The 57,671-nt window shown below is 34.6% G+C and carries 48 protein-coding genes (2 of these 48 cut by a window edge); 22 read left to right on the top strand and 26 right to left on the bottom strand.

The features are described from left to right. The 3 genes from WHC90_RS01495 to WHC90_RS01485 all read left to right on the top strand — a co-directional run. On the top strand, nucleotides 1-719 hold the 3' portion of the coding sequence (locus tag WHC90_RS01495; protein ID WP_188598767.1) for an ABC transporter ATP-binding protein. Its footprint begins 10 nt before the window's first position; only the last 719 of its 729 coding nucleotides appear in the window; the start codon falls outside the window, past its left edge; its stop codon occupies nucleotides 717-719. Between the two features lie 70 nt (nucleotides 720-789). Beyond that, nucleotides 790-1,896, top strand: a complete 1,107-nt coding sequence (locus tag WHC90_RS01490) for an ABC transporter permease (protein WP_188598768.1) — start codon at nucleotides 790-792, stop codon at nucleotides 1,894-1,896. Nucleotides 1,897-1,900: 4 nt separating this feature from the next. Then, complete coding sequence (locus WHC90_RS01485) at nucleotides 1,901-3,022, top strand: ABC transporter permease (RefSeq protein ID WP_188598769.1); 1,122 nt, start codon at nucleotides 1,901-1,903, stop codon at nucleotides 3,020-3,022. Nucleotides 3,023-3,039: 17 nt separating this feature from the next. On the opposite strand, the gene WHC90_RS01480 is transcribed toward WHC90_RS01485, so the two are convergent. From WHC90_RS01480 to WHC90_RS01460, 5 genes are all read right to left on the bottom strand, one after another. Beyond that, nucleotides 3,040-4,677: a serine hydrolase domain-containing protein gene (locus tag WHC90_RS01480; protein WP_188598770.1), complete on the bottom strand. Its 1,638-nt coding sequence runs from the start codon at nucleotides 4,675-4,677 to the stop codon at nucleotides 3,040-3,042. A 170-nt stretch (nucleotides 4,678-4,847) separates the two neighbouring features. Further along, entirely contained in the window at nucleotides 4,848-7,037 is a 2,190-nt protein-coding gene (locus tag WHC90_RS01475; protein ID WP_188598771.1) for a DUF5916 domain-containing protein, read from the bottom strand. Beyond that, nucleotides 7,024-7,455 carry a nuclear transport factor 2 family protein gene (locus WHC90_RS01470; protein ID WP_188598772.1) on the bottom strand — a complete coding sequence of 144 codons (432 nt, stop codon included), beginning with the start codon at nucleotides 7,453-7,455 and terminating at the stop codon, nucleotides 7,024-7,026. Before WHC90_RS01470 ends, WHC90_RS01475 begins: the two co-directional genes overlap by 14 nt. A gap of 96 nt (nucleotides 7,456-7,551) precedes the next feature. Further along, nucleotides 7,552-8,469 carry a helix-turn-helix domain-containing protein gene (locus tag WHC90_RS01465; RefSeq protein WP_188598773.1) on the bottom strand — a complete coding sequence of 306 codons (918 nt, stop codon included), beginning with the start codon at nucleotides 8,467-8,469 and terminating at the stop codon, nucleotides 7,552-7,554. A 222-nt stretch (nucleotides 8,470-8,691) separates the two neighbouring features. Beyond that, nucleotides 8,692-10,701 carry a M13 family metallopeptidase gene (locus WHC90_RS01460; RefSeq protein ID WP_188598774.1) on the bottom strand — a complete coding sequence of 670 codons (2,010 nt, stop codon included), beginning with the start codon at nucleotides 10,699-10,701 and terminating at the stop codon, nucleotides 8,692-8,694. A 312-nt stretch (nucleotides 10,702-11,013) separates the two neighbouring features. Here WHC90_RS01460 and WHC90_RS01455 point away from each other — a divergent pair, with 312 nt between their 5' ends. Together WHC90_RS01455 and WHC90_RS01450 are read left to right on the top strand one after the other, a co-directional pair. Further along, nucleotides 11,014-11,754 carry a LytR/AlgR family response regulator transcription factor gene (locus WHC90_RS01455; protein ID WP_188598775.1) on the top strand — a complete coding sequence of 247 codons (741 nt, stop codon included), beginning with the start codon at nucleotides 11,014-11,016 and terminating at the stop codon, nucleotides 11,752-11,754. Between the two features lie 97 nt (nucleotides 11,755-11,851). Further along, nucleotides 11,852-12,973 carry an acyltransferase family protein gene (locus tag WHC90_RS01450; RefSeq protein WP_188598776.1) on the top strand — a complete coding sequence of 374 codons (1,122 nt, stop codon included), beginning with the start codon at nucleotides 11,852-11,854 and terminating at the stop codon, nucleotides 12,971-12,973. On the opposite strand, the gene WHC90_RS01445 is transcribed toward WHC90_RS01450, so the two are convergent. Then, nucleotides 12,960-13,487, bottom strand: a complete 528-nt coding sequence (locus tag WHC90_RS01445) for a DUF4251 domain-containing protein (protein ID WP_188598777.1) — start codon at nucleotides 13,485-13,487, stop codon at nucleotides 12,960-12,962. The two genes, WHC90_RS01450 and WHC90_RS01445, sit on opposite strands and share 14 nt — an antisense overlap. Nucleotides 13,488-13,546: 59 nt before the next feature. Continuing rightward, a complete protein-coding gene (locus WHC90_RS01440) occupies nucleotides 13,547-14,164 on the bottom strand; it encodes a class I SAM-dependent methyltransferase (protein WP_188598778.1) in 618 nt (205 codons plus the stop codon). A gap of 98 nt (nucleotides 14,165-14,262) precedes the next feature. Here WHC90_RS01440 and WHC90_RS01435 point away from each other — a divergent pair, with 98 nt between their 5' ends. Next, a complete protein-coding gene (locus tag WHC90_RS01435) occupies nucleotides 14,263-15,462 on the top strand; it encodes a multidrug effflux MFS transporter (protein ID WP_188598779.1) in 1,200 nt (399 codons plus the stop codon). A 1-nt stretch (nucleotide 15,463) separates the two neighbouring features. On the opposite strand, the gene WHC90_RS01430 is transcribed toward WHC90_RS01435, so the two are convergent. The 3 genes from WHC90_RS01430 to WHC90_RS01420 all read right to left on the bottom strand — a co-directional run bounded on the left by WHC90_RS01430 (nucleotide 15,464) and on the right by WHC90_RS01420 (nucleotide 19,164). Further along, nucleotides 15,464-17,452 (bottom strand): alpha-ketoacid dehydrogenase subunit alpha/beta, encoded by a 1,989-nt coding sequence (locus WHC90_RS01430; RefSeq protein WP_188598780.1) that lies wholly within the window; start codon nucleotides 17,450-17,452, stop codon nucleotides 15,464-15,466. 104 nt (nucleotides 17,453-17,556) lie between these two features. Further along, nucleotides 17,557-18,036: an Lrp/AsnC family transcriptional regulator gene (locus tag WHC90_RS01425; RefSeq protein WP_188598781.1), complete on the bottom strand. Its 480-nt coding sequence runs from the start codon at nucleotides 18,034-18,036 to the stop codon at nucleotides 17,557-17,559. Between the two features lie 78 nt (nucleotides 18,037-18,114). Next, nucleotides 18,115-19,164 carry a M14 family zinc carboxypeptidase gene (locus WHC90_RS01420; RefSeq protein WP_188598782.1) on the bottom strand — a complete coding sequence of 350 codons (1,050 nt, stop codon included), beginning with the start codon at nucleotides 19,162-19,164 and terminating at the stop codon, nucleotides 18,115-18,117. 369 nt (nucleotides 19,165-19,533) lie between these two features. Between WHC90_RS01420 and WHC90_RS01415 the strand changes: the two genes are divergently transcribed. Then, on the top strand, nucleotides 19,534-19,902 hold the full coding sequence (locus WHC90_RS01415; RefSeq protein WP_188598783.1) for a helix-turn-helix domain-containing protein: 369 nt from the start codon (nucleotides 19,534-19,536) through the stop codon (nucleotides 19,900-19,902). A gap of 52 nt (nucleotides 19,903-19,954) precedes the next feature. Here the strand turns inward: WHC90_RS01415 and WHC90_RS01410 are convergent, their stop codons facing one another. From WHC90_RS01410 to WHC90_RS01385, 6 genes are all read right to left on the bottom strand, one after another. After that, nucleotides 19,955-22,399: a M1 family metallopeptidase gene (locus tag WHC90_RS01410; RefSeq protein WP_188598784.1), complete on the bottom strand. Its 2,445-nt coding sequence runs from the start codon at nucleotides 22,397-22,399 to the stop codon at nucleotides 19,955-19,957. A gap of 131 nt (nucleotides 22,400-22,530) precedes the next feature. Continuing rightward, nucleotides 22,531-23,076, bottom strand: coding sequence for a DUF4252 domain-containing protein (locus WHC90_RS01405; protein WP_188598785.1), 546 nt, complete (start codon nucleotides 23,074-23,076; stop codon nucleotides 22,531-22,533). A 51-nt stretch (nucleotides 23,077-23,127) separates the two neighbouring features. After that, nucleotides 23,128-23,640, bottom strand: coding sequence for a DUF4252 domain-containing protein (locus WHC90_RS01400; protein ID WP_188598786.1), 513 nt, complete (start codon nucleotides 23,638-23,640; stop codon nucleotides 23,128-23,130). 33 nt (nucleotides 23,641-23,673) lie between these two features. Then, nucleotides 23,674-24,096, bottom strand: coding sequence for a hypothetical protein (locus WHC90_RS01395; protein ID WP_188598787.1), 423 nt, complete (start codon nucleotides 24,094-24,096; stop codon nucleotides 23,674-23,676). After that, nucleotides 24,083-24,592, bottom strand: a complete 510-nt coding sequence (locus tag WHC90_RS01390; protein ID WP_188598788.1) for an RNA polymerase sigma factor — start codon at nucleotides 24,590-24,592, stop codon at nucleotides 24,083-24,085. The genes WHC90_RS01395 and WHC90_RS01390 overlap by 14 nt, the downstream gene beginning before the upstream one ends. Nucleotides 24,593-24,785: 193 nt before the next feature. Further along, the gene (locus WHC90_RS01385; RefSeq protein ID WP_188598789.1) at nucleotides 24,786-25,703 is read right to left on the bottom strand and encodes a patatin-like phospholipase family protein; all 918 of its coding nucleotides are present in this window, start codon (nucleotides 25,701-25,703) and stop codon (nucleotides 24,786-24,788) included. 118 nt (nucleotides 25,704-25,821) lie between these two features. On the opposite strand from WHC90_RS01385, the gene WHC90_RS01380 reads away from it, so the two are divergent. The 3 genes from WHC90_RS01380 to lysA all read left to right on the top strand — a co-directional run bounded on the left by WHC90_RS01380 (nucleotide 25,822) and on the right by lysA (nucleotide 29,661). Then, nucleotides 25,822-26,865 (top strand): oxidoreductase, encoded by a 1,044-nt coding sequence (locus WHC90_RS01380; protein WP_188598790.1) that lies wholly within the window; start codon nucleotides 25,822-25,824, stop codon nucleotides 26,863-26,865. 35 nt (nucleotides 26,866-26,900) lie between these two features. After that, nucleotides 26,901-28,148, top strand: coding sequence for a peptidase T (pepT, locus tag WHC90_RS01375; protein WP_188598791.1), 1,248 nt, complete (start codon nucleotides 26,901-26,903; stop codon nucleotides 28,146-28,148). Between the two features lie 304 nt (nucleotides 28,149-28,452). After that, nucleotides 28,453-29,661, top strand: a complete 1,209-nt coding sequence (gene lysA, locus WHC90_RS01370) for a diaminopimelate decarboxylase (RefSeq protein WP_188598792.1) — start codon at nucleotides 28,453-28,455, stop codon at nucleotides 29,659-29,661. A gap of 129 nt (nucleotides 29,662-29,790) precedes the next feature. Here the strand turns inward: lysA and WHC90_RS01365 are convergent, their stop codons facing one another. Continuing rightward, complete coding sequence (locus tag WHC90_RS01365) at nucleotides 29,791-30,963, bottom strand: dicarboxylate/amino acid:cation symporter (RefSeq protein WP_188598793.1); 1,173 nt, start codon at nucleotides 30,961-30,963, stop codon at nucleotides 29,791-29,793. Between the two features lie 317 nt (nucleotides 30,964-31,280). On the opposite strand from WHC90_RS01365, the gene WHC90_RS01360 reads away from it, so the two are divergent. Continuing rightward, nucleotides 31,281-33,611, top strand: a complete 2,331-nt coding sequence (locus WHC90_RS01360; RefSeq protein ID WP_188598794.1) for a type IA DNA topoisomerase — start codon at nucleotides 31,281-31,283, stop codon at nucleotides 33,609-33,611. A gap of 37 nt (nucleotides 33,612-33,648) precedes the next feature. Here the strand turns inward: WHC90_RS01360 and WHC90_RS01355 are convergent, their stop codons facing one another. Then, on the bottom strand, nucleotides 33,649-33,867 hold the full coding sequence (locus tag WHC90_RS01355) for a VF530 family DNA-binding protein (RefSeq protein WP_188598795.1): 219 nt from the start codon (nucleotides 33,865-33,867) through the stop codon (nucleotides 33,649-33,651). A 2-nt stretch (nucleotides 33,868-33,869) separates the two neighbouring features. Further along, nucleotides 33,870-35,333 (bottom strand): aminopeptidase P N-terminal domain-containing protein, encoded by a 1,464-nt coding sequence (locus WHC90_RS01350; RefSeq protein WP_188598796.1) that lies wholly within the window; start codon nucleotides 35,331-35,333, stop codon nucleotides 33,870-33,872. Between the two features lie 176 nt (nucleotides 35,334-35,509). Here WHC90_RS01350 and gcvT point away from each other — a divergent pair, with 176 nt between their 5' ends. Then, nucleotides 35,510-36,592 (top strand): glycine cleavage system aminomethyltransferase GcvT, encoded by a 1,083-nt coding sequence (gene gcvT, locus WHC90_RS01345; RefSeq protein WP_188598797.1) that lies wholly within the window; start codon nucleotides 35,510-35,512, stop codon nucleotides 36,590-36,592. 49 nt (nucleotides 36,593-36,641) lie between these two features. Here the strand turns inward: gcvT and WHC90_RS01340 are convergent, their stop codons facing one another. After that, nucleotides 36,642-37,175: a lysophospholipid acyltransferase family protein gene (locus tag WHC90_RS01340; RefSeq protein ID WP_188598798.1), complete on the bottom strand. Its 534-nt coding sequence runs from the start codon at nucleotides 37,173-37,175 to the stop codon at nucleotides 36,642-36,644. A gap of 124 nt (nucleotides 37,176-37,299) precedes the next feature. On the opposite strand from WHC90_RS01340, the gene rmuC reads away from it, so the two are divergent. The 9 genes from rmuC (at nucleotide 37,300) to WHC90_RS01295 (ending at nucleotide 49,273) form a co-directional block, all read left to right on the top strand. Then, a complete protein-coding gene (gene rmuC, locus WHC90_RS01335) occupies nucleotides 37,300-38,586 on the top strand; it encodes a DNA recombination protein RmuC (RefSeq protein ID WP_188598799.1) in 1,287 nt (428 codons plus the stop codon). A 98-nt stretch (nucleotides 38,587-38,684) separates the two neighbouring features. After that, nucleotides 38,685-41,435: a TonB-dependent receptor gene (locus WHC90_RS01330; protein ID WP_188598800.1), complete on the top strand. Its 2,751-nt coding sequence runs from the start codon at nucleotides 38,685-38,687 to the stop codon at nucleotides 41,433-41,435. 184 nt (nucleotides 41,436-41,619) lie between these two features. Continuing rightward, complete coding sequence (locus tag WHC90_RS01325; RefSeq protein WP_188598801.1) at nucleotides 41,620-42,804, top strand: DUF4249 domain-containing protein; 1,185 nt, start codon at nucleotides 41,620-41,622, stop codon at nucleotides 42,802-42,804. 12 nt (nucleotides 42,805-42,816) lie between these two features. Beyond that, nucleotides 42,817-43,974: a DUF4249 domain-containing protein gene (locus tag WHC90_RS01320; RefSeq protein ID WP_188598802.1), complete on the top strand. Its 1,158-nt coding sequence runs from the start codon at nucleotides 42,817-42,819 to the stop codon at nucleotides 43,972-43,974. A 12-nt stretch (nucleotides 43,975-43,986) separates the two neighbouring features. Next, complete coding sequence (locus WHC90_RS01315) at nucleotides 43,987-45,717, top strand: hypothetical protein (RefSeq protein ID WP_188598803.1); 1,731 nt, start codon at nucleotides 43,987-43,989, stop codon at nucleotides 45,715-45,717. Nucleotides 45,718-45,802: 85 nt separating this feature from the next. Beyond that, the gene (locus WHC90_RS01310) at nucleotides 45,803-47,896 is read left to right on the top strand and encodes a S9 family peptidase (RefSeq protein ID WP_188598804.1); all 2,094 of its coding nucleotides are present in this window, start codon (nucleotides 45,803-45,805) and stop codon (nucleotides 47,894-47,896) included. 121 nt (nucleotides 47,897-48,017) lie between these two features. Further along, the gene (locus tag WHC90_RS01305) at nucleotides 48,018-48,380 is read left to right on the top strand and encodes a DUF6249 domain-containing protein (RefSeq protein WP_188598805.1); all 363 of its coding nucleotides are present in this window, start codon (nucleotides 48,018-48,020) and stop codon (nucleotides 48,378-48,380) included. A 3-nt stretch (nucleotides 48,381-48,383) separates the two neighbouring features. Beyond that, the gene (locus WHC90_RS01300) at nucleotides 48,384-48,944 is read left to right on the top strand and encodes an RNA polymerase sigma factor (protein ID WP_188598806.1); all 561 of its coding nucleotides are present in this window, start codon (nucleotides 48,384-48,386) and stop codon (nucleotides 48,942-48,944) included. After that, nucleotides 48,941-49,273: a hypothetical protein gene (locus WHC90_RS01295; protein ID WP_188598807.1), complete on the top strand. Its 333-nt coding sequence runs from the start codon at nucleotides 48,941-48,943 to the stop codon at nucleotides 49,271-49,273. The genes WHC90_RS01300 and WHC90_RS01295 overlap by 4 nt, the downstream gene beginning before the upstream one ends. Nucleotides 49,274-49,351: 78 nt before the next feature. On the opposite strand, the gene WHC90_RS01290 is transcribed toward WHC90_RS01295, so the two are convergent. From WHC90_RS01290 to WHC90_RS01275, 4 genes are all read right to left on the bottom strand, one after another. Beyond that, nucleotides 49,352-52,141 carry an alpha/beta hydrolase family protein gene (locus WHC90_RS01290; protein WP_188598808.1) on the bottom strand — a complete coding sequence of 930 codons (2,790 nt, stop codon included), beginning with the start codon at nucleotides 52,139-52,141 and terminating at the stop codon, nucleotides 49,352-49,354. A gap of 84 nt (nucleotides 52,142-52,225) precedes the next feature. Then, complete coding sequence (locus WHC90_RS01285) at nucleotides 52,226-53,125, bottom strand: EamA family transporter (RefSeq protein WP_188598809.1); 900 nt, start codon at nucleotides 53,123-53,125, stop codon at nucleotides 52,226-52,228. 39 nt (nucleotides 53,126-53,164) lie between these two features. After that, nucleotides 53,165-54,721 carry a DEAD/DEAH box helicase gene (locus WHC90_RS01280; protein WP_188598810.1) on the bottom strand — a complete coding sequence of 519 codons (1,557 nt, stop codon included), beginning with the start codon at nucleotides 54,719-54,721 and terminating at the stop codon, nucleotides 53,165-53,167. Between the two features lie 135 nt (nucleotides 54,722-54,856). Beyond that, nucleotides 54,857-55,309 (bottom strand): cold-shock protein, encoded by a 453-nt coding sequence (locus WHC90_RS01275; protein ID WP_188598811.1) that lies wholly within the window; start codon nucleotides 55,307-55,309, stop codon nucleotides 54,857-54,859. Between the two features lie 279 nt (nucleotides 55,310-55,588). On the opposite strand from WHC90_RS01275, the gene WHC90_RS01270 reads away from it, so the two are divergent. Next, nucleotides 55,589-56,023: a hypothetical protein gene (locus WHC90_RS01270; RefSeq protein WP_188598812.1), complete on the top strand. Its 435-nt coding sequence runs from the start codon at nucleotides 55,589-55,591 to the stop codon at nucleotides 56,021-56,023. Between the two features lie 51 nt (nucleotides 56,024-56,074). Here WHC90_RS01270 and WHC90_RS01265 read toward each other — a convergent pair whose 3' ends face one another. Further along, on the bottom strand, nucleotides 56,075-56,695 hold the full coding sequence (locus tag WHC90_RS01265) for a trimeric intracellular cation channel family protein (protein WP_188598813.1): 621 nt from the start codon (nucleotides 56,693-56,695) through the stop codon (nucleotides 56,075-56,077). Between the two features lies 1 nt (nucleotide 56,696). Next, nucleotides 56,697-57,671, bottom strand: the 3' portion of a protein-coding gene (locus tag WHC90_RS01260; protein WP_188598814.1) for a DEAD/DEAH box helicase. It continues 144 nt past the right edge of the window; the window shows 975 of its 1,119 coding nt (coding positions 145-1,119); its start codon lies beyond the right edge, outside the window; the stop codon is at nucleotides 56,697-56,699.

The following is a 57,671-nucleotide window of genomic DNA, read 5'->3' as shown; positions in this document are numbered from 1 at the left end:
ACAAAGTCATTCAGGTAGAAGGATTAACCAAAATGTTTGGAGATTTTACAGCCGTCGACTCCATAAGTTTCGAAGTTGAAAAGGGTGAGATTTTTGGATTTTTAGGGGCCAATGGCGCCGGTAAAACAACAGCTATGAAAATGCTAATTGGCATTTCTAAACCCACAAGTGGCAAGGCTCAAGTTGCAGGTTTTGATGTATTTACCCATGCTGAGGACATTAAAAAGAACATTGGGTATATGAGTCAAAAGTTTGCATTGTACGATGATTTAACTGTCAAAGAAAACATTCAATTTTTTGGCGGTATCTACGGCTTGGCAAGAACCCAAATAAAAGAAAAATCAAACGCATTGATTGAAGATCTGGGATTAAAAACGGTAGCAAATCAATTGGTAGGCTCTTTGCCTTTAGGTTGGAAACAGAAAATATCGTTTTCTGTAGCTTTATTACACGAGCCTAAAATTGTTTTTTTAGACGAACCCACTGGAGGTGTTGATCCAATTACCAGGAGACAGTTTTGGGAAATGATCTACAAAGCAGCCGATCTTGGAACGACAGTTTTTGTAACTACCCACTATATGGATGAAGCAGAGTACTGTGATAGAGTATCAATAATGGTGAATGGAAAAATTGAAGCGCTTGACACACCTCAACGATTAAAAGAAGCGTTTAAGGCAAACAATATGAATGAGGTGTTTTTAAAATTAGCCAGAGGTTAAGAAACTTGAATTTTTTAAGCAATGTATTACAGATAAAAAGAATTAGTTAAAGCATACAACTGAATAATAAATGAAACGATTTATAGGTTTTATAAAAAAAGAATTCTACCACATCTTTAGGGATAAAAGATCCTTGTTTATTCTTTTTGGAATGCCAATTGCTCAAATTTTACTTTTTGGCTTTGCCATTACCAATGAGATTAACAATGTGGATATTGCAGTGTTAGATCATTCAAAGGATGCGACCACCAAAGAGATCATTACTAAAATAGCAGACTCTAAATACTTTAGCATTAAACAAGTAATTATTAGTGAAGCTGAAATTAAATCGATCTTTGAGAAAGGCCGAGTAAAAGCTGTCTTAAATTTTGAAAAAGAGTTTAGCAGCAAACTCATTAAAAACAAGCAGGCTACGGTACAGATTATTACTGATGCCACAGATCCAAATACAGCAAACACCATTAGTAATTATGTAAATGCCATCCTTCAACAATATCAAAAACAACTAAATAAAGACGCTTCTTTTGTGTATCAGATTGTTCCAGAAACACGAATGGTTTACAACTCAGAATTAAAAAGCGTTTATATGTTTGTCCCTGGAGTAATGACCATTATTTTAATGCTTGTCTCTGCTATGATGACCTCAATTTCTATTTCAAGAGAAAAAGAATTAGGAACTATGGAAATCTTATTGGTATCGCCTTTAAAACCTTTCCAGGTAATTATTGGAAAGGTGTTTCCTTATATTTTCTTATCTATAATCAATGCAGTAATCATAGTGCTTTTAAGCATTTTTATTTTTAATATGCCTGTACAAGGAAGTCTATTTTTACTAGCACTTGAGAGCATACTTTTTATTATAAGTGCTTTGGCTTTAGGGATCTTAATTTCTACCATTGCCGCAACTCAACAAAGTGCAATGATGATTTCTTTAATGGGATTAATGCTTCCTGTGATTCTGTTATCTGGCTTTATTTTTCCAATATCAAGTATGCCTCTACCGCTTCAGCTAATTAGTAATATCATACCCGCCAAGTGGTTTATCATCATTATTAAAGGTATTATGCTAAAAGGTGTAGGCATAGAATACCTGTGGAAAGAAACCTTTATCTTATTTGGGATGACCTTACTTTTTATTGCGATTAGCATCAAGAAATACAAAATTAGACTGGAGTAAAACAATGAAAACCATACTATACATCATACAAAAGGAGTTTAAGCAGATCTTTAGAAATAAAGGAATGCTGCCTATTATTTTTATCTTACCTCTACTCCAACTCGTCATTTTATCAAATGCGGCTACCTTTGAAGTTAAAAACATTAAGTTTGGCTATATTGATAAAGACCACAGCCCAAGTTCAAGAGCATTGATAGAAAAATTTAATGCTTCTACGTATTTTAACGTCCTAGCAGATTATCAATCAGAAACTGTAGCAAGTTCTGCTATGTTAAATGGAGAAGTCAATGTTATTCTAGAGATTCCTACTCATTTTGAACGCGATCTACAAAAAGAAAAGAGCAACCATCTGGGTATACTCATCAACGCTATTGATGGTGCTGCTGCAGGTGTACAAAAGGTGTATGCACTACAAATTATTCAGCGTTTTAATCAAGATGTAAAAATGAAACTAATGCAACCAGCTGATTTGCAAAACCAACCGGCAAGCATTAAGAGCATTCCTCTCTTTTGGTACAATCAAACCCTAAATTACAAAACCTATATGGTACCAGGGATACTGGTATTACTAGTCACAATGATTACTTTGTTTCTCTCAGGGATGAACATCGTTCGCGAAAAAGAGATTGGTACTTTAGAGCAAATTAATGTAACTCCAATTAAAAAAAGTCAATTTATTATCGGGAAACTATTTCCGTTTTGGGTAATTGGATTGGGCTTGCTAACAGTAGGTCTTATAATTGCCAAGCTTATTTTTAACGTTCCCATGGTCGGTAGCTTGCTACTGATGTATCTCTACACTTCTATTTACATTTTGGTTATTTTGGGGATAGGTTTATTTATCTCAAATTATACTGAAACCCAGCAACAGGCTATGTTTATTTCTTGGTTCTTTACTGTAATCTTTATATTGATGAGTGGCTTGTTTACACCGATAGAAAGCATGCCTAAATGGGCTCAGTTTATGACAGAATTTAACCCTATAAAGTACTTTGTAGAAGTCATGCGAATGGTGATGCTAAAAGGTTCTGGTTTTATGGATATAGTACCCCAATTGTCTAAAACTCTGCTGTACGCACTAGTAATGAATGGCTTGGCAGTTTGGAGCTATAAAAAAACCAATTAATAAAGCTACTTACTTTCTTAATAATCAAGTATGGCGGGTAAGATATAATTAACCATCATCAAATCTGCATCTGAGTGCGCGTATGGTAAATTATAGGACGATGCAGTTAGCACAATCACAAAAGGAAGGTCTTTAAAAATAAAAATCTTATTTCCTCCATTGCCATTGCTAAAAGCAACTTCATATTTTTTACCAGCTACTGTATACTCTTTGTTCCAAAATAAATATCCATACCAATCAGCATGGGGCTGTTTTACTTGTTTTGACAGACTCTTTTCTACCCAATCTGATGATACAATTTGGGCTCCATTCCAACGTCCTTTGTTCTTATACAGTTGACCAAATTTTGCAAAATCCAAAGCGCTTAACTGAATTCCTCCAGCTGTATTTGCAACTCCTTGAGGAGTGTACTGCCATTTGTATTGATTAATCTGCAAAGGCTTAAACAATTTTTTATCTGTATAGGCCTCAAGACCATTGGGTACAGATTTTTCTAGTAAATCTCCCAAAATAATAACTCCAGCTGTAAAATAACTATAGTCTTTTTCAATAACCTTAGCTTCTTCCATAGGCAGGTCTAGGGCAAATTTTAGCCAGTTTTTGGTAGGATACATTAATTCTTCGTTTCCTAAACTACTCATGTTATCATCATCACCCACAAATGTAGAACTCATCGTTAATAATGATTTTATAGTTACTTCTTCTTTTTTTTGACTGTAATTCTGATAGTTTTTTAATTGATAAAACTCGTTGAGTTTACTGTTTTCACTTTTGATGTATTTTTCATCAATGGCAATCCCCATCACAGTAGATGCGATACTTTTTCCAACCGACCTCGCATCGTGAAGACTAGATCTCTTAGTGCCGTTAAAATATTCTTCTATAAGTAATTCATTGTTTTTAAGGACTACAATTCCATTGATGTTTTCAAAACGTCCTTGAGCAATTTTTTTGTTGAGCTCTTGAATTTTCTTATAATTATAAGAAGAGGCTGCTATCTTAAAATCTTGAGTGGGCTCAATTCTTTGAATAGGAACTAGCTTTTGATCATAGGGTAAATCTGCTACCGATACATCAATGGTTCCTTCTGCCAATACAGGGCTTAGCTTTTTCTCTGTAGTATTGACATACCCACGTACTTCTACCCGAAGCTTGTGATCACCAGTGTACAAAGCATCTCTACCTCCGTGAAGTTTCATGAATTTTAACCACATAAACCAACCCCAAAAATCTAGAGGTTCTGGGTGTATTAAAGGAACTCTATAAATTAACTGATTTTTCTTAGCATCACTAGAGCCAGCTCCTTTACTCAAATCTTCTACATAAACAGTTTTGCCATCCACCTTAAAAGTAAACTGAAAATTTCCTTTGGTTAGCAATTCATCTACAGTTTCTGTTGGAGCCAAGTCTTGTAAGTCTTTTACCAGTGGCTGATCTAATGTAAACTCTATAGCTAACTTTGAGTCAGCTTGTAGTAAAAAATGATTGAGAGCAGTCGTGTCTACTAACTGAGATCCTTCTGTATTTTTTGTAAAAGTGATCGTATTTGCTACTTGCGTAGGGGCTACCTTGCTAGGCTTGCAAGAGATGCAAAGAGTGCAGAAAACAATTAGTACTAGTAGATATCTGTGTTTAATTAGAATAACGTGTCGCATACCTCAAAGACTGTTCAGAAACGGTATTGTTACATTTTGCAAGCTAGTTAATATATAAATTACTATAAATAAACCAAAGTAACAGGCTTAAAAGGCAGAAACCTGCAAGTCTCTGCCTTTATATTTCCTGTGAGTAATAGTTATTATGAGCTCGTAAAAAAGAGCTTGTTTTAAAAATCAAATCGGTAATTCATTTTAAAAGCAATTCCCCAATTTGTTCTTTTCAAAGTTTCATTAAAGTTATCTGAGACTACGACATACATATAACTTAAGGGCTTGTACTCCCATTGTAGTCTAGTGTTTATATTAAAATTATCTGTTTGGGTATTTACCTGTAAATAAGTAGTCCAGTTAAACCTATTGTTAAAGAATACTTCTCCAGTGAATCGAGTGAGATGAAAACTTTCTTTTCCCAAATGCTTTAAGTCTATTTTATTTACATCATAGGATAGCTCTAAATTTGCAAATGGAAGTAATTGGTAATTTAAATAAGCTCCAAAAGCCATCCGTTCTCCCTTATAGTAACTACCTTTTTGTAGGTTTAACCTATAATTAAATCGCTGATTGCTTGGTGAGTTATAGCCGATCTTAAGAAGTCCAAATCCATAAGACTCTGGCTCAATTACCCCTCCATTACTCAACGGAGAAAAGCCGTATTTTAAGACTACCTTATTGTAGGTATAGACATAATAGATAGAAGACAAATCTTTAAAGAAAAGTGCAGAATTTACTGCATGTGTCGATTGAGTTATTGCCCCTGAATCATCAAAATAACTGTTATTGCTATAATTTAAAAAGCGAATAGAATTTAGTGTTTTTGACTTATCATAAAATTTTTCATAGACAATTCCAGAGGCAAACTCATCATAACCTTCTCTATAGGTACGATTAGCAATGGCATCAAAATGATAGAGACGAGGAACAAAGCCAACATCAGTTAAATAGTTTTTCTCTACTTTTTTTATAGAAGCGTTCCATCTTAAACCTCTTTTATTAAACCACAATCCAGCATTATAAAACCCATTGGCATTTGACAAACCATCGTTAAAACTCTTACCTAAATTTAGCAAACCAAACCAATTGTTATTGTTTGATTTGTATGCTAGATTACTTCCAACTACGCGATTATAATCATTATTTGTGTTGTGATCGGTGCTGGTTTCTTGGCGGTTTATAAAAAACCCAGTAGCTGTAAAGTTTTTACTAAGCTGATGTTCTGCAACAAAGACACCAAAATTTTGTGAGGGTATGCCTACCTGCTTTTTATTTTTTGTTTGCGCATTTAAAACACCAATTCGAGTATTCGGTGTTAGATTACCGGATAGTTTAAACCCAAAGGAAACAGGACTTTCTGCTCCTATCCTCCTTGAGTAAAATGGATTAACACCAGCTACCCCTAGGTTTGAAAACAAATCAGCATTTTCAAGAAAAAAATTGCGTCTTTCTGGAAAATTTACTGCAAACCGAGTCAAGTTGGCCACTTGTTGATCTACATCAATCTGTGAAAAATCAGGATTGAGCGTTGCATCTAATTTTAAAGAGGAACTAAGGTTGTACTGAATATCTAAACTGGGTTTCAAGTTAAATTCTTCTTCTCTTTTGGCAACATTATTTTGATAATTTGCAGTTAATGAAGGAGTAACAGAAAATTTTGTTGTTGAAGCATTGGGTAAATTGGCCACCAAAAACTTCTCCGTAAAACGCAAATCTAAACTGGCATAATTACGTTTGACATTTTTTAAGATGGTCCAGGAGTTGTTCTTTATATCTCTCACATAAAATTGTACACCAAAAACAGGGTTTTTCTTGTCAAAATTTAAAGACTTTAAAGGAATGGCAACTTCATAGTGCTTCTTTTTTCCATTTACTTGTACTTTTGATTGCCAAATAGCATTCCAACTAAAGCTTAAGTTATAAGCTTCATTGTTTCTACCAATTAATCCATCGGTTTGGTTGCCTAAGGCATTTACTGCAAATAAATACCCATTTTGTTGTTGATTCTGCGTATCAAAAACCATTACAAAAGCATCACTCAAAGCAATAGAAACATCTCTTTTTAATGTACTTACTTGATTTTTCTCCGTGGTATCGTTATAAACAGCACTTAGGTACAAATAGGTTCCGTTGTGAAATATTTTTACAACTGTTTGATTTTTAGCCAAACCAATATCTGTAGGTAAATAATTGTAAAAGCCGGTATGTTCAGGTATTTGAGACCAAACAGCTTCATCAAAATTTCCATCAACAACAATCTCTGTATCAACAAAATTAATTTTTGATGTTTGAGCTACTGAACTTAAAAAGCAAAAGAACAAAAGGTAATGAACGAGATTCTTTAAAGTTTGTTTAATTAGCATCATCGATTCTTGTTGCTGTTTTACTAATTATTTTCCAACCAGAATCCGTTCTTTTTAAGAGAAACAAATCTATATAAACCATTTTTCTTGCTGGGATGCGAATCTCAACTTTTGCGGTGGCGATGTCTTTAATCAAGCTTACTGATAAGACTTTGCCATATCTTCCATTAAATTTTCCTGAAGGATTGTTTTTAAAAAGTTCGGCATAATCAGCAGGGCTTAGTCTTTTAAAGACACCTGTACCCATGGTTAAATACAACGTTGCATTTTCTGCAAATGCAGATTTTAACAAATCTAACTTATTGTAAGAACTTCCTTCAATATAGTTTTGAAGTGTTTTCTCGACTTGTAAATGATCGGTTTGAGCTTTTGCCAATTGAATTGTCATCAATAATAGGCATCCTAAAATGAGTTTTTTCATGATTTAATTTTAAAAGTTTCTCAAATCTCTAAAATCAATCAAAAAAAGTAGTGAGCATTTATAATACAGTTGTCCAATATTATAAAATTGGAGTATTTATGTTTGCTTAGCTTGTTTTTTATAGGCTGCAGGCGTAAGCCCTACAAGCTTTTTGAAGGTTGCATAAAAGGTTGATTTTGAACTGAATCCAGATTCAAAACCAATCGCCTCAAGCGTAAAATGGTCTTTTTCTTTTATCAAAGTCTTTGCTTCTTCAATGCGATACTCATTAATGAATAAAGCAAAGCTTTTACCTAGGTTATCATTTAAAAACTGAGACAGTTTGTGTGATGAGATATCGAGTTCTTTGGCAATATGCTGAATTTTAACCTCTGAGTTTTTATGAAAGAGCTTTTGAGTCATAACCGAGTTTAGCTGAATTCCTAACTGACTTGCCTCGGTTTTTTCTATCTTTTTTGCCTGGTATTTTTCTGGAATGTCTCTAAAAATGTCCTCTCTGTTTTTCTTAAACAACAAAAAGATTAGCAGAGCATAAAAAACGATAGAAAAAGTAATCGTACCCACCAAGTACAAGTAAAAATACCCAACAATATACGCTGCAAAAATTAAACTATTTGCAATTAAAACAGCAATTAACCAGAGCTCAGAAGTTGTGCAACGGTTGTTTTTACTAAAGAAATTATAAAAAACAGTCTTTAAAACAAGTATTGAGCTTAGCAAATACACTCCCCAAACTGTATAAATAAAAGGAACAAAGTAGGTATTCCAAAAAACTACATGAGTTGCATAGGGTTTTATAAGTCCTACTATAAATATAAATAGCACTAAGAATACAATATGAACTTTCCAAAAGACAGGGATTTTTTTTGTGTTTTCTACCGATGCTTTTAAATAATAAAAAACAGAGACTCCAATCAAAAAACACGCAGACAAACCTATTTGTAAAATAAACAAATCACGCTCTTCTCTAGCTGTAGCAAGTGAATACACCGATTTTCCGATTCGAATACTCAACAACAAGAGTAAGGAACCTAAAAAGAAGTTTTGGACCTTTTTTTGCTTCGAAAAAAACAAAAAATACAGGCTTACTAAAAAACCATTAAAAACGCCTATTGAACAAAGGAAAAATAATAAGGGGTTGTTTAGTATCATATGAATATTGAATACAACAAATATAGAATATTAAACGTTTTTTCTCTTTTTTATTGCCTAATAAAGCTCTCTCTGATTAATAACCTACCAAATCTTAATTCTTTCTTCAGTTGCTTTGTAGTTTTTATCCCCTGGTTGCACATCAAAAGCGGTATAAAAAGGCGTAAAATTCATCAATGGACCATTTACACGCCATACCGGTGGTGAATGTGAATTGGTTTTAATATAGTTACGCAAATAGGCATCTCTGGTTTTTACACGCCAGATTCTCGCTATGGACATAAAAAAACGTTGATCTGGTGTAAACCCTTGAATCTTGGTATTTCCTTTTCCTTGTTCTGTTAATTTAAAGGCATCATATGCAATAGAGATTCCTCCATTATCTGCCGTGTTTTCTCCAACCGTTAAGGCACCTTGTAAGTGAAGACCCTCTAGCACGGTAAAAGAACTATATCGATCAATCATTTGCTGGGTCTTTGCTTTAAACTTGGTAAAGTCTTCATCAGTCCACCAATTTTTTACATTTCCGTCCTTATCAAACTGAGCGCCTTGATCATCAAAGGCATGTGTTAGCTCATGTCCAATAACCATCCCGATTCCTCCATAGTTAATAGCATCATCTGCATCCACATCAAAATAAGGAAACTGTAAGATCCCGGCAGGAAAAACAATTTCATTAAGTGGTGGATTGTAATAAGCTGTTACTGTTGATGGTGTGGTTCCCCAACGGTCTTTATTGGGTGCTTTGTTTAATTGATTTGCTTGGTACTGATATTGATTCTTGTTGAGAGCAAGCACATTTTCAAAATACGTATCCTTGTTAATTTTTACATCGTACGCTCTCCATACATCTGGGTATCCAATTTTCTTAGTGATTGCATAAAGCTTTTCTTTGGCTTGCTGTTTGGTTATATCACTCATCCAATCCAACTCATTGATTCTGTTTTCAAATGCTTTTTGCAAATTGTTAACCAAATCTAATACACGCTTTTTTGCAGCCTCATTAAAATACCTTTTTACATACAATTGGCCCAGTGCAAACCCCAATTGTCTATCAACTTTTTGCACCATTAATTGGGCTCTTGTTTGTTGGCTTGATTGTCCATAAAGTACTTTTGCGTATTCAAAATTTGCATCTTCAAAATCCTTGCTCAAAATATCTGAATAGTTGGCTAAGGTACTGGCCTTAAGATAGGTTTTCCACTCCGAAATCGGGATTGAAACCAGCAATGAATTTAAAGTCTTATAGTAGGCTGGTTGTTTTATATCTACTTCGGTTGCTTCTAGGTGTAACTCTTGTAACATTCTTGACCAACCGATATTGGTTTGGCTTTTATTTAGAGATGCAACCGTCATTTTATTGTAATTGGCTTTTACATTTCTTCGCTCTATTCTAGTTTTGTGTGCTGCTGCAAGTTTCTTTTCAATAGCATACACTGTTGCGGCATTATTGGCAGCGTTTTTACTTTCTGACAATGTAAATAAGCTGCTAAGGTATTCTTGATAGGCTTTTTGAATGGCTACAGAGACTGAATCTGTTTTAAAATAAAAATCACGATCTGGTAGACCTAAACCCGCCTGACCAAAATGCAAAATATTAATGCTGCTATTTTCATTATCTGGAGAAACACCCATACTGATGATTGAAGTATTACCAGTACTAATTTCTTTGGTTACAAAGTTCATTAAATCAGACACATTCTTTATGGTTTCAATCTCTTGTAAAATTGGTTTTATAGGCTGATAACCTCTTTGGTTAATGGTAGCTACATCCATACCTGATCTGTAAAAATCACCAACTTTTTGCTCAATACTTCCCTCTGGATGAATCCCTGAGGCAACTTCGGTTAGGATATTTTCTAATAGCTTTTTTTGTGGAATATTTAAAAAACTATACGAGCCAACTCCTACTTGATCATCTGCAATTACAGCATTGTCTAGCCATTGCTTGTTAACGTGTTCAAAGAAGTTATCTCCTGGTTTTATGGAAGCTGTAATCCCATCAAAATCAAATTTATTTTTTTCTGAGTTTGCATCTGTTTTACACGAAGCAATCAGCAATACTAGTAACGAGAAATAAAGTAGTTTTTTCATAAGTTTGGATGTAGTTTACACAAATATATTAAAATATCCAGCTAAACAAGCACAGATTTCAAATACCTTAGAGGTATTAACTCTCTGAAATTTTGACAATTACAAATAACAACTCAAACTAAAAGATCACTACCAAAGCTCAAAGAAAAATAGTATTTTTGGATGCCTATGAAGCCTATAGTACTGCGATTGCAAAATTATTTAAGAGAACCTTACCCCTATTATTATAATAACAGGCCCAGACTACTTATTGTACTAATAAGTTTGGTGATCTTTAGTTTCTGCTTCTCATATTTTTTTGAGCCTTTTGAAGTGAATACTGCCGAGCATAGAATTCCGAGTATTTGGATTTTAATTATTCATGCAAGTATTCCTTTTCCTATTGCCTATTTGTATTTAAGCTTTGTCAACTTAAAAGTTAAAGATGAAGTCTTTTGGACCTTAGGGAAAGAAATTTTTCATTTATCTGTTATTTTACTACTCATTGGTGTGGCAATTTTTTTACTTAGAGATGTGCTGTACACCAACCCAGACAATTGGTCGTTACGGTATTTATGGGAAGAGATTCGCAATACTTTTTTAGTAGGTTTTTTACTGATTTTGATTGTCATCCCACTGCAATTAGAACGCTTGATTAACATCCATAAATTGCAAGTGCACAAGCTACCTAAACAAGTACACGAGCAAAAAAACACAGAAGTTGTTGTGATTAAATCTCAAGACAGCTCAGAAAGTGTTTCACTTAAGCTACAAGAATGGCTCTTTGCCGAAGTAGAAAGTAATTATACAGAAATTGTCAGTTTTTCTGAAACCGGAATTGATAAGAGATTGCTGAGAATCCCACTTAAGGATCTTGAAGATCAATTAAAACCTTTTGCAAATAGTTACAAAACACACCGATCATATTTGGTAAATCTCAATGCCATCGAAAATATTTCAGGGAATGCTCAAGGGTATCAATTGCGTTTAAAAAATTACCCCAAAAGCATTCCTGTTTCGCGTTCTCAAATTAAAGGATTTAATGAAGCATACGCTAAAAGCAGTAGTATTTAGCGTGTATTTCATCACTTAGCCTTGTTACTTAGCACAAAATTTTTTCAAGCTTAGAATTGTCTAGTATGTTTGCTTCAGAAAACAAAAACAAGAACTAATGAGCACAAATACGAGACGTTATGAATTGGATTGGTTGCGCGTAATTGCCATCCTTGCTGTGTATTTTCACCATATTGGAATGCCTTTTAATGGTGATGGATTTCATATTATGAATACAACATCTAGCAAGCTTTTAGATAATGTAATGGTCTATTTTGAACAGTTTAGATTGCCATTGCTTTTTATGATTTCTGGAGCGGGAACCTTTTTTGCTTTCTCAAAACGCAGCTGGCTTCAATTTATTAAAGAACGCAGTTATCGTTTGTTAATTCCACTTGTTTTTGGGGTTCTTTTTATCGTTCCTCCACAAACCTATTATGAAAACATCACAAGACTTGGTTCTTATTTAGACATCTATAAAAATTTAGATTTTGAGGTAAATCATTTGTGGTTTATAGAAAACTTATGGGTCTGGTCTGTTTTGTTGATTCCATTTATATTGTTTTTAAAATCACCAAAATCTAATGATTTTAAAGGTTTCTTTGATCGGATCATCCTTAAAAAATACGGACTTTTTATAGGCGTGATCCCTTTGCTTAGTATTTTTATCATCCTAAAACAACAGTATCCAGAAGATTCAAAATCAATTAGTAATTTATCTGTGAGTTTTTATCATCTGTACTTTTTTAGCGCTGGAATGCTGCTTGCCGCAACAAAACAAGTATGGGAATCTTTAAAAAAGTACCGAAGAACCAACTTGGTCATCCTACTTGTTTGTACGGCACTTTTTTACGGTTATTATTTTATGCCCAACCAATGGATTGAACCTTATCTAAGCTTAGCCAATCGTTGGAGCTTATGGTATGCAGTTTGCTGTTTGGTTGGCTGGTCTTTTGTGATTACACTATTGGGATATAGCCAAGTTTGGTTTGCTAAAAACAGTAAACTCTTATTATTGTGTAACGAGGCTATCTATCCCTTTTATATATTACATCAAACAGTAATTATAGTGGTTGGCTACTATATTATTGAGTGGGATCTACCCATTTCGGCAAAAATATTCCTGCTATTGATTGTTACTTTTCCTGTAATCCTTTTATTGTATCGTTTTGTAGTCTATCCTTTTAACTTTCTGCGCTTGGTGTTTGGAATGAAAAAGAAATCAACTAGTTCTTCTTAACAAGACCCGTATACGTTATGGTAGATCTGTTTGTACTACTTAGAGAAAGATGCGTAGTTAAATTACTGTACAAAGTTAGTTGAGCACTGTATAGCTCATTTTTCTTTGTAATAAATTGAAAATCGATGATCTCTGCTTTCTTTTTAGTATTAAATTTTCGAGCATATTTTAACAAAGGCCCTTCATATGCAATAGAATTGTCTGAACCATAGCTACCAGTCCCAGTAATTGTTCCAAAATATGGCAACTGAACAAAGATACTATCCCCTTTAATTTTTATATGATTAGGGTTGTCTGTTAAGTTAATATGACTGCCAGAACTACTATTTCTTAGTAAACTTGAATTGATATTTAGATTACTCGTTGGTCTAGCTGCTGTGGCAACAACTTTAATATTTTTCTGATCCAACCAAGTCTTTAAGGATTCTTGTTGGGCTTGGTTGCCTAGTTTACTTTGATTACTTGCACATCCAAACAAAAGGATGCTACAGATGATTGCGAAACTTGTTTTCATATGGAGTGTTTTTAAATGAATCTTACTTATACTATAGCAGCAATTTGTGTGCCAGAGCTTTACAGGTCTTTTTCTTCATTGTTCTTTTGAAATACCAAGGTACTCATTGCGCGCAAATTTGCCACATTTACTGTTTTTAAAGGTTCTAATGCTGTGATTGAAAAACGAGACATGACAGTTTTTAAAAGATCTTGATCTAGCAAAAACCTAAAACTGCCATCTGGAATTGCATAAACGCCATTCCCTTGAGATTTTACAAGTTTTTCTAAGCCTTGAATAGAAGCCATCCGAATAAATAGGCTTCCCCCAGGTTTAAGCACACGAATCAATTCTGAAAACATATGTAAAAAATGAATCTTATTTTGAGCAAAATGCAATACAGCACTGCTAATGACATGATCAAAGGATGCATCAGAAAACGACAAGGCATCTAGTGCTTGAACAGAAAAATTAGCTGCTTGCGCAGGATAATTTTCTTTGACAGCTGCTATGGCTTTTTCTGAATGATCTACCCCAAATACGGTATAATCATTTTGATAAAACCAACGCAAATTTCGACCTTGACCACAGCCTGCGTCTAGTAGTACAGCATTCTCCTGGTAGCGCTTTTTTAAAATCTGATCAAGCAGATAAATATCGACACCAGCGATTGATTCTTGAAGTTTTACCAAATCCATTGTTCTGTTTTATTACATATCTAAAATATCCATAGCAAGATAAAAAATACCAATGACAAATAGTGTTGCTATGGAAACAAATGCCATACATTTGCAAAATGCAACAAAAAAATCAGTCTAGACTAGAGTTTATTGCCCTGATGGCCTCACTCATGTCTATTGTCGCTCTTTCTATAGATGCCTTATTACCCGCTTTAAATCAAATTGGACTTGCCGTTGGGATAGAAGATGCCAGAGACAATCAATTGCTTATTACCATGATCTTTTTAGGATTGGGAATAGGTCAATTAATTTTTGGACCAATCTCAGATAGCTTAGGTAGAAAACCTGTCATTTATATGGGCTTTGGTCTTTTTATTATTGCTAGTTTTATTTGTGTTGCCGCTACCAGTATAGAAATGATGGTTGTGGGAAGGATTCTACAAGGTATTGGTTTATCTGCCCCTAGAACCATTAGTATTGCTATGGTTAGAGATAGTTTTAGTGGGGATTATATGGCCAAGATTATGTCTTTTATTGTGGTGATTTTTATTTTAGTACCCGTGGTTGCACCTGCCATAGGGAAACTGGTTTTAGATGCCTACGGCTGGAAGGCAATTTTTTACAGTCAGTTGTTTTTTGGCGCTGCGATTATGGTTTGGCTCTGGAAACGTCAACCTGAAACCCTGCACAAAGAGCATCGGAAAAAATTTACACTTTCTTTATTTGTAGATGGCGCTAAAGAATTTATAAAATTTAGACAGGCCATTATATTTACACTAGTTTCTGGTTTTATTACAGGGTCTTTTATGGTGTATCTTAGTGCTTCTCAGCATATTTTTCAGACGCAATATCACCTGGTAGAAGAGTTTCCATACATTTTTGCTGCTTTAGCAGTCTCTGTTGGATTGGCTACTTTTTTAAATGGAACCTTTGTAATGCGCTTTGGAATGCTGCGTTTGGTAACTGTTTTTATCATCAGTTTTACCTTATTGCCAATATTTTATGTGCTGTTTTTCTACAACAGTCCAAACCCAAGTATTGGTGTCTTACTGCTCTTTTTTGGTCTGCAATTCTTTTCACTGGGTTTTCTTTTCGGAAACCTAAGAGCGCTGGCAATGCAGCCCGTAGGTCATATTGCGGGTGTAGGTTCTGCAATCAACGGATTTGTTTCAACCATAATGGCTGTTCCGATCGCATCGTATATTGGAAGCCAAGTTAAAGATACTGCCCTACCTCTGTTTATGGGTTTTGCAGTTTGTGGTTTAATTGCAATTGCACTCTTACTCGCTTTAAAAAAAGAAAAGAAAACAGCCTAAATTAATAGGCTAGTAATTGCTTTAAAGACTCTTCAAATTTGTTTTTAGCCAAGTACTGTTGTTCTAATTGACCTATAAATGGAATAGGTGTTTCAAGGCTTGCAACACGCTGTACAGGTGCATCTAAGTAAGAAAAACAATGCTCAGAAATTAAGGCCGAAATATCACTGGCAATTCCTCCAAAAAGACTGTCCTCTTGCAAAATGATTGCTCTTCCTGTTTTCTTAACAGAGCTAAAAATTGCTGCTTTATCTAAAGGTTGCAAGGTTCTTAGATCTATTAAATCTGCAGAGATGTCTGGGTTGTTTTTAAGTACTTCTAAAGCCCAGTGAACACCTGCTCCATAACTGATAATTGTTATCGCTTGACCTTCTTCTATTAGCGATGCTTTACCAAAAGGAATACTGTAGTAGTTCTCAGGAACTTCCTGATATACGGATCTATACAAAGCTTTATGCTCAAAGAACAGCACTGGGTTTGGATCATCTATTGCAGTAGCTAATAAGCCTTTTGCATCAGCTGGAAAAGCAGGATATACTACTTTTAACCCTGGAGTTTTGGTAAACCAGGCTTCATTTGTTTGGCTGTGAAATGGCCCTGCAGCAACTCCTGCTCCACATGGCATTCTTACCACAACATCAGCAGGCTCGTTCCAGCGATAATGAGATTTTGCCAACAAGTTTACAATCGGGTTAAATCCTGTCGATACAAAATCTGCAAACTGCATCTCTACAACGGCTTTCATTTTATTCACAGACAAACCGTAGGCTGCTGATACGATGGCACTTTCACAAATAGGCGTGTTTCGAACACGTCCTTTACCAAACTGCGCTAAAAATCCATCTGTAATTTTAAATACACCGCCATATTCAGCAACATCTTGGCCCATGATAACTAAGTTATCGTATTTCTCCATAGACTGTCTTAAACCTTCTGAAACTGCGTCTATTAACCGGATAGACTTGCTTGCTCCTGTCGGTGATACGATCTCAGGTGTAAAGGCTTTAAAAACATCGTTAAGCTCTGTTTGTTCATTTACAACAATCTGCTCTTCATCAAATGCTTGTTGCAGGTGACTGTTGATTTCTTCAGCAATTGAAGCTTTAAACTCATTGTCTATTTTTGAATCTAAAATCTTGTTTTTCTCTAGATACTGCTTAAAGTTTTCTAAAGGATCTTTTAATGACCAAGCATCCATTAAATCTTGAGGAACATATTTGGTCCCACTAGCCTCTTCATGCCCTCTCATTCTAAAGGTTTTAAACTCTACCAAGACAGGACGAGGATTTTCTCTCATGCTTTTGGTGAGTTCAGTAATTTTAGTATAAACTTCTAAAATGTTATTTCCATCAATAATATGGCTTTCCATACCATAGCCTATTCCTTTATCAGCAATGTTTTCGCAATTAAATTGCTCGGAAGTAGGTGTAGACAAACCATAACCGTTATTCTCAACACAAAACAAGACTGGTAACTTCCATACAGAGGCAACATTGAGTGCTTCATGGAAATCACCTTCACTAGACCCGCCCTCACCTGTAAACACAGCACAAACTTTAGACTCATTTCTAAGTCGATGCGCCAATGCGATTCCGTCTGCTATACCCAATTGTGGGCCTAAATGAGAAATCATCCCCACAATACGATACTCTTGAGTACCAAAATGAAAACTGCGGTCTCTCCCTTTGGTAAAACCGTTTGCCTTTCCCTGCCATTGAGAAAATAAGCGATAGAGTGGAATTTCTCTACTGGTAAAAACACCTAAATTTCTATGCATCGGCAAAATATACTCATCTTGCTCTAGAGCTAAAGTTACACCCACAGCAATAGCTTCTTGTCCGATCCCTGAAAACCATTTTGAAATTTTTCCCTGCCTAAGCAAAATAAGCATCTTCTCTTCTATCATCCGTGGCTTTAGCATGGATTGATACAACTGCAATAAAGTTTCTTTAGGTAGTTTGGTCTTTGGGTATACGATTGGGTTTAACATCAAAAAATTATAGGTTGATTATAGTTACAAACATAGCTTATAATATGTAGATATAAAAAAATCCTCATGGGATTCATGAGGATTTTTTTATAGGTATTTAAATCTTACAATTCTTTAAAAATTGCATGCATCATTCTTTTTTTATCATTGATACTCTCCTCTAAAGAAATCATGGTTTCTGTACGACTTACACCATGAATATCATCAATCATATATATAATGTCTTTGGCGTTGTTAGTGTCTTTAGCTCTAACCTTGCAAAAGATATTGTATTTACCTGCTGTTACAAAAGCAACGGTTACATTCGGAATTTCTTTCAAAGCCTCTATTACACTTTGAGTCATGTTGGTTTTTTCTAAAAACACACCCACATGTGCAATAAACGAATAGCCCATTTTTTCATAGTTCAATGTTAGAGTGGATCCTTGAATAATGCCTTCGTCTTCCATTTTTTTAACACGAACATGTATGGTTCCTGCAGAAACTAATAATTTTTTAGCAATATCAGTAAAGGGTGTTCTAGCATTTTCGATAAGGACATCTAAGATTTGATGGTCAATCTCGTCTAAAAGAAATTTTTTCATAATTTTTTGTGTATAATTCAAGTAATACGGCAAAAATATGAATTATATTTAATACATCTTAAGAAAAATTCAATAAAATCAATTATTTCTGTATTTTTTTTGATGTGCAAAGATTTTATCAATATCCGCTACCTCAAATGGGGTCTTTTTTAACTGAAAAGCACCATTGACAATCTCCTCTACATATTGAAACGCCTGTTTGGTACCTTTCTCAGTATCAATCTCTAAGATATCAACAAAATTCTTATTGTTGTCAGGGATCTCAAAATAGGCCTCATACTTAGAAAAATCTTGATTCATCGCAATATGAAACACTCCCTGTAGTAGTGCAAAAAAATTAAACTTACGAACAAGTTCTCGCTCATAATCGTCTGGGTAATGCCCCGCTTCTATCAATACAGTATTAAATCCTAGTTGTTGAAAAACATCTCCGGTAGCAGTTGGATAAAATTCATCTGTATAGCGCCCCACATGACCTGGAATTATCTGTTGCAAAAGGGTATTCATCGCAATAATGACATTCATAGTTTCTTTTCTTCCTTTAGTTAATGTTCTATCAATATCTTCTGAAGGTGCCAAAAAAGAGATGCTTGCAGGGTTTTGAGTACCTGATACTCCAAATATGGTACGCTGATCGTGTAGGTTAAAACAAAAAACAGGATTAAAATCATCCAACACACCTCTCAACAACTTACTTTCTTTAGCTTTTAAATCAATTGCATCCCTATTTAAATCTACATTCCTATCGTTAACACGGGTATAAGCTAGAGCTCCGTCAGGATTAAGCATTGGGATACAAAGTAAGGTACACTCCTTTAAAATAGCATCAATTACTGGATCTGTAGCATCGAGCAGGCTTTTTATAAAATCAATTAAAGCCTTGGTTCCAGTACTTTCATTGCCATGCATCTGACTCCAGAGTAGTATCTTTTTAGCACCTGTACCTAGTTTAATTGAGTGAATAGGGAGCCCATCTTCTGAACTTCCAATTTGTTGCACTTTAGTCTGACTAGCTAATTTTTTAAGAACAGGATCTAAATCTGCAGCATGAATCCATCTTCCAAAAAGACTTGATTCTTTGTGTTGTTTAAAAAGTGTCTCAACAAAAGCTACTGGCAGTGTGTGCATACAATGATTATTAGTTAAGACAAAAATAAAGATTCAATCTTAGAAAGCCTATAAATATTTAACAATTGTAAACAGTATAAAATGTTACATTTGTAACTTAAAAAAGTCAGGTCAAGAAGTTACTTCTGTAAACTTTTGCAACTCAAAAAAGAACCGAGCTACGTTTTAAGCTACACAGCAATATACCCTTAATAAGAAATACTTATACTAAAAACACAAATATCTATATTTCAGCAACTTACAAACGTAAAGTAAAGCATTTATTTAACTAAAAATACACATAGATATATCGTTAACAAAAATTCAAAACAACAAACTTGCTGCAATCAATCAAATAAATTACATTTGTAATACAATTAGAATATTACAATGGTAAACAATAAAGATTTTGCAAACAGACTCAAAAAAGTGATGGAATTTCATCAATTGACAGCAACTTCTTTTGCTGATCAAATTGCCGTACAGCGATCGAGTATCTCACACATCTTATCAGGAAGAAATAAACCTAGTTTGGATTTTGTTTTAAAAGTAACAGCCAATTTTAAAGATGTAGATATCTACTGGTTATTAAAAGGAGAAGGACAGTTTCCTGCTTTAAAAAAACAAAGCAGCACTCCTACTCCAACTCAACAGCCTTTTCAGTCGGTTTCTAAAACAAACTCAACTGAAACTCAAAAACAAATACAAAGAATTGTTGTTTTTTATGAAGATGGCACTTTTGAAGAATATCTTAAATAAAAAAAAGCCTTTGAAGACACTTCAAAGGCTTTTTTTTATTATTCTGAACAACTTATTGCAGCAACCTGCCTAAGCCCGCTCTAATAAGCTCTATGTTCTTTATTGCATTTGGATAGTTGCCTTCTTTTTGAAAATCAACCATCTGTCGCATTAAATTTATAACCACTGTGTCAAATCCAAAGGATTGATACTGTTTTCCTTTAACAACCATATCATCAACCAAATTAGCAATAGCCTTACTATTATTGCTTTTGGCAATTTTTTCATAAGCTTGCTTATACAAGGACTGTACTCTAGTATTGGTATTTAAAAACATACCTGCAAGCACGTTCTTGGCAATAAAATCAAGTTCAGAATCATCTTTCTCTTCTATGTAAATTCTAGTCAAAGGCGTCGCAATAATCTTTCGCACCTCATCTGGCAAGGATTTTGAAATTTTAACAGCCCTATCCTTGTCTAAATAATAGGTTGAAACCAATGCATTTCCCAACACACTAAAAGACTTACTTTTTAACGCCGTATTAAAAATCTGCATATAGACAGGGTCTGTTAGCTTCCCTAGAGTTTCTATAGCTGCAGCCTGTACCAAAGTACTAGGATCTGAAGTTGCCAAACTAGTAATTTTATCAATCACATCTCCTTTTGCATTTTTATTGATCAAATCAATATTCTGCAATGCTAAGACACGAATTTTATAAAATGGATCTTTTAAAGCCTCAGCTACAAGCTTAAAAGCTTCCTTTTCTTCTTGCTTTTTAGAAATGGCAAGTAGTGCTTCTTTTTTATCTCCGTAAAATCGAGCGTACTTAAACTGATTGATGTAGTTTTTTAGCGTTTTAGTCTCTATAAAATCAGCCAACAGAACACCATCAGCATTAACTAAGATAAGCTCAGGCACCTTGTCATAGACATAGTTAAATGAAGCATCTCCCTTACTTACAAATACTTGATGTGTTTTTCGCTTACCATCTTCTATGATATCAATACTCAAGGGGAACTGAAACACCTCATCAATCTGTCTAATGTTTACAGTTACTCTTTTCTCTAAGGTATTATAATCATAACTTACTTTGATCCTCGGATGCCCAGAACCAAAATACCATTGATTAAAAAACCAATTTAAATCCTTTCCTGTTACCGCTTCAAAAGACAGACGCAATTGATGAGCTTCTGCACTCTTGTAAGCATTCGTAGTTAAATAATGGTTTAGCCCAGTATAAAAAGCTTCATCTCCTAAGTAATTTCTAAGCATATGCAAGATTGATCCTCCTTTATTATAACTCACTGCATCAAAAAGATCTTCTTTATCTGTATAATAATAACGAACCAATTCTTTATCAAAATTATCTCCTTGAAAATAAGCTTCTCGATCTTCTACCAAATGCGCATCAGCATTTACAAGACCGTACTCATGTTCTCTCCATAAATATTCTGCATAATTGGCAAAAGACTCATTTACAGTTAGATTACTCCAACTTTCTGCCGTTACCAAGTTACCAAACCAATGATGAAACAACTCGTGGGCAATCGTATTCTCTTGAAGATTTTCATCTATCAACTGTCCTGGCATCTGATTGGCTTGCTCGCCGTGAATTACAGCCGTGGTATTCTCCATTGCTCCACTTACATAATCTCTCGCTACAATTTGACTATAAGAGCTCCACGGGTAGTCAATTCCTGTTATTTTTGAAAAGAAAGCCATCATTTTAGGGGTCTTTCCAAAAATATCCTTAGCATAAGGAGCAAACTCTTTTTCTACATAATAGTTTACAGGAATGTTTTTATAGCGATCCTGCACAACCTCATATTCACCCACACCCATAAAAAACAAATAAGGCGCGTGTTTTTGATTAAATTTCCAATAATCCGTTCGCAAATCTCCCTGTGTAGTTTGACTTACTAAAACTCCATTTGATAAGGTCTTAAACCTATTCGGTACTGTAATGTAGATTTCTTGAGATGTTTTTTGATTTGGCGAATCTATAGTAGGAAACCAACAGCTGCTTGCCTCTGTCTCTCCCTGCGTCCATATTTGAGTTGGCTTATTTTTATCCAGTCCATCTGCATTGATAAAATACAATCCTTTAGCCTGCTTAATAGCATTGCTTCCTTTTTGCTTTACCTCTTCTGGTCTTGCAATGTACTTAATATAGAGTGTGAATTTTTCATTCCTAGTATACTTTCTCGGTAATTCTATACGAATTTCCTTACCGTCATAATAATAATCTAAGCTAGCGCTTCCTAAGGTAATTTGATTAATAATCATGGCTTTCGCATCCAAAACAACCTGATCTGTTGCATAAAAATAGGGCTGCAAGGTTATCCATTCTTCACCGTTAAGCTGTTTCTTTTCAAAATTGAAATCAACTTTTAGTTTGGTATGTATAATTGCATGTGTTTTGGTTTTTTCTGCTTGGTAAACATCCGACTGCTTTTGCGCAAAAAGAGTGGTCACAAAACAGAATGCCAGTAAAAAAAATCCTATTTTAAATTTCATTTGTTAATCGCTTATTGAAAGTTCAAAAATAAGAAATTAAAGATGCTTGGTTGTTAATTGCTCGTTAAAAAGAAACATCCACGCCTAACAGGCGTGGATGCTACAATTTCTAACCAAACTAATGTATGTATTTACTTTTTATTTATCGAAGAAAACAATACGTTGAATTTTTCTAAATCAAGACCATCCCCATTCATACGCACATCATTCATCATTTTCATAATCAGAGCAGGATTCATATCGTCTCCTAATATTCTAGCTACAGCAACCCCTTGATCTGCCTTGTATCCGTAAGCGATAACTTCATCAATAGCATCTTCAGAACCTGTATAATAAAGACTTACTTCTATCCCTTTCATCTTGGTTCTCATCAAGCTCTTATAGCTTGATTGTTTTAAAATCGCTTCTATGGTTTTCTTTTCTAACTCTAAAGCCTCTAGATTATTCTGAAATGGCAAAGCCACCAAATTTATTTTCTTTAAACTCGCTAAGGCATCTTTAGTTTCTTGAGAAACATTATCTGATTTTAACTGTAGAAAACTAGCAGGTAAATCAAAAGTGATAAAACCTTTTTTCTCTTGACTCTTTACGATATAACTTTGCAAAGATTCATTGTTACAAGACGTCAAAGAAAAGACTAAAAGGAAACTTAATAAGGTAATTGATATTTTTTTCATGGGGTGTTTTTTTTAAGTGATAATTAATTGTTTTTTGTATGATGTAAAAAACTAGTTCACTTTAACCTTTACACCACTATCCTTGCTAAACTTATCTGCTAAATCAGATAATTTATTAATATCAATGGTTCCGGTTAATGACATAATCACAGATTCTGAATTCCCAGTACCAGTAATGTACATTAAAACTTCTGTTACATAATCTTTGTTCTTACCAGATTTTACATAGATACGAACTTTTGAATCTTTATCTTTTACTCGCATTAACTGCGTAAGATTCATAGACTTTACAGCGCTGTTAACCATAGATTCCATTTGATTCGCTACAGAGGCATCTTCTGATCTGAACACTTTAAAAAGTTCTAGATTTTGAATCATCCTAAAGACTTCCATCTCTTCACTTTTATTGTCTTCCATTTTAAATTTTGACAACAACTGAAAAGCGTCTTTATTTACAATTACAGAAGATACGTTGTCCATATTTTCTAATTTATCAAACATTGATTGTCCAAAGCTTACCGCTGGCGCAATGATTAAGGCTATTAATACAATTATTTTTTTCATGATTTCTTGGTGTTTACTTGGTTTTATTATTTTTTACTTGGTTTTAAATATTTTGTTAACCGTGTCTTCATAGGTATACAAACTTGAAGACATTGCTTTGTTTCCTTCGTTTAGTTTGCTTGACAACAATTCTAAGGCACTTTTAACTTGAGCATATTGTTCTTTGGCTTTTCGTTGTTCTAAATAACCGTTTCCAAAGTACAGACTACAGACCAAAGCGATTGAAGCTGCTATTGTTAACCTTCTCCAAATCGGTTTTTTAGTTTTTAATTGGATTGGTTTCACAGAAGTTTCTGCTTTGCTCATTTGAAAATACCCGAACATACTCTCATATTCTTGAAGGTGTGGCGCTACGTTACCCGAGGTAAAATAGTTGCTTAGCGCTTGTTCTTCTTGGATAGAAGTTTCTGCATCTAGGTATTTTTCTAACAACTTTTCTATTTTAGATAATTCCATAATTGTGTTGTTTTATTAGTTCTTCTCTTATTGTTTTTCTGGCTCTTGATAAGGCTACTCGAACAGCTGTGGGCTTCAAATCTAACATTTTGCCGATTTCTTCATAATCGTATTGCTCAATGTCTCTTAATTGGATGACCAATTTTTGTTGTTCTGGTAGTTTTTCAATAAGCCTATGTACTTGGCTAACACTATCTTGATATTCTAACTTTTTTTCTAAAGCCGTATCATTTTCTTTATAATTACTATGAACCAGGGTTAAATTAGATGCTTGTTTTGATTTTAATCGATCATAACAGTAATTTTTTGTCATGGTCATTGCAAAAGCTTCTACATTCTTATACTCTGACAGTTTCTCTTTGTTCTTCCACAACTTAAAATACAACTCTTGAGTGGCATCTTCTGCTTCTTCAGAAGAGACCAACAAACGTTTTGCTAAACGAAAGACCTTGTTCTTAAACGGTAATACAGAATTTAAAAAATCTGACTGGTTCATTAATTTGTTTTTAACATATTAGAGCTCTTTATCTCTGCTCTTCTTCTATTACGACGAGGAAGTTTCTGTTTTGTTACTTCGATACCTAAACTTTTTATTATTTTTTTTAATTTAACTGCACTTTACAGCATAAAACAACAAATCCCTTATAAATATAAAGGATTGCTACTTGGTCTTATAATCAATAAAAAACTTACACCATATTAGTTCTAAACTCATTAGTAGTCTCTTCTTCTTTTGATTCGGCATAAGCATAACCAGCTGCCCACCACTCTTTCATAAGTTTTTGATCAAAAATCAAAGAGTTCGTAGTTAAGACCGTCGGGGTGTAATACAAGTTGAGCTTAACGTTATTCTGCTTTGCAGAAAGTTTACCGATAGTGATATTATGACGTTCTACATGCTCTAGCATAAACTCAAACACATCAAACAATAATGAAAATGCATTTTTAGGACTCAACCTATTTAACTGAGTAACTTCTGTTTCTAAAATGATGGCATCCACCTCTGTAGCACCTCTTAAAATAGCTTCTCTAATAGGTATTAAACAACCAAAACCTCCATCACCATACTGACAATAGTCCTTTTCTAATAAACTCATAAAAGGCAAATAATTACAAGAAGCCCAGACCCAATCACAGAAATCAGAATACTTACACTCACTTAAAGCCTTGTACTCAACCTTGTTGGTCGATAAATTAGACACAGTAATTACAACTTCTTTTCCTTCTGCTTTAATCTGCTCAAACATTTCTCTAGTGATATTATCTTTAATCAGTTTTCGCAAATTTTTACTTTCTCCAAAGGTTTTTCGTCCATTGATAAAGTTCCATAAGATGTTTAAGTGATTGATAGAAATTACTTTTTCTCCATGAACTTTTTTAATAAAAAAGGGATTATTGCTAAAAATCGATTTTTGATTGACAGAAGTATAGAGCGTTTTTAAGGCTTCTAATTGACCTAAGGCAAGATGAGAAACCATCAAACTTCCTGTAGAAGTCCCTAAGAATAAATCATATTGATGCTTCTTTTCTTCCATTAAAAATTGAGCTACACCTCCCGCAAATGCTCCTTTGCTACCTCCTCCAGAAATCACCAATGCTTTTTTCATGTCTGTCTTTTTAAATCGTCCATAAAACAATCACTACCAAAAACTAGTATTTTTTAGCGCAGAGATTCTTTTACTTCTGGTTCTTTTACTTAAATTAGTCGCATTAAATGTATAAAAAATGAAAAGAATACTACTCTTAAGTATTGGTTTAATTGCATGTTTTTCTTGCAAAAGTGAATATCAACCTAGAAATATTGAATCTGTTAACATACAAAAGTTTGTGAGAGACAGCACTAGCATAAGAGCTGTGGTAGCTGTAGACGAAAATCAGCTGATCTACGCAGGATCCAATGGTGACGTTGGTCTTACGATGGATGGCGGAGCAAGTTGGGACGTAAAAAAAATGCGTTATCAAGACTCAATCATACCACATTTTAGAAGTATTGCCAAAACAAGTTCTAGTGTTTTTGCCTTGTCTATTGCCAATCCTGCCCTATTGTATCAAATAAAAAATGGCAAAACCGCTCTTGTTTACACAGAAAACAACCCCAAAGTATTTTATGATGCTATGGCCTTTTTTGACGATAAAAATGGAATTGCTGTAGGAGATCCGACCGAAGACTGTGCATCCATTATCACCACCAAAGATGGCGGAGAAACTTGGCAAAAAATTGATTGCAGCCAACTACCAGAAATTTTTGAAGGCGAAGCCTTCTTTGCAGCCAGCAATACCAATATTGCCATAGTCAATAAAACAGCCTGGATAGTTAGTGGTGGTGCAAAAGCACGTGTTTTAAAAACCACCGACATGGGAAAAACTTGGTCAATTTTTGAAACTCCTTTTATTCAAGGGAATGGTCCACAAGGCATGTATTCAGTAGATTTCTATGATGAAAACAACGGAATTGCTGTGGGAGGAAGTTTTTCTAGCCCTAATGAAAATATCGCTAATAAGGCAATAACGACTGACGGAGGTGAAACTTGGCAATTGGTAGCAAACAAACAAAACCCTAGCTACAAAAGCGGTGTTCAATATGTGCCGAATACACATGGAAAAGAAGTATTTGCTGTAGGTTTTACTGGAATCTCTTTTTCTAACGATGGCGGCTTAAATTGGAAAGAAGTAAGCAAAGATGGGTATTATGGTATCCAATTTGTAGACAAAAACACAGCTTGGCTTTTTGGAAATAAAAAAGTTGGAAAACTAAAACTTCAAGACTAATAAGGTTTCCATTTAAATTCTAAATAACAACAGAGATGATGCAGCAAGATCCTATTGTAGATCGATTTATTAGATATGTAAAAATTGACACAGAGTCAGACCCCAACAATCCAGAGTTTCCGAGTACTCAAAAGCAATGGACCCTAGCTAAGATGCTAGCTGAGGAGCTTAAAGAAATTGGAATGCAAGAGGTTGATTTAGATAAAAACTGTTATATCATGGCAAGCCTTCCTAGCAATCTAGACTATAAAGTGCCTGTGATTGGTTTTGTAGCCCATATAGACACCAGTCCTGATTTTAGTGGGAAAAACGTCAATCCTCAGATTCATCCAAATTACGACGGGTCTGATATTGTCCTAAACAAAGCGCTAAACATTGTCTTGTCTCCTTCTTATTTTGAAAGCTTAGAACGTTATGTGGGGCAAACCATTATTACCACAGACGGGACTACCCTACTTGGAGCTGATGACAAAGCAGGAGTTACAGAAATTGTTTCTGCAATGGAGTATTTGATTAAACATCCAGAGATCAAACACGGAAAAATTCGCATTTGCTTTACACCTGATGAAGAAGTTGGAAAAGGAGCACATTTATTTGATGTCGATAAATTTGGAGCAGATTGGGCATACACCATGGACGGCAGTGAAATTGGAGAATTAGAATACGAGAATTTTAATGCAGCAAGCGCAAGCGTTTCTATTGCAGGGAAAATTGTGCATCCTGGTTACGCCAAAGGAAAAATGATCAATTCTATTAGCATTGCTCATGAGTTTATGGCCATGTTACCTGCAAACGAAGTACCTGAGCAAACCACGGGTTATGAAGGTTTTTTTCATTTACACCACCTAGAAGGTTCAGTAGAAAAAACAACTTTAGAGTATATAATTAGAGATCATGATTTTGATTTGTTCGAAAAAAGAAAGTACCTAATCCAACGGATAGCTACCGATTTAAACAACAAATACGGAAATAATCTTATTGAGGTGACGATCAAAGATCAGTACTTTAATATGAAAGAAAAAATCACACCAGTTATGCACATCGTTGATATAGCAGAAGCCGTGATAAAAGAAAAAGGCATCACTCCTATGATCAAAGCCATACGTGGTGGTACAGACGGTTCGCAGCTTTCATTTAAAGGGCTTCCTTGCCCTAATATCTTTGCTGGTGGGCATAATTTTCATGGACGCTATGAGTATATTCCTGTAGAATCTATGCTTAAAGCCACTGAAGTAATTGTTGGGATCGCTGAAAAAGTAGCTTTAGAATTTAGAGGGAAATAGTATTTTTTTAGAGAAGAGAGAAGAGAGAAGAGAAAAGAGAGGCTAGAGACTAGAGATGATTTTAGAAGCGTTTAATTATAAGACCTTTATACCTTTGAACCTTTGTCCCTTTGAACCTTTGTCCCTCTGAACCTTTGTCCCTCTGCACCTTTGTCCCTCTGAACCTCTGAACCTCTGAACCTCTGAACCTCTGAACCTTTAATTACAAACCATAATTCTACAAAAAAAAACAATTCGTTATATTTTTAAACAAATTATTGCAGTACGAATAGATTTTATAAGTTTGTCGCCTTTAAAACAAGACATGAATAACAAAAAATTGCAACAGTTAGCAGACACCTATGGTAGTCCCTTATACGTTTACGATACAGAAGTAATCGCAGCACAATACAACAGGATCACTACAGCCTTTTCTAAGGTAAAGCACAGTAAGATTAACTATGCTGTAAAAGCCTTATCAAACATAAACATCCTAAAGGTTTTTAAGCAGTTAGGATCAGGTCTTGATACCGTATCTATCCAAGAAGTACAATTGGGCTTAGCTGCCGGATTTGACCCTAAAGATATTATTTATACACCAAACGGAGTTTCTTTAGAAGAAATTGAAAAGGTTGCTACCTTGGGCGTTCAAATAAATATTGACAATCTTTCTATTTTAGAATTGTTTGGGCAAAAACATCCAGAGATCCCAGTTTGTATTCGAATCAACCCACATGTAATGGCAGGTGGAAACAGCAAAATTTCTGTTGGTCATATTGATTCAAAATTCGGAATCTCCATGTATCAAGTTCCTCTAATCAAACGCGTGGTAGAAAATACCAATATGCGCATCAATGGAATTCATATGCACACAGGGTCAGATATTTTAGATATTGACACCTTTTTACGAGCTACAGAGATTTTATTTGATGTTTCAAAACAGTTTAAAGATCTTGATTTTATTGATTTCGGTAGCGGATTTAAAGTTCCTTATAAAGAAGGAGATATTTCTACCGATATAGAACAACTGGGAAAACAACTCACCAAACGTTTTAATGAGTTCTGTAAAGAGTACGGAAAAGAACTTACTTTGATGTTTGAGCCAGGAAAATTCTTAGTGAGTGAGGCAGGGAATTTTCTAGCAAAAGTAAATGTTATCAAACAAACTACATCAACCGTATTTGCAGGTGTTGATAGCGGTTTTAATCATTTGGTACGCCCGATGATGTATGATTCTTACCACCACATTACCAACATCTCTAATCCAAAAGGGAGAGAGCGTTATTATTCTGTTGTGGGGTACATTTGTGAAACAGATACTTTTGGTTCAAACAGACGCATTAATGAAATTACAGAAGGTGATGTCTTGTGTTTCCACAATGCTGGCGCCTATTGTTTTTCTATGGCATCTAACTATAATTCTCGATTTAAACCTGCAGAAGTTATGGTACATAAAGGAAAAGAGTATTTGATCAGAAAAAGAGAAACCTTTGAAGACATACTAAGAAATCAAGAGAACATTACAATCTCTTAATTTAAAATACACAGATTTTAGCTTATCAATTATAAAAACTAGCAGTAAGCAAAACACTTTGACCAGCCTTTTAAAAGGCCAATCAAAGTGTTTTTTTGTTTTTAAATAAGTGCGGTTATTTTAAAATAACTAAAGATCTTTCCCTTTGGTAATGCTATTTACAACCAAAGAAATAGCCCCATCTCCCGTAACATTACAAGCAGTTCCAAAACTATCCATGGCAATGTATAAGGCAATCATCAAACCAATCATTTCTTCGTTAAAGCCCAACATAGATTGCAAAATCCCAACGGCTGCCATAATCGCCCCTCCAGGCACACCAGGTGCAGCAATCATGGCAATTCCAAGCATAAAAATAAAGCCAGCAAAAAGCGTAAAATCAAAAGGCACTCCGTGTAATATCATTAAGGCCATTGCACAGGCTGTAATTTTCATAATACTCCCAGATAAGTGAATCGTAGCACATAAAGGAATTACAAAACCTGCTATTTTTTCTGATACCCCATTTTTTAGAGTTTGCTCTAAAGTCACCGGAATGGTTGCTGCAGAAGACTGGGTACCCAAAGCGGTAAAATAAGCCGGCATCATGGTAGCTAATAGTTTTAGTGGGTTTTGCTTGGTAAGTGCTCCTGCAATGGTATACTGAAGCAATAACAATAGTATGTGTAAGGCAAAAATAACACCGATAATACTGATAAAAACAGAAAGAATTGAAAAGACTTTACCACTGTAAGCCATACTAGTAAAGATCCCCAAGATAAACAAAGGCAACAATGGAACAATAATGTTTTCTATTACTTGCATGATAATCTTTTGAAAATCTTTGACTACCAGTTTTAAAGTAGAATTTTCTTGATTTGACAATCCCAAACCAATCACAAATGCCAATACTAAAGAGGTCATGACATCCAATACCGCAGGTATGCTAATGCTAAAATAAGGAGTCAACTCTTTGCCTGATTCTGCTATTTCTGCAGCATCGTTTACATGTGAGGCTAAAAGTTGTGGAAAGATATTTGAGGCTGTAAAATAGGTCATAAACCCAGAAAACAAGGTTGATCCGTAGGCAATAGCCGCAGTAAGCAACAATAACTTTCCTGCTCCTTTCCCTAAATCAGAGATGGCTGGCATAATAAGCCCCATAATAATTAAAGGAATAGAAAAATTTAAAAACTGACCAAAAAAGGCATTAAACGTTGTAAAGATTCTGTTCACTGATTCTGGTAAATAGAGACCAAAAACGATCCCTAAAACAATGGCTAAGAAAACTTTAAATAATAAATTTGAAAATAAACGTTTCATATTGTTTTGTATTATTTTGTAAAAATTAAGAAGAAATTTATCTAATTTTTTAAGTTGGCTAATATACAGCAATGTGCCTAAATAGCAGGCTATCATTGTTTTTTTTACTAGCTAAATTTTATTGATGTTATTTTAAAGATCTTAGAAAATTCGCAATCAACAGCTAGTATATCAACTGATAATACAGTAAAGTGGTTAAGCATTAAAAAAGAAAAATCAAAAAGCACTACTAGGATGCAAAATAAGCTAAGCATTGAAAAAATTACCCTCCATATCTCAGAGATTTTTACTACTTTTCAAGTTCAAAACCAAACCCAATGAAAGTATGTATTGCAGAAAAACCAAGTGTTGCAAGAGAAATTGCTAACATCCTAGGTGCCAATACAAAACACGATGGGTATTATGAAGGGAATGGATACGCAGTGACCTATACTTTTGGTCATTTATGTACACTATTTGAACCCAAAGATTACAAGCCGTATTGGAAAAGTTGGGATTTAAACAATTTACCCATGTTGCCAGAGAAGTTTTTAACCAAGGTAACTAGCAATGATGGGATTCAAAAACAGTTTAAAATCGTAAAAAGTCTTTTTGACAGAGCAGATGTTGTAATTAATTGCGGGGATGCTGGTCAAGAAGGAGAATTGATTCAACGTTGGGTAATCAATCAAGCAGAATACACTGGGAAGGTTCAACGTTTGTGGATTTCTTCACTTACAGAAGAAGCCATTAAAGAAGGTTTTGAAAACCTTCAAACCTCAGAGAAATATGACAATCTTTATTATGCAGGCTTTTCTAGAGCTATAGGTGATTGGCTCTTGGGCCTAAATGCCACGCGTTTATACACCGTTAAATTTGGCGGTTATAAGCAAGTACTCTCTGTGGGTAGAGTGCAAACTCCTACCCTAGCCATGTTGGTCAATCGCTATAAAGAGATTGAAAATTTTAAACCACAACCCTACTGGGAGTTACAGACTAGTTATAGAAATACCTTGTTTAATTATGAGGATGGCCGCTTTTTAAAACAAGAAGATGGAGCTATTTTAGCCAATAAGGTAAAGGAGTCTGACTTTGAAATCGTCTCTGTAACCAAGAAAAAAGGAAAAGAATACGCACCTAAGCTTTTTGATTTAACAGGTTTGCAAGTGTACTGCAATAATAAGTTTGGGTTTTCTGCTGATGAAACCTTAAAAATGGTACAGAAATTATACGAAATGAAAGTGGTCACTTATCCAAGAGTTGATACGACTTTCTTACCCAATGATGTGTACCCAAAAGTTGCAGGAATCTTAAGCAAATTAACCAATTATAGCGAAATCACTCAGCCGCTTTTAGGAAAGAAAATTAAAAAGTCAAAACGAGTTTTTGACGATAAAAAAGTAACCGATCACCACGCTATAATTCCGACAGGAATGCAAACCAGCTTACAGTATAACCAACAACAGGTATACGACATTATTACTAGACGCTTTATTGCTGCTTTTTACCCAGATTCTGATGTGTCAAACACCTCTGTAATTGGCAAGGCCTCAGAAGTCCCTTTTAAAACCACCGGAAAAGAAATTATAAGCAAAGGTTGGCGAGTAGCTTTAGAAACCGAAGAAAGCAAGATTAAAAAAGAATTAAATGAGCAAATGACCCTGCCCTCTTTTACCAAAGGAGAAAAAGGTCCTCATGAGCCCTCTTTTTTAGAAAAAGAAACCAAACCACCAAGAAACTTTACAGAAGCCTCTCTCCTACGTGCTATGGAAACAGCGGGCAAACAGGTAGATGATGATGAGATGCGAGAGCTAATGAAGGAGAATGGTATTGGAAGACCTTCTACACGAGCCAGTATAATAGAAACCCTCTTTAGAAGAAAGTATATTGAACGTAAAAAGAAACTGGTATTGCCTACGCAAACAGGGATTCAGTTGATCGATTTGATAGATAATGAACTCTTAAAATCTGCCGAACTAACTGGACGTTGGGAAAAACGCTTAAAGGAGATTGAACGCGGTGAGTTTAACGCGGGTACCTTTATCAATAATATGAAAAAAATGGTCGATGAATTGGTTTATGAAGTTCGATCAAATACCTCTAAGATTCGAATTTCTCATCAAACTATTTCACAAAACGCTGTAGAAAAGACTCCAAAGAAAAAAGCAACTACTAAAAAGCAACTGGTAGGTAAAAGCTGTCCAAAATGTCAAAAAGGTCAACTTTTAAAGGGTTCTACAGCTTATGGCTGCTCTGAGTACAAAACAGGCTGTACATTTAAACTGCCTTTTGAATTTCTAGGAAAGAAAATTAGTGAAAACCAATTGATCCGATTGCTTGACAAAAAATCAACCACCAATTTAAAAGGATTTAAGACAGAAAACGGAAGCGTAGAAGGCTTGGTTCGATTTGATGAAAACTTTCAGTTAAAACTAGAAGAAAAGAAAACAGCTGTTGATACCAAAGTAAAAAAAGAGTCAAATCAAGATAGCATCAGCTGTCCAAAGTGTAAAAAAGGAACTGTCATTAAAGGCAATACGGCTTATGGCTGCTCAGAGCACAAAAATGGGTGCAACTTCTTATATAGTTTTGAAGACATAAAAAAAGCGGCTAACGGAAAGCCATTGACCAAAGAATTGGTCGTACAGCTACTACAAAGCCCGCAATAATAAAAAAGCCTCACTAAAATTAGTGAGGCTTTTTAATTTATTTAATGGTCTGCAAATACAACTTCTCTACTTTTTCTCGAGCCCAAGGTGTTCTTCTTAAAAACTTTAAACTCGATTTAATGGTTGGGTTGTTCTGAAAACAATTGATATCAACAAGCATCCCCAGTTCTTTCCATCCGTATTCATTGTGCAAATATTCTACGATATCTGCCAATTTAACTCCGTGAAGTGGATTATTAGGTTGCTCTGTACTCATTCTTATTTATCTAAATTAGGTAAGGTAAAAGTCTTGAAAATACTGGTTTGTTTCATCATTTTCTCAATTTCTTCTGATTTTCTTGGTGCTTCTGCAGACAAGTTAACAGGACCGTTTTTAGTCACTAAAATATCATCCTCTATTCGAACAGCGATTCCCCACCATTTTTTATCACATGGGCTCCCTTCTGGAATGTAAATCCCTGGCTCCATAGTAAGTACCATGTTTTCTAAAAAAGTTGGCGATGCTCCTGGATCGTGTACATCCAAACCAATATGGTGCGTTGTTCCGTGAGCCCAATACATATGTTTCTCGTCTACAGATTTAATGATTCCTAATTTTACCAAACCTTCGTTTACAATTTTACGAGCAGTTTGACCAGGAGTGCTGATTTTTTCACCAATCACGTATTGTGCAATCCCCGCTTCTTGTGCATCATAGACAATATCATAGATGGCTTTTTGTTCTTTAGAAAACTTTCCGTTTGCAGGAATAGTACGCGTTACATCTGCTGTATAGCCTCTGTACTCTGCTCCTAAATCCATCAACACCAAATCATTTCCTAATTTGGTTTTACTGTTTTCTACATAGTGTAAAATACAACCGTTGTTTCCGCCACCAACTATAGAAGGATACCCTTCATACTCAGCACCGTATTTTTTATAAACAAACTCATGAATTCCTTGTACTTCTGTTTCTGACATATGAGGACGCATCGCCTTCATGATCTCTACCTGACCCATTGCAGAAATTCTAACCGCTTTGGTTAGCAATTCAAGCTCATCTTTGGTTTTTACCTGACGTAAAGTTGCCATTAGCATTCGAATACTTCTGGTGTCAATATTACTAGCTACTTTAATGTTTTTATCAGAAGCTGGAATTTTACTGGTAGTTGTTTTGTAAGAAATTTTCTGTTTAAATTGCTCTACTAAACTATACAAATCAGCGTTATCTCTCTTATTATCTCTAATATCATCTTTGAAATCAGTAAAGATAATTTTGTCAAATTTTGAAAAATCTACTGATAAGTTTACAAACTCTTCTCCATTAAATACATGCTCAAAACCAAGCTCTTTTTTGGCTCCCTCTGCACCCAATCGATACCCTGTCCACATCTCTGCCATAGCATTTTTCTTTTGCACATAAAAAAGCTCGTCATAGGTACCTGTTTTGTCTTTTTGATCTTCAGAAAAAACCAATAACACAGCATGAGGCTCTTTATAACCTGTTAAGTAATAAAAATTTGGATCTTGATGATAGACAAAATCTACATCATTTGCACGGTTTCTTACAGGATTTGCAAAGAATACCGCAACAGAGTTTTTAGGAAGTTTTTTTCTAAGTTCCTGTCTTCTTTCTTTGTGGAACTCTTTTGATAAGTAATCTGTAGGTGTATCTTTCCCTTGAGCACTCATAAAAATGCTTACAAAAAATAAAATACCAAATAGTGTGGTTGCTTTTTTCATGTGGTTAAGTTTAAAATCAAAAAAACCAAATATACAGAGTTTCATTGACATGAAAATAGTTCAATTTAAATTTTGGCAAAAACAAGACTTTATATGTTTTATCAATTAGTTTATTTATGATAAATTAGCCGAAAATTTTAGAACTTCGAAATCGATATATATTTAGCTATACAACCATGAAAAACACAGCATTAACCCACGTACACGAAACCTTAGGAGCAAAAATCATTCCTTTTGCAGGATACAACATGCCTGTCTCTTACGAAGGAATTAATATAGAGCATGAAACTGTTAGGAAGGCAGTCGGTGTTTTTGATGTAAGCCATATGGGAGAGTTCTTTTTAAAAGGAGAGAATGCACTTGCATTGATTCAGAAAACTTGTACTAATGACGCTTCAAAATTAGTCCCAGGTAAAGCTCAATACAGCTGTATGCCTAACAATGACGGAGGAATTGTAGATGATTTAATTATCTATATGATTGCAGAAAATGAGTACATGTTGGTGGTTAATGCCTCAAATATTGAAAAAGACTGGAACTGGATTTCTTCACACAACGATCTTGATGTAAACATGATTAATCGTTCTGAGGAATGGTCTTTATTAGCCATCCAAGGTCCTAAAGCGGTAGAAGCGATGCAGTCTTTGACTGATGTAAACTTGTCTACCATTAAATTTTACACCTTTCAAATTGCAGAATTTGCTGGCTTGCCAAACGTACTTGTTTCTGCAACTGGATACACAGGTTCTGGAGGATTTGAAGTCTATGTAAAAAATGAAGATGCAGAAACTTTGTGGAACAAAGTATTTGAAGCGGGTGCCGATTTCGGTATCAAACCAATTGGTTTGGCTGCAAGAGACACACTTCGTTTAGAAATGGGTTATTGCTTGTACGGAAATGATATTAATGACACCACTTCTCCAATAGAAGCTGGTTTAGGGTGGATTACCAAGTTTAACAAAGACTTTGTAAATTCTGAAGCATTAAAAAGCCAAAAAGAAGCAGGTGTGACACGTAAGCTGGTTGCTTTTGAATTGACTGAAAGAGGGATTCCTAGACATGATTACGAAATAGTAAACGCAGACGGAACAGTGATTGGAGTGGTTACCTCTGGAACCATGAGCCCTTCTTTAGGAATCGGGATCGGGATGGGCTATGTAACTGTAGAAAATGCAGCCGTAGATTCTGAGATCTTTATCCAAATTCGCAAAAAAGCAGTACCTGCAAAGGTGGTTAAATTGCCTTTTTACAAAGGATAGACCAAAGCTAAATACACAATAAAAAACCCGCTTTAAAGCGGGTTTTTTATTAAAACAATTCTGGATGTTTTCCTTCTACATTTTCATAAAAGGATTTAAAATATTCAAAATCTTTTTCTTTATTGTCTGTCAAATAATAAGGGTCTGATATTTTTACTTCTTTATTACCAAAGTCTAAAGTAGCCAACACAATAGGTACATTAGCTCCTTTGGCGATATAATAAAAGCCAGTCTTCCATTTATCAACCTTCTTTCTAGTGCCCTCTGGAGATAAAGCCAAACGGAATTCTTCTTTGCTATTAAAGAGTTGTACAATAGCATCTACCAAGTTATTACTTTTAGATCGGTCTACTGGAGTTCCTCCTAAGCTTCTAAAAATAAAACCAAAGGGTCCTTTAAACAAGGAGTCCTTCCCTATAAAGTTTATTTTAACCCCTGCTGTGTTTCTGGCTAAAATACCTATCGGAAAATCTTGCCAACTGGTATGTGGAGCAGCAATGACTACGTATTTTTTTAACTCTAGCGGGAAATTATTATTCAATTTCCACCCTAAAATTTTTGTGAATATAAATTTTGAAAGCATCTAGTGTAACTAAGTATAAAGTTCAATATTACACAATTTATTAGACAATTCATCAAAAATTATATGAATTAGGTCTTAAAATATTCGTAATATTAGGCTTCTAAAAATTCATTCTTAATTTGCTATGCAAGAATTCATCATCGCTATTATTTCAGTTGCTATCGGAGGCGCTCTAGGCTACTACATTTCTAAACTAAAGGTTGAAAAAACTAGGGCTGTGTTGGTTTCCGAAAAAAATAGCTTGGAAAAACTACTCCAACAATCAGAAACAGAAAAGCAAAATATTCGCCTAGAAAAAGATGCGCTAGCCATTAACAATGCCACTAAAACAGAAGAACATAAGAATCTAGAGAGACAACTTGCCGAGAATAAACTAGAGGTAGAAAAATTACAAGAAAAATTTACCAAAGAATTTGAAAATTTAGCCAATAAGATTTTTGATGAAAAATCAACCAAATTTACCCATCAGAATAAAGAGAATATTCAAAACATCTTAAATCCGTTAAAAGAAAAAATAGATGGCTTTGAAAAAAAGGTAGCAGAATCACAAAAAGATAGTGTGGGCATGCATGCAGCCTTAAAAGAACAACTCTCTGGCCTAAAAGAGCTCAATTTACAAATGAGCAAAGAAGCTCTAAACTTAACGAGAGCCCTAAAAGGAGATAGCAAAGTACAAGGAGACTGGGGAGAAACTCAATTAGAAATGCTCTTAGAAAAAGCCAATCTTGCCAAAGGGATTCACTTTGAAACCCAAGGTGGTTTTAGAGATGAGGAAGGTCGTTTAAAAAAACCTGATTTTATCGTTAACTTACCAGATGACAGGCATTTAATTATTGATGCAAAAGTTTCTTTGACTGCCTATGAAGCTTATATGAGTACCGAGGATGAACAAGAAAAAGAACAGCACTTTAAAAAGCATCTAGAAAGTTTAAGAAAACACATTAAAGGACTGAGTGAAAAAAAATACGACAGCCTTTATGAAATTAACACACCAGATTATGTCTTGATGTTTGTACCCATAGAACCCGCATTGATGATTGCACTTAACAAAAGCAACAATTTGTACTATGAAGCTTTGGATAAAAATGTGGTTTTGGTTTCTACTTCAACCCTTTTAGCAACCCTAAGTACCGTTGCTTCTATGTGGCGTCAAGAAAACCAAAAAAGAAATGTTTTAGCCATTGCAGAGCAAGCAGGGAGACTGTATGATCAGTTTGTAAATCTAACAGATGATTTGATTAAAGTTGGCAACCAATTAAAAACTGTACAAGGAAGCTATGATACATCTATGAAAAAATTAACTGGTAAAGGCAATTTGATCACCAAAGTGGAGCGCATAAGAGAACTCGGTGCAAAAACCAGTAAAAGCCTAAATAAGAACTTATTAGACAGAGCCAAAGAAACCGAATAAAAAAGAATATTTCTGAATCAAGAAATATTTCATTAGTTTTAACTTTTTATTATGGCATGCTATTTGTTAAAAATTAACAATACTTACACAAATTCTTTATGAAATTTACACAAACTCTCCTGTTCTTTTTTTGTGGACTTACGCTATTAATAGGTCAAGAAAAAGAACCCTTAAAATTCTCTTTAGACTATAAAGAATCAACAGCAAAAGAAGTACTTGAAAAGATTGAAACTAAGACTCCTTATCGGTTTTACTTTCTAGAAAGCTGGTTAGACAACACCAAACATACGGGAAGTTACAAAAACCAAACACTAGAAAGTATCTTAGATGTTTTATTTAAGTCAACCATCTTAAACTACTATATTACAGATGAAAACAAGGTTGTATTAAGTCAGAATAGTTTAATCTATCGCCCTGATTTAACCGGTCTTTTTAAAAAACCTACAACAAATGATAGGCCTAAACAAAATGTCATCGTTGCAAAACAAGGGCCATTAACACCAGTTAATACAGATAAAATATATAGAATTGGTAAAGAAACATTGGATTCTAAAAATAAACGCTATACCCTATCTGGTAAAGTAATTAACAGCACCACAAATGAACCGATATCAGATCTCGTAGTAACCATTGGCAAACAAAATGTAGTCACCGATAAGTTTGGTGCATATAAATTTTTATTAAGCCCCGGTGTTTACACCCTAGAAACCAAAGCTATCGGTATTACTAACACTAAAAAAACACTTGTGTTATACAATAGTGGTACTCTTAATATTGGTCTTGAAGAATCGTCTGAGTTTTTAGATGAAGTAGTCATCAATGCAGACCGAGATAAAAACATTAAAGAAGTAACTACAAGTGTTACTCAAATTAAAGCAGAAGACATTAAAACCATTCCGCTAATCTTAGGAGAACGAGATATTTTAAAGGTTGCTACAACGCTTCCTGGTATTAAAACTGCTGGTGAAGGAGCTATGGGCTTTAGTGTGCGTGGTGGTAAAACAGATCAAAACTTAATTTTATTAGATGATGGTGTGGTGTATAACCCAACGCATTTTTTTGGTATTTTCTCTGGAGTAAACCCTTTTACTACAGGAACCGTTAAAATATATAAAGGAAGCGCTCCTGCAGAATACGGTGGGCGTTTATCTTCTGTAATTGACATCAGTACAAAAACAGGAAGCAATGAAGCTTTTAAAGGAGAAGCATCTATAGGGCCAGTAACAAGTAATATCACACTAGAAACTCCAGTTATAAAAGATAAATCTTCGATAATTGTAGGTGCCAGAGGAACGTATTCTAATTGGATTTTAAAATCTTTAGACGACACTTCATTAGATAATAGTCAGGCTTCCTTTTTTGATGTGATTAGCAAATACACGCATAAATTAAACGATAAAAACAGTATTGAAGCTACTGGTTATTATAGTTATGATGATTATAAAATTACCTCAGACTCGTTAAATAGCTACAGTAACAGCTTGGTTTCATTAAAATGGAAACACAATTTTAATGAAAAAACAAATAGCACCTTATTACTTGCTAATAGCCAGTACCAGTTTAACATCGATTACGACAAAGAAGGTGGAGCTTCTAATTTTAACTTAAACTACTCGTTAAATGAAACTCATTTAAAACTAAAAATAGACTACAGGTTAAATGAAAAGCACAAATTTGATTACGGGATTTCTACAAAATTGTACAATGTAAACCCTGGAAGTAAAACACCTAAAGACAATGCCTCCTTGATCAATCCAGTACAGGTTCAAAAAGAAAGAGCTTTAGAGTCTGCATTGTTTTTCTCAGATGACTATAAAATGAACGATAAATTCTTGATTAATTTAGGACTTCGTTACTCTTTGTATGCTTCTTTAGGAAAAGGCACAAGAAACATCTATGATCCTAGTTTACCAATCAGCCCATTATCAATTACAGAAGTAAAAACCTATGATAACAATGAAGTTATTCAGACCTACAGCGGCTTAGGACTTAAAGCCTCTGCACGTTATGCCTTTACCCCTACTTTTTCTTTAAAAGCAAGTTTTAATAATAGTTTTCAATACATCCAAAGTTTATCTAATAATACCACAGCATCACCCACAGATACTTGGCGTTTGTCTGACAACAATATCAAACCACAAGAATCGACTCAGGTAACTTTAGGAGCCTATCAAAATTTGGGTGATGACCTTTATGAAATTAGTGTTGAAGGTTATTATAAGACCTCTAAAAATATTTTAGATTATAAAATTGGTGCAGATTTATTAATTAACCCAACTATAGAAACAGAGGTTCTACAAGGTGTTGGAAAAGCCTACGGGGTAGAGTTCTTATTAAAAAAGAAAACGGGTAAATTAAACGGATGGCTTGGGTATACTTACTCTAGAACTTACTCTAAGTTTGACAGTAATTTTGCAGAAGAAAAAATTAACAATGGTGATTATTTCCCATCAAACATAGACAAGCCTCATGATTTAAGCTTGGTACTTAATTATAAAATGACAAAGCGTTTTAGTTGGTCTATGAATTTTGCCTATCAAACAGGTAGACCTGTTACCTACCCTGTTGGGAAGTACAATTACAATGGTTCTCAATATGTGTTTTATAGTGATCATAACAAATTTAGAATCCCTGATTATTACAGAATGGATATTGGTTTAAACATAGAAGGGAATCATAAAATTAAAAAGTTTGCTCATAGTTTCTGGAATATTTCAATCTATAATGTTTTAGGAAGAAACAATCCGTATTCTGTATTTTTTGTTACAAAAGATGGAAAGATCAATGCTTATAAGAGCAGTATTTTTTCTGTACCAGTGCCAACCATCACCTATAATTTTAAATTCTAAGAAGAATGTTGAAATATAAATTTACTATCCCATTCTACTTCTTAGGATTGATGACTACCCTATTAATTAGTTGTATCGAATCATTTACTATTGAAAATCAATATTTTGAAAGTACTTTGGTGATTATACAGCCTTTGGTAGCAACATGAAACCCAATTTTTGAATTGATTAAAAACACTATTAAATGAGAATTACTTATAGCATTATTTTAATCCTAGCAACTGTTTTAATAAACGGATGTACAGAAGCGTATGATCTAAAAATCGACAGTATAGAAGAGGCTTTGGTTGTTGAGGCGACCATAAGCAATGAATTAAAATTTCATGAAATTAAACTATCTAAAGCAACATCTCTAGAAGTAGAAGAAATTGTTGCAGAAAGCAATGCAACGATTGAAGTAAAAGATGAAGCGCAAAACAGCTACTCCTTTACAGAAACTTCGCCGGGTATTTATACCTCTAACATTCAGTTTAGCGCAAAGATTAATTCCAATTACCAACTGTTTATTAAAACAGCCAATGGTGATACTTATGAATCAAACTTAACTAAAACTACCAGCGATTCAAAAATTGAAGACCTGACGGTTACACTTGGTGAAAACTCTGAAAACAATACAGTGTTTCAACTAAATGTATCGAGTTTTGATCCAAATGGGCAATCAAATTATTATCGATATACCTATGAAGAAACCTATAAAATTGTAGCTCCTTACTGGTCTCCTTTTGATATAATACTTAATCCAGGTATAGAAATAGTTCCTAGGACTGTGCAAAACCAAATCTGTTACCAAACCTATGGTTCAAATGACATTATTCAAACAGAAACAACTGGTTTAACAGAAGATCGTGTCTCTGGTTTGACAATTCGAAAAATCCCTGTCACTGATTATAAAGTTTCTCATCGGTATAGCATATTAGTAAAACAGTATGTACAATCGTTTGAAGCCTACACCTTTTATAAATTACTAAATAAATTTTCGAATGCTTCGGATGTATTGTCACAAAGTCAACCTGGTTTTTTTGAGGGCAATATAAAGGCCGTTTCTGAACCCTCTAAAAAAGTGATTGGTTTTTTTGAAATTGCATCCGTTTCTAGCAAAAGAATGTTTTTTGATTATAAAGATTTTTTTACTGATGGCACACCCAACACACCTGAACCTTGTGGTTTAAGCGCCCCTTCAGCTATATCAGAATCTCTGGGTGAACCAATTCCTCTTTTTGAGTATATTGATTCTGGAGATTATAAGTTCTATGGCTATAACAACACTCCTTCAGAAACACTACCAGGCCCTTATTTATTAGTTCCTAATGGTTGTGGAGATTGTACTGTATATGGGACCAATGTAAAACCAAATTTTTGGATTGATTAAAAACACTGATAAATGAGAGTTATTTATAGTATCATTTTTATTCTTGCAACTGTTTTAATAAACGGATGTACAGAAGCGTATGATCTAAAAATAACTACTATAGAAGAAGCTTTGGTTATTGAGGCGACCATAAGCAATGAATTAAAATACCAAGAAATTAAACTTTCTAAAGCAACAGCTCTAGAAGTAGAAGAAATTATTGCAGAAAGCAATGCAACGATTGAAGTAAAAGATGAAGCGAATAACAGCTACTCCTTTACAGAAACTTCGCCGGGTATATATACCTCTAACATTCAGTTTAGCGCAAAGATTAATACCAATTACCAACTGTTTATTAAAACAGCCAATGGTGATACTTATGAATCAAACCCAACTAAAACTACCAGCCATTCAAAAATTGAAGACCTGACAGTTACACTTGGTGAAAGTTTAGAAAATAATAATGAGTTTCGATTAAATGTTTCAAGTTTTGATCCAAATGGGCAATCAAAATATTACCGATATACCTATGAAGAAACCTATAAAATTGTAGCTCCGTACTGGTCTCCTTTTGATATAACACTTAATCCAGGTATAGAAATAGTTCCCAGAACTATACAAAACCAAATATGTTACCAGACCTATCGTTCAAATGCCATTATCCAAACAGAAACAACTAATTTAACAGAAGATCGAGTCTCTGAGTTTACCGTTCGGAGAATTCCTGTCACTGACTATATCGCTTCTCATCGTTATAGCATACTCGTAAAACAGTATGTGCAATCGTTTGAAGCCTACAACTATTATAAACTATTGAATAAATTTTCGAATGCTTCGGATTTGTTGACACAAAGTCAACCAGGTTTTTTTGAAGGCAATATAAAAGCGGTTTCTGAACCTTCTAAAAAAGTCATAGGTTTTTTTGAAATTGCTTCAGTATCTAGCAAGAGAACGTATTTTAATTATAAGGATTTTTATCCTAATGGCACGCCCAATACACCTGAACTTTGTGGAGTATATTCTCCGACTCTGCATCTTATGGACGCACTACAGTCTGGAGAATTTACATTCTACGATTATAACCCGCAGCCTTCTGAATCATTACCAGGGCCTTATTTATTAGTTTCTAAAGGTTGTGGAGATTGTACTGTATATGGAACCAATGTAAAACCAAATTTTTGGATTGAATAAAAAATTAAAGAAATGAAAAAAAGTCAACTAGTACTATTATTAGCTGTTTTATTAAAGGCTTTAACCCTACAATCACAGGTTACCGTTAGTAAAAGCTCCATTGATTTATATCAAAAGCTCGACATTGAAACTGTCTATCTTCAACAGAACTCGAAGATTCTATTTGCAGGTGAGCAGTTATTGTACAAAGTCTATGTGCTTAACACAGCACATCAAGCCAGTATTAGTAAAATAGCTTATGTGGCTTTGGTTAATAGCGATAAGAAAACAGTGTTTACTCAAAAGCTACGAATAGATGAATCTACTGGTGCTGGAAGTTTTACAATTCCGTATACATTGGATTCTGGAACCTACCAATTGGTTGCTTACACCCAATGGATGAGAAACACTAGTGACCATAATTATTTCCATTCACCCTTACATATTATCAATCCTTTTTCAGGAGATCAGAGTGGATTGCAAATCGTCGAGAAAAACACACCAGTTGATATAAAAGACATTTCTCAAGGTGTTATAGCTATTAAAGTAGATAAAGAAAAGGCTTCTAAAAGACAGTTGGTTCAACTAAGCATAGAAGGCTTATTAAACCAAAAATCTTACGGTAATTATATCGTTTCTGTTCGCAAGAAACCAGCACTCTCAGTAGAAGAGCCTATTAATATTTCTAATTATGTTTCTTTATTTAAAAACAATAAAATAGATTTCACTCCTACTGCAGAGGGTTATAAAGTTTATTCTCCAGAAATCAAAGGCGAATTAATTTCTGGGGTGGTACGCAACACAGAAAACAACCAACTAGCTACCAATGTTAAAGTAGCCCTTTCTATTCCTAGCAAAAATTTTGTTTTTAAAACAGCCAAGACCAATGCTTATGGTGTTTTTTATATAGATTTAGAACATGACTACAATGGAGATAGAGCCGTGATACAAGTAGTAGATGATGCCAAAGAAAAATATCGTATTCAGTTGTACAAAACGCCTGATTTTTATTTTGACAAACTAAGCTTTCCTCCTTTAAAAGTGTCTGAAGCAGAAAAAGATTGGATTGCAAATTCTGTAGAACATCTGCAAATTGAAAATGCCTACAGAAGCGTTAAACAAGACAGTATTGTTCCTTTTAAAGAATACAATACTTTTTACAACATCGATTACAAATACAATTTGGATGACTTTACACGGTTTAAAACAGTAGAAGAAACCATGATAGAAATTGTAGAACACACTTGGGTAAACAAAAAAGATGACAATTACAGCTTTCATGTAAGAGACTATAAATCAGGAGGAGAAACACGAGAATTACCTTTAGTACTTATCGATGGTGTTCAGGTTCAAAATCACAATGATTTGTACCATTATGACGTAAAGAAAATACAAACCATAAACATTATTACGGATAAATTCTTATTTAATAATCAAATGTATGGAGGTGTGATCTTAGTAGAAACCAAAAAAACTGATTTTATTCCAATTAGCAAGGGTGCATATTTGCATGAGTTTACATTAAAAAAACCCGAACCTACTAAAATATATTACCAGCCAGACTACAAAAACGCAAGCAATTTAAGACGAGTACCGGATGAGCGTTCTCAATTGCTTTGGGTACCTGATTTTACCTTAACAAAAAACTCACAACTACTTAACTTCTATACTTCTGATAATACAGGCCTATATGAAATTCTAGTTGAAGGATTTACTTTTGAAGGTAAAGCAGTATCTATACGTAAAACAATTGAGGTTCGTTAAGACGTTAATATTTTGTCAAAAGCGTGCAAACAAACATTTTTATATTAAATTTACTGCATACTAATTTAATTATAACAAACAACAAATGAAACTCAACTCACTTAAGAGATCAAAAATTGTCTTTATCGTAGCATTTTTGACCTTTGGAAACTTGCTTGTGCAAGCACAAGACAAACTAAAAAAAATGCCTGGTTATGACCGTTATATGGAGATGGCACCAAAGCTGTATAGTTCTATAAAAAGAGCTCCTACCTCTGTTCAATGGGCAGAAGACGGAAAAACCTTTACCTATTCAGAAAACGGAAAGACTTACAAGTATGATGTTCGCAGAAAAAAGGCAACAGAAATAGAAACGCCAAAAAGAGCTAATAATACAAGAAGAAGAAGTTTTGGAAATCGACCTGCTCGTGGAAGACAGTATGCTTCTGCAATCTCTCCGGATGAAAAATTAAAAGCTTTTACCAAAGATAGAAACATGTACATCAGCAATCCAGACGGAAGCAACGTACAAGCTATTACCACTCAAGGGAATGATGAAAACCAAATTAAGTTTGGTATTGCTACTTGGGTTTATGGTGAAGAATTAAGCCAAAATACTGCAATGTGGTGGTCACCAGATAGCAAAAAGGTAGCTTTTTATCGCTTTGAAGAAAAAGAAGCAAAAAAATACTATGTATTGTACAATCAAACGAAGCTTCAAGATTCTGTAGAAATTGAGGCCTATCCTAAAGTAGGTGCTAAAAACTTACCTGTAGATTTACTAGTGTATGATTTAGAGACTAAAAAAACAGTAACCTTAGATGTACGTGATGGTAAACCTTATAATGATGGTGCTGTTGGTACTTATTTATACGATATCAAATGGTCACCAGACGGAAAAGAATTGCTTTTTCACAGTACCAATCGTAAGCAAGACATCATGGAGTACAGAGCTGGAAACCCTACTACAGGAAAAACCAGAGTTGTGGTTAGAGAAGAATGGTTGGCTAGTTTTACAGAAAACTCTCCACAGATTTATGAGTTAAAAGATAAAAAACACTTTATCTGGACTTCTGAGCGCAATGGATATAAAAACTACTACTTATACAACTATGATGGAACTTTGGTTAACCCAATTACCCAACATAACTTTGAAGTCTCTAGAATTATTGATGTTGATGAGAAAAAAGGTGTAATGCACTATATGGCAAGAAGCGGTGATAACCACATGAAAATGCAATTGCATCGTGTAAAATTAAACGGAACAAAAGATGTTCGTTTAACTGATCCTGCTTTTAACCACAGCGTAATTCTTTCACCAACTTACAAGCATTTTATTGATGTTGCTCAAACACACAACGTTCCTGCTTTTATGAACTTAGTTGATTCTAAAGGAAAAAAGGTTTCTGAAATTGCAAAAAGCGATATGACAGAATTTAACAAGTTGGGCTTTAAAACTGTTGAAGTATTTACCTTTACTTCTGCTGATGGAGAAACAGAATTGCACGGAATGATACACTTTCCATCTAATTTTGATCCAAACAAAAAGTACCCAGTACTTTTAAGCAACTATGGAGGTCCTGCAACCAACGCATTTAGAGAAAACTTTACCTACCCAAGTGCTTTAACAGAATTTGGATTCTTAGTAGTCAATGTTGATGGTAGAAATGTTGGTGGACGTGGAAAAAAATTATTAGATAAATTATACGGAAACTTAGGTATCGTAGAAATGGATGATTTTGCTGAAGGAATGAAATCTTTGCGCAACCGTCCTTATTTTGATAAAGACAATGTTGGTGCTTACGGAACTTCTTACGGAGGAACTACAGCGGGTATGAGTTTATTGCGTTTCCCTGATGTATACCATGCAGCAGTTGCAAACTCTGCAGTAACTGACTGGAGAAACTATGACAACGTGTACACTGAGCGTTTTATGAACCTTTTAGAGAACAACAAAAAAGGATATGATGCATCTAGTTTAATGAACTATGCAAAAGACCTTAAAGGAGAGCTTATGATCTTTTACGGTACTAATGACAACAATGTGCATCCTGCAAATTCATTACAGTTAATCCAAGCTTTACAAAGAGCTGGAAAAAGCTTTGAAGTACAAGTAGGTCCAGACAAAGGACATACGGCTTTAAATACGTTTAGAATGATGGAATTCTTTATTCAACATTTGGTATTGGATAAAAATTAAATTACACCCTAATCAATAAAAAGCTCCTAAGAAATTAGGAGCTTTTTTTTATAAATTTATAGTACTAGACGTAACCTTTGCCTACTTTCAAGTATCTTACTTATATAAAAACAAAACAATTATGAACGAATTTGGAATCGACGCATTTACCTTATTGGGACTATTTATTATAGTACTTATCATTATCATCTATTTAGCTTGGATGATTCGTTACAAGGCAAAGGCTGCAGAACGTCTATTAATTATAGAAAAAAACTTTGATGCAAGTAAATTACTTACAAAGAAAAGCAACAATTCTAATTTACTTAAAGGAGGAATTATTTTGCTTTCTAGTACTGTTGGAGCTGTTATTGGAATATTAATTTTTTCAATATTTTCTACAGGAATAGAAGAAACAGTAATCTTAATTATCTCCACATTTATGTTCGCAGGTATAGGAATGATTATTGGTAACCTAATAAGCAAATCAAAAAAAGAGGACTAATTGATGGATGACATCTACATACAAAAAGTACTAGATGGCAACCAAGATGCTTTTCGTTTTCTCATAAAGAAATACAAAGACCTCTCTTATTCTTATGCAATTTCGGTTGTAAAAGATGAGTATCTTGCGCAAGAAGTTTTGCAGGTTTCATTTATTAGAGCCTACACCAAACTATCTACTTTTAAAGGAAACTCAAAGTTTAGTACTTGGCTGTATCGCATTGTGGTTAACGAAGCTTTTAAGATTTTAAACAAGCGTAAAAAAGAAATCTTAATCAACCAAGAAGACCCTATTAATCCTCAATTGTCTACAGATGTTATGAACTCAAAATCAGAGGTTGATTATCAAAGATTTTATATCAATGAAGGTTTAAAAAGATTAGGGCCTAAAGAAAGTTTAGCACTCAGGCTGTTCTATTTAGAAGAGCAAAACATTCAAGAAATCGTCGAAATTACTGGTTGGAACAAAACCAACATCAAAGTATTACTGCATCGGGGAAGAAACAATTTAAAAAACATACTATCAGCCCATTTTACTTATAACCAACAAATAAGCCAACAATGAATATAGAAGAAAACCATCCAGACTTTGATAAGCTCATGGCTAAGAGCAAATTAGACCTGCCTTTTACCGATTTTGAAGATGTTGTTATGCAACAGATTGCAGAAAAAGCGATTCAAAAAAGCAGCACTTCTAAAGCCTTAAAACTTTCTCGATTTTTCTTTATCGTTGGATCTGTATTTGGGATTGCTATATCTATACTAATCTCGGAGCTTCAAGCACCACTCTTGGGTTTAAACTCGAATGTAATTGCATTGATTTTTCAAATAACATTTGCTACACTATTTTTTACGCAGATAGAGCACTATTTTACCTTTAAAAAACGACTCTAAATCAATTGTATAGCTATAGATTTTACCCATAAAAAAAGCCCCTGAAAACTCAAGGGCTTTTTATGCATATTTATTGGCTTAGTCTTTTATCAACTCATAGCCTTGATTGATTCCTTTTTCCATTGCAGGAACACCTCGTTCCATCCAAACAGGTTTTGGAGCATCTTTTAAATAATGGTCAAAAAATTGCGCCATTCTAATATTAAAATCTACTCTGTTTTGCATTTTTAATGGCCAATGACGAGCTCCATTATAGTTTAAAAGCCACGTTGGTTTTCCTAAACGTCTTAAAGCTGTAAAGTATTCAATCCCTTGATACCATGGCACATGCCCATCTTTATCATTGTGCATAATTAAGATTGGTGTATTTACTTTATCCATACTGTATATAGGTGAGTTTTCAATATAACGCATTGGATATTCCCACGGAGTCCCTCCTATTCTACTTTGAGTATGCTCATACTGAAATTGTCTACTTAAACCTGTATCCCATCTAATTCCTCCATAAGCAGAAATCATATTAACTACCGGTGCACCAGACTCTATGGCTGCAAAAATATCGGTTTTAGTTGCCAAATGAGCAACCTGATATCCACCCCAACTATGACCTTGTGCTCCAATTTTATCTTTATTAATAAAACCTTTGTCTATTAAAGAAGTTATTCCTGGGATTACTGCATTATAAGCAGATTCTCCTGGATAACCATCTCTATACACAATATCTGGATTAAAAATCACATAACCTCTACTTGCATAAAAGCTATAGTTAATACTTGATCTTCCTGGTGATGGCGCCTTGTGACTGTACAAGCCATCAGAGCTTCTTTCATAAAAATTAACCAGCATTGGATATTTTTTATTTGGATCAAAGTTTTCTGGTTTGATAAGCATTCCTGTTAGCGCTTTTCCTTCTAAAGAAGTCCAATATACCAACTCTGCTGTACCCCAGTTGTACTCTTTTTGCTGTGGGTTTGCATCGCTAATCACCAACTCTTTTTTAAAGCTTAGATCAGATACTCTTAAGTTAGGAAACTCTTCAAAGCTTTCTCTTGTGTATAAAACCGTTTTCCCTTTTTGTGCTTTAACAGGTCTAGAATATTTATAAGGCCCTGTTAAGAGTTGTTTTCCGCTCTTCTTTTTGGGGTTTAAACTATAGTAACCACTGTGCTTGGTAACATCGTTAAAGGTAGTTAGCAACCAGTCTTGGTTTAAGTTTAGGTTGGTTTCTTCATTGTCTAAACGCACATATCTGTAAACCGTATTGTTTTCTCTACCACGTGTTAAACGCTCGCTAGCTCCGGTAGCTGGATTAAACTTCCAGATATCATAACGATCATATAAAATTAAGAACTCATCATTGGTTGTCCAACCTGCATTTCCGTAAGAACCTGCATAGTTTGGCGTGTCATTTAACTCGTTGTAAAAAATTCTTCCTTTTGTTAAATTTACTAGCTTTTTAGTAGCCAAATTAATTGTAAACCAAGTGCTGTCTACAGAGTTATATGCGTAAGCATATTTTACAGTAGGGCTCAGTCTTAAAAAATCAATAGATTTTGTTAGCAAGGCCGTTCTTTGTCCTGTTGCTGTATTTAAAATTGCATAATCATTGGCACGTTTTCCAGTCCACTGACTTTCTAATTGATACGGAATTGGATTGGCCACCAAGGCAACAGTAGAGTTTCCTTTATCACCTACTTGAGCAGTTGGATATGATTCATCAGCAATTTGCACCAATTTGTTATTCTGGTTTAAATGAACCACTGTCTGAAAAGATTTTCTTTGATCAGCATTTACCTGCTTCTCTTGAACAGTGTACAAGTTTGGCTCATTGTAGGTCCATACTTCTACATTAACAATCTCTTCTGGCAATAAGGTAGTATCTTTTACAATCGGAGGCTTAGACAGCCCAAAATACATTTTAGTCTCATCATCAGAAAAGCTAACACGTCCATATGGAGAAACTAAATATCCTTTTGGAGCAGTACTTTGATCAGCAACTTTTTGAGCCTTGTTTTGCCCTTCTTTCCAAACATACAAACTATTTGGTCTTACAAGCGCTTTGGTGGTATCTACATCAACCACAAAACCGATGTTTTTACCAGTTTTACTCATGCTTAATTGATTGTACTTAGTCTTAGCATGTGAGGTAAACACTTGAGTTGATTTATTTTTTGCAACATCTAAAAGGTAAACACCTGCATTATCATCCTTATCATCACCTGTAGTGGTGTACAATAGTTTTTCTCCTTCAGCTGCAAAAGAATAGGTGGTTACAAACTTAATGGTATCGCGTTTTTTGGTCTTGGTATTCATCAACACCAAATGACTTCCATTGCTTTTACCTACTTTTTTTCCTTTCTTCTTTTTGTTAGAAACAACTGCATCTTCTAAAAGATAAGCAATGTATCCAGACCATTTTCCTGGTACTTTATAAGATTGAACATTGGCAATTTTCTCTAAGTTTGATTTTTTTAGATCGTAAATAGCCAAGGTATCATTAGGCATTTTGTCTTTTTTTACCTTTCTACGCTTCATTTCTGTAATGCTGTCTTTCCAGGCTGTAATCTTAAAAACTACTGCAGAAGCATCATCTGTAAAACGAGCATTCTCTGCACGATCATAAGAAAAAACGAGTTTTCCTTTTTTGGTTTTAATTTTAACGAAGTTGTCTTTTTCTCCGCGTTCTAAGGTGTAAAGAATATGATCACCTGTATTAGAAACAGATTTTGATTTGATAGTGTTCCAAATTTCATAATCTGGATGGTCTAAGACTTTCTTTTGCGCTTGGGCATTAAAGCCAATAGCAAAAAGACTTACAAAAACAAAAAATTGCTTGTAAGCAGGTCTAAATAATTTGTGCTTTGTCATTGTTGTTTGGTTTGAAATTGCCCTAAAATTAATCAAAAAATAAGAGGCATACAACTGCAAACAAACAAGCTATAGGTGTTGAGCCTATTTAAGGTTCTTTTTAGAGTTGATAAAGTAAACACCCGTAAGTAAAATAGCAGCAGCTACAATAGATTGCAGCGTTAATTGCTCGTCTAAAACATACCAACCCAAGAGCATGGCTATCACCGGATTTACAAAAGAAGACGTTGCTACTTTTTCTGTAGAAACAATTTTAAGTAAGTAATTAAAGGCAGTAAAGGCTACTATGCTTCCAAAGATGATCAATAAAAACATAGACAGCTGTACTTTGCCACTCAAGGCAAATGGAGAGATCCACTCCTCTCCTAGTATCAGGCTAAAAATCAACAGAAAAATACCTCCAGCGATCATCTGATACCCAGCATTGACAAAAAAGTTTTTGTGCAAATCTGCATTGACCACAAACAAGCTTCCTGCGCTCCAACTAACCACGCAGCTAAAAATCATAACGATCCCCATAAGGCTATCTTCTCCAGTGGTAATCTGGTGCTGACTAACCAATAAGTAAATACCGATGATGCCCAAACAAACACCAATCATGGACATTTTCTGAATCTTCTTTTTATAAAATAAGCGCATTAGGAGCAAAACAATGAGTGGCTGAGTAGAAGCCTCTAAGGCAGCAAAACCACTGTCTACATATTTTAAAGCCCATACAAAAACACCGTTTCCGTAGGTTAAAAATAAAAAACCAGCAATACATGCATTTAACAATTGCTTTTTGCTAATGGCGAGTGAAAGTTTAAGGATTTTGGCGATGCTAAAGATTATCAGCCCAGCAATGATAAATCGAGTAGACGATAAAATCATGGGTGAAATCTCAGAAACAGCTATTTTATTAAGTAAATAGGTGGATCCCCAGATTACATAAATAGAAAAAAAAGACAGTACAATTAGTAGGGTGTTTTTGCGATTTACGTCCATAATAAACTAGCTCATTTACGAAGCCACAAACATACTCTTTTATTCTGCAGGTCTGCCGTGAATTTCTTCAAACATGGTATCAAAATTATCGCGTAAATACAAACGAAGTTTTACTCGATAATCATTTTTTAGCCAGTCCATAAAATTGTGGGTGCTCTTGCTAATACACTTGGTATAACGTTGCAGACGAAAATCAATATCATCTCCTAATTGTTTAGCCAAATCTAAAGCATCGTATACATCTTCACTGTTTTCTATACAGATGGTTGCATGCTGATGAATAGATCGCTCTAAAACAACCTTGGTGGTCTCTCTACTTTGAATAGCGTCAATATAGGTTTGTTTGATATCAAAACTTACATCTTTTGAGTTTGCAAATTGAGCTCTTAAGGCCTCTGGCATTTCATAGCCAAAGTTGTCTTCTAAATCTTCATCATTAAGCAATTTCTCTAAATAGAAATTTGGAGCTCTAAAAATTTGCTGCCAATCTAAATCTGCTCCCCAAGGACCAAAACGGTGAAAGTTATTTCCTAAATCAATGACGTTAAAGCTTGATTTATTCTTTAAAATTCGAGACCCTCTACCAATCATCTGGTAGTACAAGGTTAAAGATTTGGTGGCTCTGTTTAAGATAATGGTATCTACTGTAGGCTCATCAAAACCAGTGGTTAAGATACTTACAGAAGTTAAGATAGCATGTGGTGTTTCTTTAAACCATTTTAAGATAAGGGCTCTGTCTTTTTTGCTTGCCGTATTGTCTAAGTGAGCAATCGGATAACCAGCAGCTTTAAAAGTTTCATAGACGTGAATAGACGTATTGATCCCGTTGTTAAAGATTAGGGTTTTCTTTCCTTTAGAACGCTCTTCATAAGCCTGTAACAGCTTGCTTAGCATCTGAGCATTGGTGTATAAATCTTCAGAAGATTTAACGGTGTAATCACCATTAGACCCAACAACCAAAGATGTTAATCCAACATTGTATGAATAGGTTTTAGCGCGGGCCAAAAACTCATTTTCTATTAAAGACTCAATGGTTTCTCCAACAATTAACTCATTGTAATTGTCTTTCATTGGTAATTTAATATTAGAGCTCAATGGTGTAGCGGTTACTCCTAGAATAAACGATTTTTCAAAAAACTTAAACAACTTGGTAAAAGAATTGTAGTGCGCCTCATCAATAATCACCAAACCAATATCAGAGATGTCTAATTTGTCATCGTTTAGACGGTTGTTAAGCGTCTCTACCATGGCTACAAAACAATTGTACTCACTTTGATCATCTAAGTTGGCAGTACTGTCTACTACTTTGTTGCTAACCCCAAACTCTGTTAACATACCAGAGGTTTGTTTACACAACTCTACACGGTGCGTCATCACCAACACCTGTTTCTTATGGTGTTTTAAATACTGTCTAACAATTTCAGAAAAGATAACAGTTTTTCCACCACCTGTTGGCAGTTGATACAGCAAATGGTAATCTTCTGGAGCCTCTTCAAATAGTTTAAAAATTTGATCGATGGCACCTTTTTGATAACTGTATAGATCCTTACCTACTTTTCTATCTTCTAATTCTGTTAGCTCAATAGTGTCTGACATAGAGTATTAAATGGTTTTGGGTTTTTGCAAAAGTACGTTGTTTTTAGGGTTTTCAACGAATAAACCGCAAGTTGTTTTAAAAAAAAATGCGATTGAGTGAACTCAATCGCATACTATCTTTATAAAAAAAAGGAGTTAAATTTTCTTCACTTTTACAGCGTTCATTCCTCTCATTCCTTTTTCTAGTTCAAAGCTAACTTTGTCATTTTCAACAATTTCATCAATCAAACCACTTACGTGTGTAAAGTATTTTTCTTGGGTGTCATTATCTATGATAAATCCAAATCCTTTAGAAGAATCAAAGAATGAAACTTTACCATTTCTAATAGGATCAACTTCATCTTCTGCAGATCTTCTTGGAATTCCTATTTCTATACTCTCTACATCAATCTCTACTCTGTTGCTTGGATCCGGAGGCGTATCAGTTGCAAAACCATACTCATCAACATAAGCAATCATGCTGTCTAATCCACTACCTTCGCCAGAATTTGCTTTTCTAGCTTCTTTTTTTTGTGCTTTTTCTTTACGCTTTTGTAAACGCTTCTTTTCTCTTTCTTTTTTTCCAAAAGTCTCTTGAGAGCCTGCCATTTTTATAGTACTTTTTAATTTTTAATTCAGTTAAGATTGTCATTGTTTAGGAATAAACAAAATTGGGTAACAGAACAATAGAATTGACGTACTTAAATTTATTTAGCTGAGCAATGACTCGATTAAAAACTTTATAACACACAGTTTATAAAGTGTCTTGTATCGGTTACAAAGGTAGTTTTTCTATTCTAATTGTTATAATTTATTGAAAAAGTATTTTAATTTGCTGATATCCAGTTAAATTCATAACTTGTTTTTGCTAATCAACAAAAAAATCAGATGAATTCTACTACAAAAAAACCAACTACAGCATTTTGGGTAATCGGCGTTATTGCCCTGGTGTGGAACTTAATAGGCGTTATGGCCTATATTGCACAGGCCTATATTACTGATGAAGCCTTGGCTATTTTGCCAGAAGCAGAACAAGCTTTGTATAGAGATATACCCGCTTGGGCAACAGCAGCTTTTGCTATTGGTGTCTTTGCAGGAGCCTTGGGATGTATTGTCTTATTGATGAAGAAAAAGTTAGCCACAAGCATCTTTACAGTTTCTCTTTTGGGCATACTGGTACAAATGTACTACAACCTGTTTCAGAGCAATGCTATGGACGTTTACGGCCCAGGAGGTATGGTGATGCCAATCTTAATATTGGTCATTGCAATCTTTCTTGTTTGGTATTCAAAAGACCTTGGTAAAAGAGGGGTTCTTTCTTAGCCTACACGAAAATAAAAAATAGAAAAGCAGCACTAATGGTGTTGCTTTTTTTTATCGCCCAAAAATATCGTCCTTAATTTTTGGCAACTGCAAGTGAAACTTTACGGCCAGCATACGAATGCTAATCACTGTAAAAATAGTAGAGATAAACTGTATCGTTTCTGACAACTGTAAGTAGTAGGTTAACAAATAGACAGCTCCACCCGCCAAACAAGCAGAAGCATAAATTTCTTTCTTAAAAATTAAGGGAACCTCATTGGTTAGTACATCACGAGTAACACCGCCCATTACAGAAGATACCATCCCCATAACAACGGCAATAAATGGATGCAAATCATAGGCCAAACCCTTTTGTACACCCAACATGGTAAAAACTCCGATACCGATGGTATCAAACAAAAACATGGTTTTGCTTAAGGGTGCAATTTTACTTTTAAATAAAAAGGTAAACACCACGGCTGCCATAATGGTCCAGATATAGTTTAGATCACCTATCCAGTTAATCGGATGCGCATTAATCAGTACATCGCGAAGCATCCCTCCTCCTACTGCAGTAGCAAAAGCAATGATGATTACTCCAAACAAATCAAACTCCTTTTTAGAGGCCACCAATGCACCACTAATGGCAAAGGCAAAAGTTCCAATAATGTCTAAGGCGTAAATTAGGCTCATGCTAAAAACTAATCTCGGTAAACTTGATGCCTAAATCTTTTTGAATCTTGTGAATATGCTCTAACTCATAAGGCAAAATAAATACCAAAGAGAACCCTGTTTTACCAGCTCTAGCAGTACGTCCACTACGGTGTGTATAGTACTCTAATTGCTCTGGTAATTGATGGTGTAATACAAAAGCTAGGTTGTTAACATCAATCCCTCTAGCAGAAACATCAGTAGATATTAAACATTGAATGTTTCCGTTTTTAAAAGCTCTCATGGCCTTATCACGTTCTTTTTGTTGCATATCACCCTCAAGTGCAGCAACAGAAAAACCTTCTTCTATTAATTCTTGGGTTAATTTTTGAGTCCCCGCTTTGGTTCTACAAAAAATGATCCCACGATCATTAGGTCTCTTTTCTAAAAACTGTACAATCAAATCTTTCTTTTCTTTGATCGTGGTTTTTAAATATTGATGCGTAATGTTTTCATTGACCAAGCTCTCTGGGTTCACAGAAACTCGAACAGCACTTGGAGACATGTATTTTTTGATGATTTTCTGAATCTCCTCTGGCATGGTTGCAGAAAACAACCAAGTAGAGCTCTTACCATCTGTATATTTTAGAATTCTGTTTAGATCTTGTTTAAAACCCATGCTTAGCATCTCATCTGCTTCATCTAAGACCACAGTCTTTACCTCTTTTAGGTTGATCTCTCCGCGCTCCATAAGATCGATCAAACGACCAGGAGTAGCTACAATAACGTGGGTAGTTCTTTTTAAATTGGCAATTTGCTTGTCAATTTTTTCACCACCGTACACCGCCTCTACAAAAATCTTTTCTTCTTTGTATTTGGTAAATTTAAACAGCTGTTTTTTTATTTGCTGAACCAACTCTCTTGTTGGCGATAAGATTAAAGCCTGAACACTGCCTAAATTTGGGTCGATATGATGTAAAATAGGCAAACCAAAAGCAGCCGTCTTACCAGTTCCTGT

The organism is Polaribacter pacificus (assembly GCF_038024035.1).
GTDB classification, from domain to species: Bacteria; Bacteroidota; Bacteroidia; order Flavobacteriales; family Flavobacteriaceae; genus Polaribacter; species Polaribacter pacificus.
Note: the sequence above shows the minus strand (reverse complement) of the source record. Positions and strands in the feature narration are given on the sequence as shown.

What these genes read in the sequence shown, in the direction of transcription:
- WHC90_RS01490 (WP_188598768.1), top strand. Translation starts at nt 790, where the DNA reads ATGAAACGATTTATAGGTTTTATAAAAAAAGAATTCTACCACATCTTT.
- WHC90_RS01485 (WP_188598769.1), top strand. Translation starts at nt 1,901, where the DNA reads ATGAAAACCATACTATACATCATACAAAAGGAGTTTAAGCAGATCTTT.
- WHC90_RS01480 (WP_188598770.1), bottom strand. Translation starts at nt 4,677, where the DNA reads ATGCGACACGTTATTCTAATTAAACACAGATATCTACTAGTACTAATT.
- WHC90_RS01475 (WP_188598771.1), bottom strand. Translation starts at nt 7,037, where the DNA reads ATGATGCTAATTAAACAAACTTTAAAGAATCTCGTTCATTACCTTTTG.
- WHC90_RS01470 (WP_188598772.1), bottom strand. Translation starts at nt 7,455, where the DNA reads ATGAAAAAACTCATTTTAGGATGCCTATTATTGATGACAATTCAATTG.
- WHC90_RS01460 (WP_188598774.1), bottom strand. Translation starts at nt 10,701, where the DNA reads ATGAAAAAACTACTTTATTTCTCGTTACTAGTATTGCTGATTGCTTCG.
- WHC90_RS01450 (WP_188598776.1), top strand. Translation starts at nt 11,852, where the DNA reads ATGAGCACAAATACGAGACGTTATGAATTGGATTGGTTGCGCGTAATT.
- WHC90_RS01445 (WP_188598777.1), bottom strand. Translation starts at nt 13,487, where the DNA reads ATGAAAACAAGTTTCGCAATCATCTGTAGCATCCTTTTGTTTGGATGT.
- WHC90_RS01440 (WP_188598778.1), bottom strand. Translation starts at nt 14,164, where the DNA reads ATGGATTTGGTAAAACTTCAAGAATCAATCGCTGGTGTCGATATTTAT.
- WHC90_RS01435 (WP_188598779.1), top strand. Translation starts at nt 14,263, where the DNA reads ATGCAACAAAAAAATCAGTCTAGACTAGAGTTTATTGCCCTGATGGCC.
- WHC90_RS01430 (WP_188598780.1), bottom strand. Translation starts at nt 17,452, where the DNA reads ATGTTAAACCCAATCGTATACCCAAAGACCAAACTACCTAAAGAAACT.
- WHC90_RS01425 (WP_188598781.1), bottom strand. Translation starts at nt 18,036, where the DNA reads ATGAAAAAATTTCTTTTAGACGAGATTGACCATCAAATCTTAGATGTC.
- WHC90_RS01420 (WP_188598782.1), bottom strand. Translation starts at nt 19,164, where the DNA reads ATGCACACACTGCCAGTAGCTTTTGTTGAGACACTTTTTAAACAACAC.
- WHC90_RS01415 (WP_188598783.1), top strand. Translation starts at nt 19,534, where the DNA reads ATGGTAAACAATAAAGATTTTGCAAACAGACTCAAAAAAGTGATGGAA.
- WHC90_RS01410 (WP_188598784.1), bottom strand. Translation starts at nt 22,399, where the DNA reads ATGAAATTTAAAATAGGATTTTTTTTACTGGCATTCTGTTTTGTGACC.
- WHC90_RS01405 (WP_188598785.1), bottom strand. Translation starts at nt 23,076, where the DNA reads ATGAAAAAAATATCAATTACCTTATTAAGTTTCCTTTTAGTCTTTTCT.
- WHC90_RS01400 (WP_188598786.1), bottom strand. Translation starts at nt 23,640, where the DNA reads ATGAAAAAAATAATTGTATTAATAGCCTTAATCATTGCGCCAGCGGTA.
- WHC90_RS01395 (WP_188598787.1), bottom strand. Translation starts at nt 24,096, where the DNA reads ATGGAATTATCTAAAATAGAAAAGTTGTTAGAAAAATACCTAGATGCA.
- WHC90_RS01390 (WP_188598788.1), bottom strand. Translation starts at nt 24,592, where the DNA reads ATGAACCAGTCAGATTTTTTAAATTCTGTATTACCGTTTAAGAACAAG.
- WHC90_RS01385 (WP_188598789.1), bottom strand. Translation starts at nt 25,703, where the DNA reads ATGAAAAAAGCATTGGTGATTTCTGGAGGAGGTAGCAAAGGAGCATTT.
- WHC90_RS01380 (WP_188598790.1), top strand. Translation starts at nt 25,822, where the DNA reads ATGAAAAGAATACTACTCTTAAGTATTGGTTTAATTGCATGTTTTTCT.
- pepT (WP_188598791.1), top strand. Translation starts at nt 26,901, where the DNA reads ATGATGCAGCAAGATCCTATTGTAGATCGATTTATTAGATATGTAAAA.
- lysA (WP_188598792.1), top strand. Translation starts at nt 28,453, where the DNA reads ATGAATAACAAAAAATTGCAACAGTTAGCAGACACCTATGGTAGTCCC.
- WHC90_RS01365 (WP_188598793.1), bottom strand. Translation starts at nt 30,963, where the DNA reads ATGAAACGTTTATTTTCAAATTTATTATTTAAAGTTTTCTTAGCCATT.
- WHC90_RS01360 (WP_188598794.1), top strand. Translation starts at nt 31,281, where the DNA reads ATGAAAGTATGTATTGCAGAAAAACCAAGTGTTGCAAGAGAAATTGCT.
- WHC90_RS01355 (WP_188598795.1), bottom strand. Translation starts at nt 33,867, where the DNA reads ATGAGTACAGAGCAACCTAATAATCCACTTCACGGAGTTAAATTGGCA.
- WHC90_RS01350 (WP_188598796.1), bottom strand. Translation starts at nt 35,333, where the DNA reads ATGAAAAAAGCAACCACACTATTTGGTATTTTATTTTTTGTAAGCATT.
- gcvT (WP_188598797.1), top strand. Translation starts at nt 35,510, where the DNA reads ATGAAAAACACAGCATTAACCCACGTACACGAAACCTTAGGAGCAAAA.
- WHC90_RS01340 (WP_188598798.1), bottom strand. Translation starts at nt 37,175, where the DNA reads ATGCTTTCAAAATTTATATTCACAAAAATTTTAGGGTGGAAATTGAAT.
- rmuC (WP_188598799.1), top strand. Translation starts at nt 37,300, where the DNA reads ATGCAAGAATTCATCATCGCTATTATTTCAGTTGCTATCGGAGGCGCT.
- WHC90_RS01330 (WP_188598800.1), top strand. Translation starts at nt 38,685, where the DNA reads ATGAAATTTACACAAACTCTCCTGTTCTTTTTTTGTGGACTTACGCTA.
- WHC90_RS01325 (WP_188598801.1), top strand. Translation starts at nt 41,620, where the DNA reads ATGAGAATTACTTATAGCATTATTTTAATCCTAGCAACTGTTTTAATA.
- WHC90_RS01320 (WP_188598802.1), top strand. Translation starts at nt 42,817, where the DNA reads ATGAGAGTTATTTATAGTATCATTTTTATTCTTGCAACTGTTTTAATA.
- WHC90_RS01315 (WP_188598803.1), top strand. Translation starts at nt 43,987, where the DNA reads ATGAAAAAAAGTCAACTAGTACTATTATTAGCTGTTTTATTAAAGGCT.
- WHC90_RS01310 (WP_188598804.1), top strand. Translation starts at nt 45,803, where the DNA reads ATGAAACTCAACTCACTTAAGAGATCAAAAATTGTCTTTATCGTAGCA.
- WHC90_RS01305 (WP_188598805.1), top strand. Translation starts at nt 48,018, where the DNA reads ATGAACGAATTTGGAATCGACGCATTTACCTTATTGGGACTATTTATT.
- WHC90_RS01300 (WP_188598806.1), top strand. Translation starts at nt 48,384, where the DNA reads ATGGATGACATCTACATACAAAAAGTACTAGATGGCAACCAAGATGCT.
- WHC90_RS01295 (WP_188598807.1), top strand. Translation starts at nt 48,941, where the DNA reads ATGAATATAGAAGAAAACCATCCAGACTTTGATAAGCTCATGGCTAAG.
- WHC90_RS01290 (WP_188598808.1), bottom strand. Translation starts at nt 52,141, where the DNA reads ATGACAAAGCACAAATTATTTAGACCTGCTTACAAGCAATTTTTTGTT.
- WHC90_RS01285 (WP_188598809.1), bottom strand. Translation starts at nt 53,125, where the DNA reads ATGGACGTAAATCGCAAAAACACCCTACTAATTGTACTGTCTTTTTTT.
- WHC90_RS01280 (WP_188598810.1), bottom strand. Translation starts at nt 54,721, where the DNA reads ATGTCAGACACTATTGAGCTAACAGAATTAGAAGATAGAAAAGTAGGT.
- WHC90_RS01275 (WP_188598811.1), bottom strand. Translation starts at nt 55,309, where the DNA reads ATGGCAGGCTCTCAAGAGACTTTTGGAAAAAAAGAAAGAGAAAAGAAG.
- WHC90_RS01270 (WP_188598812.1), top strand. Translation starts at nt 55,589, where the DNA reads ATGAATTCTACTACAAAAAAACCAACTACAGCATTTTGGGTAATCGGC.
- WHC90_RS01265 (WP_188598813.1), bottom strand. Translation starts at nt 56,695, where the DNA reads ATGAGCCTAATTTACGCCTTAGACATTATTGGAACTTTTGCCTTTGCC.